Genomic DNA, 57,671 nt, shown 5'->3' with positions numbered 1-57,671 from the left:
ATTGCCGAGCTTGAACGCTGAGGCCGCGACCGGCACTCCACAGACGACCCTGTTCCGGCTTTTGTCCAATATTCTCGCACCCTATGAGCGGGAGGGTGCCACTCGTTGGCAGCTGACCGGAGATGACATCGATGTCAGCGGCAACAAGATCACAAATTTCGCGCTGCTGTTCCATGAATTCGCAACCAACGCCGCGAAATATGGTGCGCTGTCCGTCGAAGAGGGGAAGCTGGATATCGCAGTGACGGTGAAAGGCGAGATCCTGGAGATAGTCTGGCTCGAGAGCAACGGTCCTCAACACTCCACGTCGGAGACACGTTCGATCGGTTTTGGAAGCCGGCTTGAGCAGATAATCGGAAAGAGTCTCGGGGTCGATATCTCGCGCGAGTGGATGCCGAATGGGCTCTCGATTCGACTGTCCGTCCCCCGCGGCGCTATCAGCGATTCATCCGGAAGATAGGCGATGGCGGCATCGGCGCCCTCGCGCAGAAAAGCGATTGCTGTGGCACGGCCGATGCCTGAATCGTCGCCGATGACGAGTGCCTTCCGCCTGTGAGCTTTCCCGCCCCGCGATAACTCTGAGCGCAACCGGCTTGCGATCCTCGGCTTCGATAAGGTCGATCACCTCCCTGGCATCCGCCTCTTGGTTGTACCCGACCTATTTGAGATCGGGTACCCCGTTTCGGCTGCTCCCTAGACTTGCCGCAAGCCGCCGTCAACGCATAGCTCAGCGCCGGCGATGTAGCTCGCGTCATCGCTCAGCAAGAACAAGGCGGCCGCAGCCACTTCTGATGGCCGTGCCATACGACCCATCGGAATCGGAGCGACAATTGCCGCGCGAGTGTCTTCCGCGACAGCAGCCATCATGTCCGTATCCGTGGGGCCGGGTGCAACGACGTTGACCCGAATACCTTTTGGTGCGAGTTCTGCCGTCCAGGTTCTGGCGTAGGAACGGACAGCTGCTTTGGTTGCGCAGTAGGTTCCGTAACCCGAGTAGCCTGCGTTCCCCGCTATGGAGCCGACGAGGACGACCGAGCCGCCTTCTGTCATGGCGGGGAGAGCGGCCTGGAAGCCAAACACCATTCCTCGAACGTTGACGTCGAAGTGGCGGTCGAAGTGCTCCGGCGTTATCTCGGCGATCTGCGAAGGCTCGGAAAGACCTGCATTCAAAACAAGGGCGTCGATACGACCGTAGGCTTTGCGCACTTTTTCGACAACGACGATCATGTCTTCCGGAGAGCTTGCGTCAGCGAGAATGCCGACCGTGCCATTGCCGATGCGTTTGGCCGCCTTGTCAGCATCTTCAGCTCTACGACTGGTGATGAAGACAGTTGCGCCTTCGGCAGAGAGCCGCTCGGCAATAGCCAGCCCGATACCCTTCGCGCCGCCAACAACCAGAGCCACTTTGTTGTTCATTCGAGCCATCGTAAATCCTTTCACTGAATGGTCTCTCAATGATATACGGTGGATATCTGATATCAATTACGCACTTGGATTAGCCTAGATATGGACGAGTATACTGACCTCGAAGAGCTCTCTCATCGCGCACTCTGCAACATGCCGCAGGTTCGCCCGGTACTGGACAAGATTGCTGATAAATGGACGATCATGATACTGACTGTGATCTGTCCGAAACCTGCGCGCTTCAACGAACTCAAGCGGCGTCTCGACGGAATCACGCACAAGGCTCTGGCCGATGCCCTGAAGAGACTTGAGCGGAACGGTCTTGTCACGAGGACGGTGCTCCCAACGCAGCCGATCGGCGTGGAATATGCAATCACTCCGCTAGGCCATTCCCTGCGTGAGCCGTTTGAAGCACTGTGTGCGTGGGCAGCAGCCAATGCCGACAAGGTCGAGGCGGCCACGCAACACTACGACAACACCGGAAATCGTCGTTGACGGCGTCGCTGTGTCCGCTCCTAGCTCTTCAGAGACTGAGGTCTTGGCCCTCTTCGGCCCAATCAGCCATTCAGGAAGAGATTGGTAGCGGACCGTTCTTGGGCGTCGCCGATGGAGCCTAAATCGATAAAGCGCCGATCGCCAGTCACACAAAATTTGAGGGAGAGCTGAGTTCGAAGCAACTGTATCTGCATCATTGGGACGATGCGCTTGTCGTGTCGCAACCCCGCGTTTCGGTCCGCAAGGAAACCGGGGGTATTGTGATTAAATGAGTCGATGGAGTTACTTGGCTGAAATCCGCCTAGACCTCTGATTCGTCTCATCATTTGCGTGACATCGCTTTAGCGGAACCTAAATTACCGCCCTGAGACCGGCTTGACTCTTTCAACGGAGCGGAACAAAAGAGGAACGTCAACAATTTTCGGGGACGTGAAGTCCATGCAACGCGAGCCGGGGAGGTCCGTGAACGATGTCGCGCACCACCAGCCCTCGGGTCATCGAGGAACTCAGAGACCGTATCGCCCACCTTGAGGGGAGTGCGGCGAAAAAGGCCATCGTGCTACCCTTCGGTATCAGCGAGATGGATGAGCGGCTGCCAGGTGGTGGCCTGCCTTATGGTGCCCTGCATGAGATTGCGGGTGGCGGCGCCGGTACGGTGGACGGAGCCGCGGCTGCATTGTTTGCCGCCGGCATTGCCGCGCGCTCGAAAGGCAAGGTCCTTTGGTGTCTGACGAGACCTGATCTCTTTTTCCCCGCTATCGCCCAAGCAGGCCTGCATCCCGATCGCGTGATCTTTTGCGAGGGTGACAAGGAGGAAGACGTCCTTGCTTCCATGGAAGAAGGGCTTTCCTTCGGGGGATTGGCAGCAGTGGTCGGGGAACTGGTTCGATTGCCGATGGTGGCATCCCGGCGGCTGCAGCTGGCTGCTGAAAAGACAGGCACCATGGGGCTCGTTGTCCGCAGGTGGCGGCGACAGACGGAGGCGTCGGACTTCGGCAATCCGACAGCCTCGACGACACGATGGAGGGTAAGCGTGCTGCCGTCGGAGGCGTTGCCAGTCGCGGGCGTTGGCCGCCCAAGATGGCTGGCGGAATTGATGCGCGTGAAAGCAGGCGAGTGTGCTGAGTTCGAATTAGGAGCCTGTGATGCCAAGGGTCGTTTGTGTCTACTTCCCCACTCTGCCAACAGACCGGATACGTCGGCATGGAGAGGGAACCGTGCCAGCTGATCAGCCTCTTGTCGTTATCTCGAAATCGGGCTCGAAACGCTGGGTCTCGGCTGCCGACACCGCCGCGCGCAAACTCGGCCTCAAGGTCGGGATGCCTGCAAGCAAAGCGCAGGCTGTGGTCTCTAACCTTACGATGATCGATGCCGATCCTGCCGCTGACGCTGCTGCCCTAGAACGGCTGGCGCTGTGGGCTCTCCGACAATACACCCCTGTCGTTGCCGTCGACGGCACGGACGGTATCGTCATGGACACCGAAGGCGCCGATCATCTTCAGGGCGGCGAGGCCCTGCTGATTTCCGGGCTGGTCAACGGGTTGAGGGGACGGGGCCTGACCGCGCGTGCTGCGGTGGCCGATACCTGGGGAGCAGCGCACGCGATCACCCGCCTGACGTCGGCGGAAACGACCGTTGTTCCGCTAGGCGGCGTGGCGAAAGCAGTCACTCGCCTGCCGATCCACTGTCTCCGGCTCGCCCCCGACACAATACATGGTTTACGGGTGATGGGCGTCGAGACGGTCGGGGAACTCTCCGCGATGCCACGCGCGCCCTTGACGCTGCGATACGGCCCGGAGGTCGGTAGGCGGCTGGACCAACTGTTCGGGCGGATGGCAGAACCCATCGAACCTCTACGGACACCAGAGCTGGTCGAAGCCGCGAAGAACTTTCAGGAGCCAATCGGCGCCGCGGAGACAATCTCCAAATATGTACGCCGACTGGTTGGCGAACTGACATCCAAACTGGAAGAGCGCGGCCTTGGCGTGAGGCGTTCTGATCTTGTCATCCACCGTGTCGACAACACCCGCCAGTGCATTCGAGCCGGATTGGCAAAACCGGTACGCGATCCCGCTCGGCTGTCGAAGCTGTTGTGCGATCGCATCGAGAAAATCGACCCCGGCTTTGGAATCGAACGCCTGGTGCTGGTCGCCATCATCGCAGAGCCGCTGGAGGAGCGGCAGGTCGCGTCGTCACTCATCGAGGAGCAGGTTGTCGATGTTACGCCGCTTGTCGATATTCTCGGCAACCGTGGCCAGCGTCTCTACCGTGTCACGCCCGTTGCCTCCGATGTTCCCGAGCGGTCGGTGAAGCGGATTGGGCCGACGGCGGACGACACCGGAGCGACATGGGCCGCGAAATGGCCACGGCCATCGCGGCTGCTGGCGAACCCGGAACGCATCGACGTGACCGCTCTTCTCCCCGATCAGCCGCCCGCCGTGTTCACCTGGCGTGGCAAGCGCCGGCGGGTCAAACGGGCAGACGGGCCGGAGCGGATATTCGGGGAATGGTGGGTTCGCCCGAGAGAGCATGCCGCCGTTCGGGACTATTACGTGGTCGAGGACGAGGCCGGCGAACGCTACTGGGTGTTTCGCGCCGGCGACGGCATAGACGCTGACACGGGCTCGCACCTGTGGTTTTTGCATGGGGTGTTCGGATGAGATATGCCGAACTCCAGGTCACCACCCATTTCTCCTTTCTCCGCGGTGCCAGTTCGACCGAGGAACTGTTCGCCGCCGCCGCGGCGCTTGGCATCGACGCCTTGGGTGTTGTCGATCGCAACTCGCTCGCCGGCATCGTGCGCGCCTGGGAGGCGGCCAAGACCACTGGCGTGAGATTGGTCGTCGGCTGTCGGCTCGATCTTTCCGATGGCTTGTCGATCCTGGTCTATCCGACCGATCGACCGGCCTATTCGAGATTGACCCGCTTGCTTTCGCTCGGCAAGAGCCGGGGAGGGAAGGGCAAATGCATCCTCGATCTGTCAGACGTGGAAGCCTATAGCGCTGGCCTGATTGCCATCCTTGTCCCGGATGAGGCCGACGAGACCACTGCCGGCCAACTCAGGAAGATCGCTACGATCTTCGGCGACAGGGCCTACGTTTCGCTGTGCTTGCGCCGTCGCCCCAACGATCGCCTCCGGCTTCACAATCTGTCCAACATGGCTGCGAGACATAAAGTGAAAACGATCGTCACCAACGACGTGTTGTTTCACGATCCCGGTCGCCGGCAGTTGCAGGACATCGTCACCTGCATCCGCAACCGAACGACAATCGACAGCGTCGGCTTCGATCGCGAGCGGCATGCCGATCGCTTCTTGAAAGCACCGGAGGAGATGCATCGACTGTTTTCGGAGTATCCAGAAGCGTTGGCACGAACCCGCGAAATCGTCGACCGCTGCCGCTTCGACATGAGCGAGCTGCAGTACCAGTATCCTGAGGAAGCTCTGGTTCCAGGCCTCGACGCGCAGCAGTCACTGACCAAATTCGCCTGGGAGGGCGCTGCCACCCGGTACGCCGAGGGGATCCCCGATAAGGTTCGCAAGGCGATCCTTCACGAACTCGAGCTCATCCGGGTGATGAAATACGCACCGTACTTCCTGACCGTCTACAGCATCGTCCGGTTTGCCCGGTCGCAAGGAATTCTCTGCCAGGGGCGGGGGTCGGCGGCCAACTCGGCGGTTTGTTACTGCCTTGGCATCACCAGCATCAATCCGGAGACGGGTGACCTGCTCTTCGAGCGTTTCGTGTCGATGGAACGCGACGAGCCGCCGGATATCGACGTCGACTTCGAGCACGCCCGCCGCGAGGAGGTCATCCAATGGATATACGAGACCTATGGCCGCTCGCGCTCGGCCCTCTGCTCTACCGTCACTCGGTACCGCGCCAAGGGCGCGCTACGTGATGTCGGCAAGGCCTTGGGGTTGCCTGAAGACCTGATTACCCAGCTCTCCTCCGGAGTCTGGGGCTGGTCGGAGGGAGTCGGCGAAAAGCAGCTCATAGACAACAACATGAACACCGCCGACTACCGCCTGAAGTTGGCATTGGATCTTAGCGCCCAGTTGATGGGGGCGCCGCGCCATCTCGGCCAGCATCCGGGTGGCTTCGTCCTGACACAGGACAGGCTCGACGATCTGGTCCCGATCGAACCGGCGACCATGAAGGACCGCCAGGTCGTGGAATGGGACAAGGACGACATCGAGGCGCTGAAGTTCATGAAGGTGGACGTGCTCGCACTCGGCATGCTGACCTGCATGGCGAAATCCTTCGAGCTGCTGAAGGAGCACAAGGACATACCCATGGGGCTGGCTGACGTGGAACAGGAAGATCAGGCGACCTACGCGATGATCCGCAAGGCCGATACGCTCGGCACCTTCCAGATCGAAAGCCGGGCCCAGATGGCGATGCTGCCGCGCCTGAAGCCTCGGACATTTTACGATCTCGTCGTGCAGGTGGCCATTGTTCGACCGGGACCGATCCAGGGTGACATGGTCCACCCCTATCTCCGCCGCCGTGAAGGCAAGGAGAAGGTAGAGTATCCGACGCCCGAGCTTGAAGCCGTGCTTGGAAAGACGCTCGGTGTCCCGCTGTTCCAGGAAAGCGCGATGAAGGTTGCGATGACCTGCGCGGGCTTTACAGCGGGCGAAGCCGACCAGTTGCGTCGCGCCATGGCGACGTTCAAGTTCACAGGCGGGGTGTCGAAGTTCAAGGACAAGCTCGTCGAAGGCATGGTCAAGAACGGCTACACCCGCGAATTTGCCGAGAAGACATTTACCCAGCTCGAAGGGTTTGGCTCCTATGGCTTTCCGGAAAGCCATGCCGCCAGTTTTGCGCTGATCGCCTATGCGAGCTCGTGGGTGAAGTGTCACCACCCCGATGTCTTCTGTGCTGCCTTGCTCAACAGCCAGCCAATGGGTTTCTACAGCGTTGCCCAGATTGTCCAGGATGCCCGAAACCACGGCGTCGAAGTCCGGCCAGTCTGCGTCAACCGCTCGCGCTGGGACTGCACCATGGAACGGATCGGCAATTCCGACCGCTTTGCTTTAAGACTTGGCATGCGTGTTGTCAGGGGATTATCCGCCAACGACGCCGCGCGCATCATTCTGGCGCGAGCTGACCAGCCTTTCGTCTCCGCCGACGACATGTGGCGGCGCTCTGGTGTGTCGCCGTCGTCGCTGGTGAAGCTCGCCGAAGCTGATGCCTTTCTCCCATCGTTGGAACTGGAACGGCGTCAGGCACTCTGGGATATCAAGGCGCTGAGGGATGAACCTCTCGAGCTTTGGGCGGCCGCCGCTGAGCGAGAAGCCAAGGTCATAGCCGAGATGCAGGAGCCTGAAGTGGCGCTGAAATCGATGACCGAGGGCAGGGAGGTGGTTGAGGACTACTCGCATACTGGTCTCACCCTGCGAGCGCACCCGGTGTCATTTCTCCGAAAAGACCTCGACCGGAAAGGCATCGTTACCTGCGCCGAGGCGATGCGGCAGCGGGACGGGAAATGGCTTTGGACGGCTGGTCTCGTTCTCGTGCGACAGCGGCCTGGATCGGCAAAGGGCGTCATGTTCCTAACGCTGGAAGACGAGTCTGGCATCGTCAACGCCGTCGTCTGGCCATCGCTGTTCGAACGCCAGCGGCGTGTCCTGATGACCGCGAGCATGATGGCTATCAATGGCCGCATCCAGCGGGAAGGCGAGGTCGTTCACCTCGTTGCCCAGCGCCTGTTCGATTTCTCCGCCGACCTGGCAAGCGTTGGTAATCGGGACGGCGGCCTCGGTGACTTCCCGCTGCCCCATGGCCGCCGCGATCAGGTCAAGCACGGAGGAGGGCCGGATCCTCGGGATAATCCCAAACCCGCTGTGCAGGCGCGCGACATCTATATTCCCGACCTTCATATCGATAATCTGAAAATCAAATCCAGAAACTTCCACTGAGGAGACCGGTGTGTCGCGCCTGTTTGCAGTCACCAAAAGCCTGGAGGAGATTGTCGCCCATTTCGCGGTCGACATGGCGCCGGCGCTTGAGGTGCCGAGTGAGACCGTCGAAGGCACCCCAGGACTGATCGTCCTTGAGAAGGACGGATTGCGGTTGTTGAAGTCGGTCCCATGGGGTTTTCCGCGACAGACACGCGACATGCGGCGAGAGGGCGAGCCGCCGGGCCGCATCGGCCTCGTTGCGGATCTTACCAATCCGCTCTGGGACCGGATCGTCGTTGATCCAAAATACCGCTGCCTGATCCCGCTCACCCATTTTGCCAACCCTGACGGTGTCAAAGGCGAGAAGACCAGATCATGGTTCTCGAAGAACCGCCAACCTTTGATGGCCTGGGCGGGGTTCTGCAAGAACACTCCCGACTTCGGCCCCGTGTTTGCCGGCATGACCATGACCGCCAATGATAAGATCAGACCGTTCAACGACCGCATGCCTGTTTTGCTCAAGCCGGAGGAGTACGACCGCTGGCTTCACGGTTCGATCGAGGACGTCATCGCATTCCAGTTCCGCGAGCCACCGCCGTCGGATGACTTCGAAATCCTGCATACGCGTGATCGCTGGCAAAGCGGCGTTTCGCCCTCCAAGGCTTCACCGCGCCGGGACAACATGCTTATGTAGCCAAGGTTTCCTGTTGAAAGGACTGCCATATGTGCAACTTGTACACCGTCCGTCTTTCCGCCGCGGAAGTGGCCGCGCACTTTCGCGTGCCGAACCCGATGCAAACCAACGCTCCCGAGGAAGTCTATCCGGGCACGCCCGGGATGGCCCCCGAACATTAAAGGGGCACAGATATACGGGATGGCTTTCATTTCTGGTCAGCCGAGTGCTGACAACAGCCGATCACGATTTTTCTGAACGTACTCTATGTCCCTGAGGTATATGGCGGCGTCGCCGGCCTCCACGTCCTCCACGAAGGTTGAGTCTCCTGTTTCTGCTCTTGAATGCATGAAATCCACCAATGCTTGCAGTCGTCCGCAGATCGCCTCGGGAAGCCTGCGCTTTTCGTCGGCTGTCGCGCCATAGGATGCACAAAAGATGCTTGCGCGATGCAATTGTTCACGGACATCGAACACAACGCCATGGTTGGAATAGTCAGACAATGGCGCCCATCTGTAAACTGCGTAGGCCAGATCCCATAAGGCTGGCGCCGGATGTGCGGTGTCGAAATCAATGATCCCGACAGCCGCATCGCCCTCAGTTGCGACATTGTAGGGGGCGAAGTCACCGTGGCAGATAATCTCGCGAGGTTCTTGTGGCGGCAGCATCCACATTTGGATCTCGCGATCAACGTCCAGGAACCCACGCGAAGCTGAATGGAATTTACGCAGAAGCTCGCCTGCAGAGCGTAGCATCCGCTCCGAACCAACAAGTCGATCCGCCAAATGCTCACAAACGCGCCCTTTGACGTAAGTTACGGTTTCTTGATGTTGCGTTAGTTCGACAGGAATTGGTGCAGCAGAAAAGCCGCTGTTTTGCAAATGGCGCAAAAACCTATGTACTGTAGGCGTCCAAGGACCAGATGGCCTCCTGACGGTATTTCCGTCGCGCCAAATCTGCCCTGCTCGCCCTCCCTCCAATTCTTTCATTTTCTTACTCCCAAAGTGATCTTTTTCCGTCCGAGCAGACGTTCACCATCGCCCCGCAACTCACCCTTGGGACCTACAAACCGGTATAAGGTCTGACGGGTGATGCCGAGTTCTGCGCAGAGATCGGCCACCTTCGTCTCAGGTTTTCCCATCATTGCTTGAGCAAGGCGTAATTTCGCAGGCGTCATTTTGAATGGCGCCCCGCCATTCCGGCCACGCGCTCGGGCTGCCGCTAGGCCTGCTTTGGTCCGCTCGATGATCAGTGCCCGCTCAAATTCGGCAAGAGCGGCAAATATTCCGAACACCAGCCGGCCGTTCGCTGTGGAAGTGTCGATCGATGCGCCTTCGCCTGCGAGTACTTTCAGACCGATGTTCCTCTTTGTGAGGTCGTCCACGAGATTGACGAGGTGACGCAGGTCACGACCGAGACGGTCAAGCTTCCAGACGGCGAGCGTGTCGCCAGCGCGCAGCGCCTTCAAGCAAGCCGCTAGACCGGGACGATCATCTTGCTTGCCCGAGGCGGAATCCTCATAGACGTTATCGACCTCGACGCCAGCCTTGATCAGCGCATCGCGCTGGAGGTCATGGACCTGGCTGCCGTCGGCTTTCGACACCCGCGCATATCCGATCAGAGCTGTCATTTATACGTCCGTTTGTGTGACATTCTTCATTTGGTCGTGCCAAAGTCTGTAGATTGTCACATAACCCGTCTTGCAATGTAAGCTCTATGAACGGTTATCTCCGATCTTTTTGTGACGAACGGAGTACCGATGCCCCGCCGGATGATTTTGACGGATGCCGAACGGCAGAATTTCCTTGCATTGCCGACCGATGATGACACCCTGATCCGGCATTGGAGCCTTGATGATGATGATCGTCGTCTTATCGAAACTCGACGCCATGATGACACTCGACTAGGATTGGCGCTTCAGCTCTGTGCGCTTCGTTATCCAGGCCGCCTAATCCAGCGCGGGGAAGTCATCCCTTCTGTGGCGCTGTCGTTTCTGGCCGAACAACTTGGGATCGATCCGGAGGCGCTTTCCACTTTTGCACGGAGAGCGGCAACCCGCTATGAGCAGCTTGCCATTCTGCGGCAGCACTATGGCTTCACCGAATTGTCCCATCCTTTGCGCGCCGACCTGCTTGCTTTCGCGCGCGGCATTGCGATCGCTGCGACGAAAGACAAATTTGTCGTTGCAACACTGGCTGACGAGATGCGGCGGCGGCGCATCGTTATTCCCGGCATTACCGTGCTCGAACGGCTGGCCGGGCAGGCTTGTACCGAAGCCGAGGAGGCGCTGTATGCCGACGTCGCTGGAAGGTTGGCGCCAGACCTTATCATCCGAATGGAAGCTTTGCTCGGCGCGGGACGACGCGCAAAACAGAGCGGCATATCCTGGTTGCGAGAACCTCCTGGCAAAGCCGGAGTATCGGCCATGCGGGGATTGATCGATCGGCTTGAGGCCGTGCGACATGCCGGTATTCCCAATGATGTGCTTCAGGCGATCCCGGCTCACCGTGTTCGTCGGATGGCACAGGAAGGCCGTCGTCTGACTGCCCAGAACTTTGAGCAGATGCGACCTGGCCGCCGTCACGCGACATTGGCAGCGTTTCTTCTGGAAATGGAAATCGCACTCACCGACGCGGCGATCGGCATGTTCGAGACGTTGATCGGCAAGAGTTTTCGACAGGCAGAGGCAACCCGTGACAAGCAACTCCTCGAAAGCGCATCGTCTGCGACATCCGCACTCGATTTCTTCGCGAACTTCGGCGAAGCCATCACCGCCCAACGCGAATCCGGGCTTTCCCTTGATGAGGCGGTGACCACCGTGACGAGCTGGGAAGAGCTCATTCAGGCAACTGCCTCGGCAAAAGCGGTCAAAAGGCCTCGAAGCGAGGATGATCTGATCACCTACCTGTCGGCTCAATATGTGCGCATCCGGCGGTTTGTCACTCCATTTTTGGCATCGTTCACCTTCGAAGGAAACCGCCGAAACGCACATTTCATCGAAGCTATCGTGCGGATGGAAACTGCCTGGAGGAAAGGCTCCAGATCAGCAGAGCAGCCTTGGGTCCGCAAGGCCTTGTTGCTGGCGAACGCGCGATGGCGCAAAGAAATCGTTGGCGCCGATGGCGCTATCGACCGGAAGATGCTGGAACTTTTTCTCATCGTCGAACTGAAGAACAGGATTGCCGCCGGAGACATATGGATCAGGGGTTCCCGCGCTTACCGTGCACTAGACGAGCACATGATCTCGCAACAGACGTTTGCTGTCATCAAAGCCGAGGCCCGTATTCCGGTCGCGATTCCGATCGATGTCGAGACCTATCTCACCCAGAAGGCCGAAGCGCTGGATCAAAAACTGCGTGAGGCGGCACGTCGCCTGGAAGCCGGCCGAGGCGATACCCGCATCGGCGCGAAGGGATTGCGGGTTCCAGCGGTCAGGACCACGGAAACCGAAGCCGCAACCGCATTTGCGAGACGTGTTGCAACCACCATGCCGCCGGTCCGGTTGACGGATCTTGTAGCCGATATTGACCGGATGACCGGCTTCAGTTCGCTGTTCGAGCATCTTCAGACCGGTCGGCCACCTTCTAACTTGCGCGTGTTCTATGCGGCGCTGATCGCCGAAGCCACAAATCTCGGCTTCTCGAAGATGGCGCATGCCTGCCCCGGCATCACACGCCGACAGCTACAGCAGATGGCAATCTGGCATTTCCGCGAAGAGACCTTCACGCTAGCGCTCGCCAAGCTGGTGGAAGCTCAACACTCCACGCCATTCTCGACCATGTTCGGATCGAACACAGTTTCCTCGTCGGACGGACAGCATATCCATCTTGGTGACGGTGGCGAAGTCGCTGGCAGCGTCAATGGCAGGTATGGAAACAACCCCATCATCAAACTCTACACCGCGATCTCTGGCCGCTACGCGCCCTTTCACACAAAAATCATCGCCGCGACGGCGAGTGAAGCCGTTCATGTGCTCGACGCATTGCTGGAAACTGATGCCGGTCTCCATATTATCCGTCATCATGTCGACGGCGGCGGCGTCAGCGATCTTGTGTTTGCCCTCTGTCATGCGCTCGGCTTCGCGTTCGTGCCGCGCATCCCCGATCTCGACGGGCGATGCCTCTATGGCTTCGAACCGGCTAAGCAATACGGAATTCTACAGAATGTCATGGGTGACCGGATCGACGCTGATCTGATCCGGGCAAATTGGGACGACATATTGCGCCTGATGACCTCGCTGCGCACACGCACCGTCAGCGCTTCGCTCATGCTGAAGCGGCTATCAGCAACCACGAGGCAAAGTGGTCTCGCCCAGGCGTTGCGCCAGATGGGCCGGATTGAACGAACCATATTCACCCTCGACTGGATCAACGACGAGCAATTGCGCAAGACCACGACGGCCGAATTGAACAAGGGAGAAAGCCGGAACAGTCTCGTTCGTGCGGTCAATCTTCATCGTCTGGGCCGTTTCCGCGATCGCAGCCAGGAAAACCTTTCGATCCGGGCATCCGCACTCAACCTGATCGTCAGCGCCATCATTCATTGGAACACAATCTACACCGGCCGCATCGTTGATGCCCTGCGCAATGCTGGACAGGCTATTCCGGACCATCTGCTGTCCAGCCTGTCACCGCTCACATGGGAGCATGTGAACCTGACTGGCGATTACCTCTGGGAAGAAAAACCTGCTCTTGATGAAAACGGGTTCCGCGCAATCCCGTTCGTCCTATGATCCGCCTACCGTATATCTGCGCCCCTTTAATGTTCAGGGGCCGATGTGGGCCGATCGCGCGTATGCGAGGTGCTGGTCGACATCTGGAGGGCTGTTCGCGAGGGCCGGCTCGCCACTGTCAGCGATGGTGTGCAGCAAGTGCTCCAACGCCCACCAAAGAGTCTTGGTGATTGGATCGACGAAAACGTCCGGTATTTTGCCAAAAAGGCGGGCCGATCCTAGTGAACCTATGCCTTGATTCGGCATGTTCGGTTCTAAGGCGACTTATCGACCCAACTCGGGATGGGTGGACAGGTAGGCGAGGGTCGCCTTCACCGCTTCGCCCTTGGCCTCGCGGGACGTGAATGGCGATAATGTTACCCCGTGGACGACACCTTCGACCAGACTCGGCAGGACGAACAAGATGCGGTTCATATTTTCATAGCCGCTTCGAGCGATGGCCTGCTCAAACGCCGATCGCAATGCGTGGCGAAAATGTTCCGGGCCCTCGTTGATCGACGCGGAAATCAACTGGTGCAATTCTGTCTCCACGCAATGTAGATCGACAAGTTCCTCAACCAGTTCGACCACAAATCTGCTGAAGGACGATGACTCATGTGCGCCGACATAGCGCTCCAGCAAGTTTCGAACGTCATCGACATGGCGCTCATGCAAAGCACTGAAAATCGATCTCTTGTCCGGAAAATACTGATACAGTGAGCCGATACTCACTCCTGCGACCTCGGCAATGCGGTTGGTCGTGACACATCCGGCCCCGTGCCGTTTCACGACCAGAGGAACGGCAGCAAGGACGGCCTCCACGGTTTGCTGAGAGCGGTGTTGCCTGGGAATGCGCCGCGCCGAAATGTTGTCGCTACTCATCATCCGGTGAATATAACGACCTGATAGGGGCCGGTAAAGGGTGACGCCGGGCAGGGTTCGATCGACGGCCGTTTTCGCCAACTGGGCGCCGGAAGCGGAAACAACCGGCGCTGAACTCTGGCGACAGCTAAAGTGCAAAGGCTTCCGTGGTTGCTCTCGTGTCGTCGGCGAGTGGGCCGCAAGGCGACGGCGGTCTGAGCGGGCTTGCGATCAGCAACTTCAAAAAGTGCTATCCGCCAGAACGGTTGCCCGATTGATGACAACTGCTCGCGATCAACTGGGTAAAGCTGACACAATCACCATTGCGGCCATAGAAGCCGGCGTTCCCGCCTTGATCCAAGCCCGCAATCTAATTGATCGGTTCCAGACAAAGATCCGAAGGAAGGCCAGGACAGAACTCGACCCGTGGATCGCTGATGCGCGCGACAGTCTGTTCGCCCACTTCGCCAAAGGGATGCTGAAAGACAAGGCAGCGGTGTCCGCCGCCATCACCGAACCTCGAACGTACGTACGCCTTGGAGGAGATGGTTGACGTTTTTACCGGCTAGCCGGCCGACCACAGAGGATCCCTCTGTCGACCCAAAAGACTGTTTCGAGCGGTTCTGGTTGGCCATGTTGGGCATGGACTTGGTCGCTACGACGCGGTCGCGTGGAGATGACGACGTATCCGGGATAGGATTGAAGCGGAGGCTATTCACGAGAGCGAATTCTTAAATATATGTCTCTCTCAGTCTGCGTATTCGACCGCGGTTTCCGAGCAACTCTCGGACCAAACCTCCTCCACGGTTTTCCCCGCCTCACGGAGCGCGGCGATCCTGCGGATGGTGACGTAAGACTTGGGATCGTTTCGGTCCGCTGCCGAGTGCCTGCATCATTCGTCGAGGAGGAGACTTACCACAACGTTTTCGCTGGCCTCCATCGACGTCGCTTCAGGACGTCGATGGAAGGCAAGGCTAACGAGCCCGAACAGCTTCAAACCCAACGCCGACGCTGAAAATATCATACTTTGATATTAATGTTTTTGCGCGCGAGGGAATTACAAAAGTGACTGTCGAGGCTGGCACTCGCAGATCGCGTGGAGAAAAGAGACCCCAACTGTGAACGCCCGTTCTCCTAGGTGAAATCGAACGACACCCATTCCAGGCGACTTTCCTCGTAGACGCTTTGCGTTGGCGCCAGCGAGGATGGGTCGGTGAAGCATCCCAAGGCGACGGCGACGAGACCTTTCCTGAACTCCGGCATCCAGAAAACCGTCGAACCGCATGCAGGACAGAAACTGAACTCGATCGAGCTCCCGCTGTCGCCCGACCGGACGTAGCTGGTCGACGCTCCGGACGTCTCCACTTGATCCGTGCGGAAGAAGACGGCCACTCCGAACGCGCTGCCGGTGCGACGTTGGCAAGACCGACAATGGCATGCGGAGATTTTGACGGGTTCTCCGTCGGTGGTGATCGAAAGCTGACCGCATGAACAACTGGCCGCTCGTTTCATTCCGTGCTCCTCCCAAATTAATATTCGCGAAAGTTTAGGAGTATGTCTCCGCCGTTGCTTGTCGAGAGCCTTCGGGACAAACGGCAAGACCTCGATGCATCCTCGTCGATTCAACACATCACTTTCCGCTTGAACTCTAGCTGAAGCGGTCTGATCGCATGCCAGATCGATAAGGTGAAGACGTGTGGTCGCCTTCTAACCGGCAGGGGCGAAAGCCTCAGCGTGCTCTCAACATATACTTAAACTTTTTGTCATAATTCTAATAAACCGCCGCGTCGCAGAGTGTGTGTTGAAGTCGTGAGTTTGAACGCCAGTCGCTGGAGCATTCTTGTCCAGCTTGTCGACCTATCGCGTCAGCCGGGAGCTCGACTGCCCGTGCGGCAAGGAGCCCAGCAAATGCCGAAGTTTCTAAATCGTATCAGTGCCAAATTGACGGCCACGGCCGCTGCCGGCATCGTGATGGTCGCGGTCCTGCTAGCGACATTTTGGGTCGGGGGCAGCTCAGTCGGCAAGAGTTCGGATTTTGGGCGAATGCAGTTGTTGATCTCCCGTGATCTCGTCGATGCAAAGGCGTCCTTGCGTGGGATGCTGGCGGGGATGTTGGAGCTGCGTCTGGCAGAAAATATGGCCGACGCGACGAAAGCCCGCGAATATGTCGACAAGCGACATAAGTCGGTCATCAACTATCTGACAAGTGCCGGCAGCCATGTCACGCTTCAGGCAAACAAGGATCGACTGGCCAAGGTCAACGAGCTGACAAGTCAATGGATGATGGAATATGATGGTCTCTCGAAGACAATCGACGCACGATTGAACAGCTCCAATGCCTCCGACTCGGGAAAGTCCGCTCAAGGCAAGCTTCTGAACATCGCAGACGAGATCGGATCCCTCCTCGACGAGTGTGTAACGGCGGCGAAAGCCAAAGCGGAAGAAGCAAGTCAGCAGATGGACGCAGCATCTAACTTGGCGTTGCAGGTCAGTCTCGGCATCGGACTTGTGGTGGTGAGCACGCTTGTCGGGTCGGCCGTTTTCGGCTCCAAAGCGGTCGCTCGCCCGATCGAGCAGTTGACGGCAAGCATGAAACATCTTGCCAACGGTGACCTCGAGACAGCCGTGCCGTATGGGGGCCGGGCCGACGAAATTGGCGAGATGGCCGGCGCCGTGGAAGTGTTCAAGCAGAATGCCCTTATGATGCGTCATCTCAACGCCCAGGAAAGCGCGTTGCAGGCCAAGAGCGCTGATCTGTCATCGAATATCTCCAGCGTCGTTGCCGGGGCGGTGGCTGGCGACTTCACGAAGCGAATTGAGAAGACTTACGACAACCCCGATCTTGACCGCTTCGCGGCAAGCGTCAATGAGCTTGTGTTTTCCGTCCAGCGTGGTGTCGGAGAGACCCAGCGAGTGATCGCGGCACTTGCGCAAGGAGACTTGACCGGGGAAATGCAAGGGGAATTCCAAGGCGCGTTCGGAGAACTCAAGCGCAATGTGAATTCGACGATGGACGGCCTGCGAACCGTTATGACTGAAGTCAGGAGTGCGATCGATACGATCAATTCCGGCACTGGCGAGCTAAGCGATGCGGCCGGGGACCTCTCCAAACGCACAGAGCAACAGGCCGCCTCGCTGGAGGAAACCGCCGCAAGCCTTGAGGAGATCACATCCGCCGTCAAGAGCTCTACCGATCGAGCCTCGGAAGCCAGCCACATGGTCGGCGAAGCGCGGAAAAGCACGGATCAATCGAGCGCGGTTGTGACTGATGCCGTTGCGGCCATGGGCCGTATCGAGCGGGCGTCCGGCGAGATCAGCCAGATCATCAATGTCATCGACGAGATCGCGTTTCAAACGAACCTGCTGGCGCTTAACGCCGGCGTCGAGGCGGCGCGTGCCGGGGAGGCTGGCAAAGGCTTTGCAGTCGTTGCACAAGAAGTTCGCGAACTTGCTCAGCGTTCTGCCCGCGCCGCAAAGGATATCAAGGAATTGATCACCCGTTCGAGCACGGAGGTGCAGACCGGCGTCAGACTGGTGACCCAGACTGGCAATGCATTGAGCGTCATCCAAAGCCAGGTGACCCAGATCAACGATCATGTCCATTCAATCGCAACTGCAGCGCGAGAACAAACAACCGGTCTTTCCGAGATCAATTCGGCCGTTAATCAGATGGATCAGGTCACGCAGCAGAATGCGGCCATGGTTGAAGAGGCGACGGCAAGCACGAGCAGGTTGGCTGAGGAGGTCGTCATGCTTGCCGATCTCATTTCCCGGTTCAAGGTGACAGCGGAAGGCGGCCGTACTTTTAATTTAGTCAGAATGGGCGTCGATCATTTGCCTACTGCCTCTCCGGTGCGTGCAGGTCAGAGGCTGGCGAACGCCGGCCGCGGATAAGGTGCTGTTGCGCCGAACGCTACGCGACCGCCTTTGAAGCGTTACCAACTCTTGTCGAAGCGTTGAGCAAATAAACGACTGGGCAGGCAATAGTGCCTCTCGAGATTTTGTCGACGATGCGAGCCGCCTTCTGGGGCTTTTCGTATTCGGCTCAACGCCATGGGCGTTCTTTTCGCACGGCATAGATAGCGCGGTGCTGATTTGCCTTTCGTAGAAGTGCGGCGGGTCGCTTATGAGCCCCAGGAACCGAACATGGTTCGAGGCAACCTGAGAGTGTCGCAGCTTCGCGTGGACCATGCGACGCTCGCACGGGGGTCGATGGTTCGAATATCATCAAGGCGACAATGAGAATTCACGCCGGAAACAAAAGTTCAACGACGGTTCCCTTGCCCGGCAGCGAGGAAATGCGAGCGTCGCCACCGCTTTGGCGTACGAAGCCATAGACCACTGCAAGGCCAAGACCCGCGCCTCCTTCCGCGTCGCGCGTGGTGAAATAGGGCTCGAACGCCTTGTCGACGGCCTCCGGCGACATGCCGATGCCGTCATCCGTCACGCTGACGCTGACGCCAGCCTCGCTGCGGGAGCAACGAATGAGGATCGTTCCACCCGCTGGCATGGCCGCAGCGGCGTTGAGACAAAGATTGAGGATCGATTGCTCGAAGAGCGCCGTGTCGATGAAGACGATAGGCAGGTCGTCGGCAATTTCGAAGGCAAGCCGGCAATTTTCGCCGATCGCGATTTCCAGCACGTCGGCCATGCCGCGCAGCACGGCGCCAATCTCCACCGCGCCTGGATGGATCGGCTGCTGGCTGCCGATGGAAAGCATGCTCCCGGCCAGCGACCTGCCACGGTCGGCAGCTTTACGGATGCGGGCGAGGTGCCGTTTTTGCCGGTCATTGAAGCCGGTTTCGCGCTCCAGCAGGCCGAGGCTACCGGTGATGATGCCGATCATGTTGCCTACTTCGTGGCTCACCTGGTGGGTCATGCGCATGATGCCGTCGAGGCGTTGGATCTTTGCTGCCTCCGCCTCCTGCCGGTCTATGTCGGTAATATCGCGCGCCAGCAGCACGATTCCGCCATCGGGCTGGCGCGACAGCGACACTTCCGTCACCCGACCCGCGTCGGAGCGGTGGCGCAGCACCGACCGGTCGGAGAGCAGGCCAGCATCGTTTTCGGCCGGCAGGAGAGTCGGCTCGATCTCTGGCAGCGGCGCCACGAAACTGCGGAGCGGCAGTTTCCTGGCCGAACCAGACCAGCCGACCAGCTCGATGACACGCCGGTTCATGGTGATCGGCCGGCCGCGCGGATCAAACAACGCGATGCCCTCGTTCATGCTGCGGAAGGTGGAGCGGATGGTGCGTGCGGCGGCCTCTGCCGTGCGCCGCAGCTGCGTCACGCGCTCGACGCTCTCCCGGAACGCGCGGAAGGCTTCGAGCAGGCGCACGAGCTCGGTTTCCGTGCCGTCATAGCGCGGCGTATCAACATCCTTGCGACCTTCTGCCAGCGCGTTCATGCCGTTCGAAAGGGAGACGATGCCGCGTGAGACGCGCATGACCGATCGGATCGAGACGACGGCCATTGCCAGCACCAGCAGCGAGGCGACGGCGACGATGACGAGGATGCGGCTCAAGGCATCGGAGGTCGAGACGAGGTCATCACTGAGGCTGCGGGCGACGGCCTCGCTTTGGGTTTCCGTCGCATGCGACAGATCGCGTGAGACGTTGTGCAGACGCGAGACGGCGGCGCGGATGGCGAACATTTCGAGGAGATACCGCGTCTGTGCCTCGAAGACCCGTTCGTAAGGCGCAAGCTCGGCGGCGGCAATCCGGGTGTCCGGCGCGGCACGTTCGAGGCGAGGCGCGGTTTCCGACACGTAGCGCCGCCGCAGTTCGCCGAGCTGAAAGAGGCTGTCCGAGTTGGAGGCGGATTGCACGATGGCGTTCAACCGACTGCGGAAACCGGCGTCTGCAATGCCGCTGCCGGTCGCGATCTCGCCAAGTGCTGCCGCAGCCTCCGCCTTGTGCTGCTGAGCCGATTCCGCGTCGCCCGCAAGGGTCGTCGTTTGCGTGCGGATCGTTTCCAGCAGCTCGATGATGCGGCTACTCGCAAAACCCTGCACGGCAGCCCCGTCGTTTTCAGGTTGCATGGCGCGTAAAAGCGCGTCGACCTGCACGACGACCGAGCGGCTTTCGCTGGAGACCCGGTAGGGTGAGGTCGCATTCATCAGGAAGGGCGCACTGGAGACGAGATCGGAAACCTGCCGCGAGACCAGCGAGGCCTTGGCGAGACTCGAAAACGCTTGCAGGCCATAGGCGGCCATCTCTTGGCGCGCCCGCTGCAGGCCGTAGACGGCAATGGTCGAAAGGCTGAAGACGAGCACGCAGATGAAGGCGATGGCGAAGGGCAGGCGAAAGGCGATGGAGGAGAGGAAGGGGCGGCTGATCACGGTGCGATCTCGCCATCGTCTGTGTCGAGAACATAGCCCTTGCCGCGGCGCGTCTTGATATGGCGCGGCAGGTCCGGATTGCGCTCGATCTTGCGACGCAGACGCAGCACGAGCACGTCGACATTGCGGTCGATATAGCGCTCGCTTTCCGCGCCCAATCGATCGAGGATATGCGCGCGGCTAACGGGTGTGTTGGGCGTTTCGGCGAGGATTTCGAGCAGCGCGAATTCGGCGCTCGTGAGCGACTTGGCAGGGTCGGTGCGGCAGATGGCGCGGCGGCCCTTGAGATCCACCGACCATTCGCCGAGCTTCAGGGATGTCGGTTCATGCTCCCGCTCGCTTTCCCGGTCCGGCTTCAGCGAGGGGATCGTCCGGCGCAGCACGGCCTTGATACGGGCAGTCAATTCGATGGGCTCGAAGGGTTTGACGACATAGTCGTCTGCCGCGGTTTCGAGACCGAGCACCCGGTCCACGGCGCTGCCGGCAGCCGTCACCATGACAATGCCGATATTGGCCTGCGCACGCAGGCGCTGCGCGAAGGTGCGGCCGGAGGTGCCGGGCAGGTTATGGTCGACGAGCACGAGATGCACGGTTTCGCGCGAAAGTACGATCGTGGCCTCTTCCGCGGACGGCGCGGTGAGCGCTGTCCATCCTTCCGCCTCAACGAGGTCGGAGATAAGCTCCGCCATGTCCGGATCGTCCTCGACGATCAGAATGGTTATCCTCTCATTCAACACATGCACGTCCTCCCGCGCCTATTATAGGCAGAGCCGCCACGATCTTCAAAGCGAGCTCTTGTTATGCGATTTGTCACATTTGTAACCTTTGTCATGTTTTCGACGATGAAGCCGCTCCCGCTGTAAGAACCGTAACCATTCTTCGATTGCGCATGGAAACAGATGTGACATCCTGACTGCGGAGATTGGGACGCAAGGTCCAATGGGAGGAAATTGTGAGAGGCATCACCGCTTTCAGCGCGGTAGCAGCTTTGTGGCTGGCGAGCGCCAGCACCGGCATGGCAGCCCCGTCGCTCACCGTTCTGTGCGGTGTGGACGAGATGTGGTGTGCCGCGATGAAGACGGCCTATGAGGCAAAGACCGGGCTCGAAATTTCGGTGACGCGCAAGAGCACCGGCGATATCCTCAATCAGATCCGCGCGGAGAAAGCGGCGCCTACCGTCGATGTCTGGTGGGGCGGCACCGGCGATACCCATCTGCAGGCCGGTTCTGAAAATCTTCTCGAACCGTATCAGCCTGCCCATGAGCGCGACATGCTGCCGTGGGCGCAGAACTTCTTCGCCATGTCCGGCGGCCGCTCGGCCGGCATTTATGCGGGGGCGCTCGGCTTTGCCTACAATGCCGACCTGCTGCGCGAGCTGAAGCTGCCCGCGCCGACCTGCTGGAAGGACCTCACGGACGTCGCCTATCGCGGCCGCATCCAGAGCGGCAATCCGAATTCGTCCGGCACCGCCTTCACGACGCTTGCGACGTTGGTGCAGCTCTTCGGCGAGGACGAGGCTTTCCGTTATCTCGCTGCGCTCAACCGCAATATCGAGCGTTACACCCCCTCGGGGGCTGCGCCCGTCAAGGCGGCGGCGCGCGGAGAAACGCTCATCGGCATTTCCTTCATGCATGACGCCGTCACGCAGAAGCAAGTCGGCTTTCCCCTCGTCATCGTCGCGCCCTGCGAGGGCACCGGATACGAGATCGGCGCCGTGAGCATCGTTAAAGGCGCACGAAATATCGAGGAAGCAAAGCGCTTCGTCGATTTCGCGCTGAGCCCGGAAGGGCAGGGTACAGGCGCGGCGTCGGGCCAAAACCAAGTGCCATCCAACGCGAAATCCAGCCTGCCGCTTGCAGCCCCGGATATCTCGATGATCAAGATGGTGGACTATGACTTTGCCACCTTCGGCTCGCCGGGTGAACGAAGTCGACTGCTCCGCAGGTTCGATGCGGAAATCGCCGTGACAAACTGATCAAGGTCTTTCCACAAACCACAATCCGAAAACATGCACACGCCGCCGCGGGCAGGCCGATGGCCGCGCTGTGTCTTGTTCGTGCGAGAATTAACCCAGGCAACAGGAGGATGCCCCAATGAAAATGAAGACCCTTTCCCTCATGCTCTTCGCCGGCACGGCGCTCGGTGCGCTACCGGCGCAGGCGGCCGGCGAACTCAACCTCATCTGCTCGGCGGACGTCGTGATCTGCGAGCAGATGAAGGGCGATTTCGAGAAGTCGCATAGCGACATCAAGGTGAACATGGTTCGCCTCTCGTCGGGCGAGACCTATGCCAAGGTGCGCGCCGAGTCTCGTAACCCGAAGACCGACATCTGGTGGGCTGGTACAGGCGATCCGCATCTCCAGGCGGCATCGGAAAATTTGACGCTGGAATACAAGTCGTCGAAACTCGACGAACTCAACGACTGGGCGAAGAAGCAGGCAGAAAGCTCCGGTTACAAGACCGTCGGCGTTTATGCCGGCGCGCTCGGCTGGGGCTACAACACGGAAATCTTCAAGACCAAGGGCTACAAGGAGCCAGTCTGCTGGGCCGACCTTTTGGCACCGGAACTGAAGGGTGAAATTCAAATCGCGAACCCGAATTCTTCCGGCACCGCTTACACGGCGCTCGCCTCTCTCGTGCAGATCATGGGCGAGGACCAGGCTTTCGACTACCTGAAGAAGCTGAACGGCAACATATCGCAATATACCAAGTCCGGATCGGCACCCGTCAAGGCCGCAGCACGCGGCGAGACGGCGCTCGGCATCGTCTTCGTGCACGATGCGGTGGCGCAGACGGCTGAAGGCTTCCCGGTCAAGTCGATCACGCCTTGCGAAGGTACCGGCTATGAGATCGGCTCCATGTCGATCATCAAGGGCGCCCGCAACCTCGAAAATGCGAAGGTCTGGTACGACTGGGCGCTGACGGCGGAAGTCCAGTCGCGCATGAAGGATGCCAAGTCTTTCCAGCTGCCTTCCAACAAGAGCGCCGTAATCCCGAAGGAGGCGCCGCGCTTCGAGGACATCAAGCTGATCGACTACGACTTCAAGACCTATGGCGACCCAGCAAAGCGCAAGGCACTGCTGGAACGCTGGGATCGGGAAATCGGCGCCGCCGCCAACTGATGCCCTGACCGGCGGCGCCCGTCTCCCCGGGCGCCGCCTCCTCACACTCAAAGACAGCGAGGTCAGCCATGAGACATGGCAATCGTAGGCTGGACATCGTCCTTGTCCTCGGCGCGGTCGCATTGATCCTATTGCCCTGGTATCGGATCGAGAACGGCTTCTTCGGACTCGGTTGGCTGGCCGCTTTCCCCCTTTCTCCGGAGGCCGCCCCCGGTATCGTGCAGATTTTCGCGCATGGCCGGCTGTGGCTTGCCGGTGCGCTCGTGCTCTTTCTTCTGGCGATCGTGGCCCGCGGCATGGCAGACCCGATGCGCCGCGGCGCCGCGCTCGCCTGGACCGGCGCGATCGGTGTTCTCTTCCTGTCGCTCCAGGGCCTCGCCATCGGCTTGTCCGGCTGGACCTGGACGGTGAGCGAAACGCTCTTCGGCACACTCTCGAATGGCCAGGCTTCCATGGGGGCGGGTGCGGTGCTCTCTGCCATCACCTTCGTGCTGCTCTTCGCCTTCGGCCTTGCCGAGCGCGGTGTCATGAAGGGCGACGCGTTTGTCGTCAGCGCGATTGCGCTGCTGGTCTTCCTCGTCGCAGTCTTCGTCTTCTACCCGATCGGCAGCATGTTCGTCGGCTCGGTGCAGGATTTCGATGGGTCTTTCAATGCGGATAACTTCATCCGCAACGTGCAGGATCCAAGCATCTGGAGCCTCAATTGCCTGATCGGCGCCGGTCGCTGCGGCGTCGCCTGGCGTACGCTCTGGCTCGCCATCATGAGCGGCCTCGGCTCGACCCTGCTCGGCCTCGCCTTCGCGCTCGTCGCCACCCGCACGCGTTTTCCCTTCAAGAAGGGCCTTCGGCTGCTGACGATCCTGCCGATCATCACTCCACCCTTCGTCATCGGTCTGGCGCTCACCCTGCTCTTCGGGCGCGCCGGTGTCGTCACGCAGGGGCTGTCGCAACTGTTCGGCTTCGAGCCCGGGCGCTGGCTCTACGGCCTCACCGGCATCTGGATCGCGCAGGTGCTGTCCTTCACGCCGATCTCCTTCCTCGTGCTGATCGGGGTCGTCGAGGGCGTCAGCCCGTCGATGGAGGAGGCGTCCACGACGCTGCGCGCCGACCGTTGGCGCACGTTCTGGCGGGTCTCGCTGCCGCTGATGAAGCCCGGTCTCGCCAACGCCTTCCTCATCGGCTTCATCGAAAGCATGGCCGACTTCGGCAATCCGCTGGTGCTCGGCGGCAGCAATGGCGTGCTCTCGACGGAAATCTTCTTTGCCGTGGTCGGGTCGCAGAACGATCCGTCGCGCGCCGCCGTGCTCGCCACGGTGCTGTTGCTCTTCACGCTCTCCGCCTTCCTCGCCCAGCGCGTCTGGCTGTCGGGCAAGAACTACGCCACCGTCACCGGCAAGGGCGATAGCGGATCGCATATTGCTCTGCCGCGCGGGCTGTCGATCGGCGTTCACGCCGTCGTCATCCCGTGGATTCTCTTCACGCTCGTCATCTACGGCATGATCCTGATCGGCGGTTTCGTGAAGACCTGGGGTCTCGACAACTCGTTGACGCTCGACCACTACGCCAAGGCCTTCTCGATCAGCTTCGAAAATGGGATTGCCTGGACGGGCGTCGCCTGGAACTCGTTCTGGACAACGATAGAAATCGCGTTGGTGTCTGCCCCGCTGACCGCCGCCGTCGGCCTGCTGACGGCTTATATTATCGTGCGTCAAAAATTCGTCGGCAAGAATGCCTTCGAGTTCGCCCTGATGATGAGCTTTGCCATTCCAGGCACAGTCATCGGCGTCAGCTACATCATGGCCTTCAATCTGCCGCCCCTGGAAATGACCGGCTCGGCCCTCATCTTGATCGCCTGCTTCGTCTTCCGCAACATGCCGGTCGGCGTGCGCGGCGGCATCGCGGCGATGAGCCAGCTCGACAAGAGCCTGGACGAGGCCTCCCTGACGCTCCGGGCCAACAGCTTCCGTACGATCCGCAAGGTCATCCTGCCGCTCTTACGCCCGGCCATCACCGCCGCGCTCGTCTATTCCTTCGTGCGCGCGATCACCTCCATCAGCGCCGTCATCTTCCTCGTCAGCGCCGAGTACAACATGGCGACCTCCTACATCGTCGGCCTCGTCGAGAACGGGGAATACGGTGTGGCCATCGCCTATTCCACCATGCTGATCGTCGTGATGATCACCGTCATCGCCGGCTTCCAGCTCATCGTCGGCGAACGGCGCCTGCGCCGTGAAAACCGCGTCGCCGGCCTCGCCACATCCGCTTCCTCTCGCCAGGAGAAAATCGCATGATCAACCCCAAAGCCGGTTCCGTCGTCTTCCAGAACGTGCGCAAAACGTTTGGAGCCTTCACCGCCATTCCGGACCTCTCGCTCACCATCGAGCGCGGCACGCTCGTCACCCTGCTTGGCCCTTCCGGCTGCGGCAAGACGACGACGCTGCGCATGCTTGCAGGCCTCGAACATCCTTCGGCCGGAAAAGTCCTGATCGGCGGCAAGGACGTCACCATGCTGCCGGCCAATGAGCGCGATGTTTCGATGGTCTTCCAGTCCTATGCGCTCTTTCCGCACATGAATGCGCGCGACAACGTCGCCTATGGCCTGGAATCCTCCGGCTTCAACCGCAAGGAAGCGCGCGAGAAGGCAGAGGAGGGGCTGGCGCTGGTCGGCCTTGCCGGCATGGGCCATCGCCTGCCCGCCGAACTCTCCGGCGGCCAGCAGCAGCGCGTCGCCGTCGCCCGCGCGCTGGTGCTGGAGCCGCAGGTGCTGCTGCTCGACGAGCCGCTTTCCAACCTCGATGCGCGCCTGCGCCGCAAGGTACGCACAGATATCCGCGAACTCCAGCAGCGTCTCGGCTTCACCGCCGTCTATGTCACGCACGATCAGGACGAGGCGCTTGCCGTGTCCGACCGCATCATTATCATGAAGGATGGCGAAGTTGCCCAGTCCGGCGCCCCGCGCGACCTCTATGAATCGCCGGCTTCCGCCTTCATCGCTGATTTCATGGGAGAGGCGAATGTCATCCCATGCGAGGTGGTTGGCATCGATGGCGCAGATGCTGACATCCGCATTGGCGGTTTCAAACATCGTGTGCCGGCGAGTAGGGCGACGCCGGGCGCGGCGAGCCTTGCCGTTCGTCCCGGCGCGATCGCGCTCTCCGAGGGAGGGGGGCACGGGCTTGCCGGCCGCATCCTCCATTCGGCCTATCTCGGAGATCATGTCGAGTACGAGGTCGAAACCGACGTCGGCACGCTCTTCATCGTCGACCACGCCGTCGACCGTATCCTACCGGTCGCCTCCGACGCCACGCTCGGCTTCCGAAGTCGCGGCATCGCCCTTATCAGCACGTGAGAGCCTCTGACACGAGGCCCTGGGCCGAGCCGCGTTCGATGCCCGTCGACCAGGACGATTACGCCTGAATGGAGCCTCGCGTCAAACCGATGTTCGCCCGCCGGAAGGATGAGGTATGATTGATATTCTATCGCTGGAAAATGATTTCGAGGCCGTGATTTTTGATTGCGACGGCACACTTGTTCACACGCCCCCTGTCTATGCGGACGCATGGGCGGCCGGCTTTGCCCTTTCCGGCAAACCGATGAGTGAGGCTTGGTATTTGATGCGGGCCGGAATGTCTGAAGTGGTTCTTATGGACGCCTTTGAGCGAGAATTCGACGTTGTGCTCGATCGCGCATCCGTCATCGCCACCATGCGATCGCACTTTCTCCAGAATGTCCACAATGTGCGCGAAGTTCGCGCGGTTGCTGCAACCGTTCGCCGGTTGGCCGGCTTGCGTCCCATGGCTGTTGCATCCGGCGGTTCGCGAGAAATTGTCACAGCGACCCTACAAGGAACGGGCCTGCGGGAGTATTTCGACCAGGTGGTCACGATCGATGACGTGCCAAATCCAAAGCCGGCGCCGGACTTGTTTCTGCAGGCGGCCGCTTTGTTGGGAATAGAACCAGCCCGGTGTGTCGTGTTTGAAGATAGCGAACAAGGTCTTGAAGCAGCTCGACGGGCGGGTATGAGCGCCATTGATGTGAATCGACTTGATCGCCATGAGCAGCAACAGCTTGCAGATGAATGCCTGAGCATTCGGTCGGTGCAGGCGCATTAATCCTGCGGCAGGTTTTGTCCTAAAGAACCGCCGGGGCCGGCTCTTGCACGCAATTGCAATTTGTGCACAGTCCGGGCAAAGGGAGTTGCCGGTGGTCATGAAGGATTTTGTCAGCGCGCAGGAGGTTGCTGAGAAAGCGGGCGTTTCGCGCTCGGCGGTATCGCGTGCCTTTACCCCGGGTGCCAGTGTATCGGCGAAGACGCGCAGACGCGTGATGGATGCGGCCGAGGCGCTTGGCTACCACGTCAATCATCTGGCCCGGGGGCTGATGACGAATGAAAGCGGCATCGTTTGTCTTATCGTGTCGGAACTCGGAACGCCCTTTCGCTCATCTCTGATCCGGGCGATCACGCAGCAGCTTCAGAATAGTGGAAAGATTGCCATGCTCATTAACACCGACCGTTCCGACGGCAGTGTGGATCGGGCGCTGCGCCAGGCAATTCACTACCGGGCCGATGCGTCGATCATCCTATCCGGACTGCCGGACAAGTCGATCACACAGCTCTGCCTGAGGAATGGTCAACGCCTTGTCCTCATCAACCGTGATGACGACCAGCCGGGGCCGCTTCGCATCAACATCGACGACCAGGAGGCCGCCAGCCGCATCCTCACCGCCTTCATGCGTGCAGGCTGCCAACAACTGGCATTCGCCAATTCCGAGGTCGGAACACCGAGCCTGATGGCGCGCGAGCGCGGTTTCGTTGCGGCGGCTGCGGCCCTCGGCATCGAGGTTGCGGTCGAGCGTCATGGCTCGACTGGCTACGAGGCTGGAAAGGTGGTTGCCCAGAGGCTGCTGACGCGCACGAATCGGCCCGACGCGATCTTCTGCGCCAACGATCTGCTCGCCTGCGGCGTCATGGATGCCGCGCGCCATCAGTTCAAGATCTCTGTTCCTGACCAGCTTTGCATTGCAGGTTTCGACGATATCGAGCAGGCGTCGTGGTCTTCCTACGATCTGACGACCTTCGCACAGCCGGTTGAGATGGTGGCGCGCGAAGCGGTCGCGTTTCTAGCTGCTCCTACCCTTCCGGAAGATGCCGGTGAGGTTAGGTCTCTGAAACTTCATGCCGAACTGGTCTGGCGCGGCTCGATCCGCGGCGGGTAACATATTCTCCCGCCAAACCCTCGCGCGAGTAACCTGGAAAGGCTTCATATCCGTCCTCGGGAAACACATGAAGAACGACGATAAACGCCAGAAAAACAAGGCCGCGGGTTTGCTGCAACAACTGGCGCTCGCGCCCGAGACCTTGTTCAAGGGAGCCTTTCTGCAGCAATATGGCGCGGTCTGCTTTCGCTATCTCGGCGACGAGGACAAGGTCGAGATCCTGTTGGTCACGTCGCGTCAAAGTCGTCGATGGGTCATCCCCAAGGGCTGGCCGATGAGGAGAAAGAAGCCATTCGAAACGGCTGCCACTGAAGCCTGGGAGGAAGCTGGTGTTCAAGGGAGCGTGCGCAAGAAGCCGATTGGCCGATACACCTATCTCAAGGAACTTGGTCCTGACGTGGTTTCGCCATGCATGGTCGACCTGTTTCAGATCGAGGTCGAACGCCTGACGGACGACTTCAAGGAGCGTGGCGAGCGGGTTCTCGTCTGGGTCTCTCCCGATGAGGCAGCCCGGCGCGTGCGTGAACTTGAACTCAAATCGCTCCTCGTGTCGTTTCGACCACATCGACCGAGAGTAAAGATAAAAAATAGGTAGTGAGGGCCGTCCTCGGGCCTTCTGACTGTTCAGACATCCATTTTCCCAGCACGAAGCAGGCGCCGACATTCAAACAGTCTTTTGAAACAGATAGAGCTTGGCTTCATATATTTGGCCCGGCATATCCAGCCATGAACAGGAACCGATACGGCCATGGATCCATCTTCAATCATGAAAACGTCAGAGCAAGGCGCGGGACCGGACATCATCACAGTCGATTCGCGGGAGGTCTATGCCAACCGGTGGATGACGGTCCGCGAGGACAAGATCCTGCGCCGTGACGGGTCGCCCGGGCTCTACGGCTATGTCGACAAACCCGACTTCGTGATGATCCTGCCCTTCGACCGGGGTCTCGTTCACCTCGTTCAACAATTCCGATATCCGATCAAGTCGCGCCAATGGGAATTTCCTCAGGGAAGCTGGGAGGAGAAACCGGACGCCGATCCCGGCGAACTCGCCCGCGGCGAATTGCAGGAGGAAACCGGGTTGATTGCGGGCTCATTGATCAGGATCGGCACTATCTACCCACTTTATGGAACGGTGACCCAGAGATGCCATGTCTTCTTGGCGACGGATCTCACGCCAGGGGATAACAAGCTCGAGCATGAAGAACAGGACCTCGTTCGCGCCACCGTTTCGGTTGATGAGCTGCAACGGATGATCCTCGACGGCGATCTCCAGGATGCGGGCACGATTGCCGCTTTCGGGCTTGCCAGGCTGCGGAAGCTTCTGTGACAGCCTCGTCACGATATGTGACGAGGGGAGAACTTTTGCACGTAATCCGCGCAGGCTATGCATGTGCTTCTAAAGATCGCGAGCGGGTATGAAACGGATTGTATTATTCTCGGGCGGCAGCGCCTGTCGATCGATCAATGTGGCGCTGTGCCAACGTGGAGCCGATGTCACCCGCGTCGTGCCTGCTTGGGATAGCGGCGGCAGCTCGAAAGTTATTCGCGAGCGGCTCTCCATCCTCTCAGTGGGAGACATCCGCCAGGCTCTGATGACGATGGCACATGGAGAAGGCTGCGCCGGTGACGTCGTCAAGATCTGCAACGCCCGGGTATCGGCCAATCTTGGCTTTGACGATGCCCGCAAGGAATTCCTCTTCTACGCCGAAGGCCGTCATCCGTTGCTCGAGAGAATGGAGCCGGGCCTGCGCGGTGCAATCCTGAATTATCTGAACACATTCGCCACTTCTGTTGGTCGAGATTTCGACTTCAGGCACGGCAGCGTCGGGAACTTCATTCTGACGGGCGCCTGCGTGGCGCATAATGGAGACGTCAACACGGCGATCTTCGTGTTCAGAAAGCTGTGCGGCATCGTCGGAAACGTATGGCCTTCGTCCTGTGACAACGACTTGGTTCTCTCCGCAACTCTGAGGGACGGGCGGAGGCTTGCGCCGCAGGACGTCATCACATCGATGGGGGCAGGGGATGCAAAGGTTGGGATCGCAGAGGTCGAGCTGGCTGGCGCCGATCAGGCCCTGCCGGTTACCAACTCGGCTGTGCTGGACGCCGTTGCCCGGGCGGACCTGATTGCCATCGGTCCGGGCAGTCTCTACACAAGTATCCTTCCTCATCTTCTGGTGACGGGCCTCGTTTCAGCTATCGAGAAGGCCAACTGCCCGAAAGTCTTCATCGGCAACATCCTGCAATGCCGGGAGACCATGGGACTAACGCTCGAAGACGTCCTGGCGGCCGCGGATCTGCATGCGCGCAAGGGCGGCGGAACCTCGAATCTGTTCACCTTCGTTCTCGCAAACAGGATGCTGTTTCCCTTCGAGAAGACGGTCGGAACGTTTCCCTATCTCAGAGAGAAACCGCAGGAAAAGAACGGGCGTCACATCATCAAGGGCGAATTCGAAGATGCCTGGAGCCGCGGTCAGCATGACGGTGATGCAACCGCTGCAGCCTTGCTGAAAATCGCATCCGGAGACGCTTCAGATGCATGAGATAATAAGTAGTGTCGACGAGGTCAGGCGCCTCAAGGGTTTCCTGACCATTGCGCAAACGCTGCAGCTTGCAGATTTGGGCGTCACGGTCATCGATCCGTTTTCGACCTTGATTTCCTCTCGCGCCAGCCTGGGGTCTGGCGTCTTCCTCTGGCCTAATGTGACAATCGAGGTCGGCCCGGAGGGATCGGTCAGCATTGGCGCGTCGACCGTGCTTCACAGCGGCGTGCGGATCGAGGCCGGCGCCGGTTCGATTGCCATAGGCGCAAACGGCGATCTCGGTCGGGAGGGGGGCTTTACCCTTGTGGTTGGCGCACAGAGTGACAAAATCGATGTCGGAAACGATGTCCGGTTGAATGGCGGCGGTGCGATTACCCAGAGCGCAACGCTTGGCAACGGCGCGCAGGTTCTTGGTCCGATCCGCATCCAGAATTGCCAGCTTGGCGGCGGCGGCTCCTTTCGCGAGCGTGATCCGGACAAGCGAGGAGCAGTCCTGAAAGGCAGCGGGGTTGCCAGAAACATCGATCTCCCGGCGGGCATGGTCATTCAGGCATTTGGGCTGTTTTCCGAGGCGCCGAAGCGGTGGCAGAGCTATTTTCATCCCCAGAAAGACGAGCGATCCTAAGCCGCTGTGGAAGAGGGGCGACATCGATTGGGCTTCAACATTCCAGAGGCCGGCAGATGGTCGGGCGCGCTTGCAACCATCAAGGAAAACGGACGAACAGAACCAAGTGATCACCAGCGATCGCAGGACTTGACCCGATTGCACGCGCGTGCAAATATGAGCGCGCGTGCAAAACACCTGAGGGGAATCATATGCATTCAGTATCCGATGCAGCCTTGGCCGAAACCCGCGCGGATTATTGCCGCGCCGTCATCCGCACTGCCGGGGATCTGGTTCTCAAAGGCTTTCATGCCGGAGTGGCAACCGGTCTGTCGATGAAGGGGCCACAAGATTACCTGACGGAAACGGATGCCGCGTCCGAGGCCTTGATCCGCGACAGCATCCTGGCTCGCTTTCCGGGCGACAGCTTCTTTGGAGAAGAAGGCGGCGGCGCAATCGGTGAGCGCGTTTGGGTCGTCGACCCGGTCGACGGTACAGCCAATTTCGCGCGCGGTATTCCGCATTTCTGCATCTCGATCGCCTACGTAGAAAAGGGTGTGACGGAATTTGGCGCCATCTATAACCCCGCGCTCGATGAGTTGTATTTCGCAGAACGCGGCCGCGGCGCCAGTTTGAACGGCAAGACGATTCGGGTCGCTGCGACACACCGTTACGATGCCACTACCATCGAAATGGGGTGGTCGACGCGCGTTGCGAACGAGACCTACCTCGAGGTCGTGAAAGGATTGCTTGATCTCGGCACAAACGTCCGAAGGGCGGGCTCGGGTGCATTGGCTCTGGCCTATGTGGCCGACGGCCGCTCCGACGGATATGTCGAACTGCACATGAATTCCTGGGACTGCCTGGCCGGCCTTCTCCTCGTCAGCGAGGCGGGGGGCGATGTCTGCCCCTTCCTCGATATCGGCAGCCTGGAAAAGGGTGGTCCCGTCCTTGCCGCCGCTCCAGCCATTGCCGCAGGGATCAGCAAGGTCGCCAAAATCCCGCTTTCGACGGCAGGCAAACCGCTTGAGAAAGCACACTCTGGGCCTCTCGCAGGAGCATGAGGACAATCCGCCCGTAACGGCGACAGTCGCACGCGGAGCGAAGGAGGATTTGACATGGACGGACCCGTTTACGCTCGCCCGGCGATCAGCCTGATCGCGGAAGGCCTGGGCCCCTTCGGGGCGGCTCTTTTCATTGGCGGGAGCGCCGGTGCAAGCGACATTGGTCTCCTGCGACAGCACCAGATCACCACCGTGGTGAACTGCGCCGTCAATCTCGATATCAACTACGTGCAGGCAGACCTGGGAACGGCTGACCTGCGGGCGTCAGGCTACGGTGATATTCGCTACTACAAGATTGGCCTCATCGACGGGGAGGGCAGCCCTGATACGATGATGCTCGGCGCCTATTACATTCTCGATGGCGCTCTGCGCCAAACTATGCCGAAGCGCGAGACTTACCCCTTTCCTGACGGCGGCAACGTTCTCGTCAATTGTCGAAGCGGGCGCAGCCGCTCCGTCTCGCTGGTTGCGCTTTTTCTGCACAAGCAGCAGCCGCATCTCTATCCAAGCCTGGACGACGCCCTTGCCGTCATCCGCGAGCGGCGCGAGCTGCGACCCGACGAGTGGTTCGAAACGCCAAAGCCGATGCTCTACGCAGCAGCCCAGCGGGCGTCGGAATGGATCGACATGATCGAAGAAGGCAGGCAACGCAATTCATGATGCCCCGATCCTATCCCGAGATTGCCGTCATCGCGGACGCACATTTTCACGACGTCGATGCCGATTTCGGCTTTTCCGGTGTCAGGATCGGCGGTCGCGCCATGACGATGCGCAGTTGGTCGGACACACGCCAGTCAACGCGGGTCTTCAACGAGAGTGCCGGCGCACTCCTTGCGGCGCTTGAATACGTACAGAAACGTGGCATCCGACATGTCGTGCTGCTTGGCGACTACAGTGACGATGGCCAGCGGGCAACGACGGAAAAGCTCGCCGAAATTCTGCAACAGCACAGCCGGGAGCATGGAACGGCCTTCTATGCGCTCCCCGGAAATCACGACATATTCGGCCCGCGCGGCCGTCATCACACCAAGCAGTTCCTGACGGAAGGTGGTCAGGCGATCCTCGTCTCGAGCGATGCCGGACTTGCACGCGAGGGTGCTGTCTTCAGCGACAGGATGTATTGCGAAGGATATCCGGATGGGCTTCGCGCGATGGCGAATTTCGGCTATTTCCGCCGGCCGGAATACATCCATTGGGAAAGCCCTTTTGGATTATCAGATGCTCAGGAGGATAGGGTCTACGAGGTGACGTCGCCGGACGGCGTCAATCGCTATCGGCTCATGGACGCATCCTATCTCGTCGAACCAGAGCCTGGCCTCTGGCTGCTGATGATCGACGCAAATGTGTTCGAGCCCCTCGATGGAGCCTTCGCCGATGGTGAGGAGGCAGCCTTCACCGACAGCACCGCCGGCGGCTGGAATGCCATGCTGCGTGCTAAGCCTTTCATCTTTTCATGGGTCAGCGACGTTACGCGCCGGGCACGTCTTCTCGACAAGACCGTGCTCGCCTTTTCTCACTATCCGGCGCTCGATCCCTTCGACGGCGCTTCCGATGCGGAAAAAACGCTCTTCGGTGAGACCAACGTCGTGCGCCGCACGCCCCGGCGGGAAGTCGAAGAGGCGATCCTTTCGGCAGGCTTGCAGGTCCACTTCAGCGGCCATCTGCACGTTGAAGGCGTCACCACGCGAGGTTACGATAGCAGCCATGTGACCAATATTGCTGTCCCGTCGCTCGTCGCATTCCCCCCAGCATTCAAGGTCATACGACCAACTCGACACCATTTGGCCGTCGATACGGTCGGGCTTTCGGCAATCGCTGTCGACCGTGATCTCCTCTCAGGCTATCGGCTTGAAACCAACGGTCGCCATGAGCGCGGCGCCGATGCGCTGTCTGCTGAAAGCTACGGCGCCTTTCTCCAAGCCCACAAGCGGGCGCTGGTCGTCCATCGTTACCTGCCGAAGGAATGGCCAGGCGCGTTCGCGGCAGCTATCCTGGCGATGAATGTCGCGCAGGCAGCACAATGCGTAGCAGGGGGCGTCGCAAGGGAAAGCGACTGTCTCGAACGGTCGAGTTCGGCCCTGGCAGAAGATCTTCCGATGATCGATCTGATTGCCGACTGGTATTGCCTGAGGCAGGGCGGGCATCTGTCAATCGAGCATATAGAACCCGAACGACTGGCACTCTACCGGTCGCTGACAGATCAGTTCGGTCGCGCGCCCGACGCCTATGATGGATCGCTTCCTAGCTTTCTTGGCGTCTTCCTCGGAGCACTTGGCCTATTCCTGGACCGCGCGGCAAAGGGCAACCCGAACATCGTTGTCCCGCTCGAAAGGGCTCAGCAGGATGTCCCGGCATAGCAGCGCGACTTCGAACGACGATAATGTGAGTTGGAATAAAATAGGAGTCTGACGACGCGTTTGGTCGCCGTGAATGCCGGAACGCGAAGCCGGCAAAATGCAGCAGGTGTGATATGGAATCGGCTATCGTCAGCATCAATCTTTTCGGCGCGGTCGCTCTGCTTCTGTTTGGTCTAGCGCAGGTCAAGGGCGGCATGACGCGCGCCTTCGGTACGAAACTTCGTGCGGGCCTTGCCAGGAGTACCAGAAGTGGCACCAGATCCCTTTGCGCTGGCTTCATTGCCACTGTTGCTCTGCAAAGTTCTACGGCCACCGCCTTGATGGTTGCCTCCTTCGTCGAGAAAGACCTGATCGTGCCGGCCATGGCACAGATCGTGCTCCTCGGAGCGAACGTCGGCACCGCTGCGACCGCTTGGATCGTCGCCCTTGGCCTCGGCTGGCTCTCGCCATTGTTGATCCTTGCCGGAGCCATCCTGTTACGGGGCCGCTCCACAGCCCGCCAAGGCACGGGTACGGCACTGGTTGGGATCGGCCTCATGCTGCTGTCTTTGCATCTGCTCGCGGGAGCGACCGATCCCATCCGACAATCGCCGGCGCTCAGCCTGTTCATAACCATGCTCGGAAACGCGTGGCCGGTTGCTTTGATCTTTTCGGCCGTTCTGGCGATCCTGGCATCTTCCAGCCTTGCGATTGTCGTTCTTATTCTTTCACTCGCCGCCGGTGGTGGCATCGACACGGGGCTCGTGATCGTGCTCGTCCTTGGCGCCAATCTCGGAGGCGCGGTTCCGCCCGTTCTTGCCACCCTTCGGGCGCCGACGAGCGCCCGAAGGGTTACACTCGGGAACCTCATCGTGCGGGCGATCGGCGTTTGCATCGCCCTTCCCCTTGCAGGCTATGGCGCAGACCTTCTGGAACTGTCGCCGCTGCCGCATCAGAATTTCGCAGTCGACGCACATCTCGCCTTCAATGTGCTCGTCGCTCTCGTTGCCTGGCCTTTGTCGCCATACGTCCTGTCACTGATGTCTCGCCTCCTGCCGGAGGAAGAGAAAAATCTTGAGAACAGCTATCTGGACAGCAATGATCTCGCACGTCCGCTCTCCGCTCTCGCCGGGGCAAGCCGCGAGGTCATGGTGGTCGGCGATCTAGTCGAACAAATGCTGTCGCAGGCGGCTGAGGCGATAAACCGAAACGATTCCTCCACTCTTGCCGGAATCGCAATGCTGGAAGGCCGGGTCGATCGGATTCAACACGCGATCAAGGTCTATATATCCAAGCTTGGTCATGATGGCTTGAGCGCAGAAGAACATCGTCGCTCCATGGGCATCGTTGAATATGCCATCAATCTGGAACACATCGGCGACATTATCGAAAAAGGGATACTCCCGGAAATTGCCAAGAAAATCGAACGTGGCCTGCAATTTTCGCCGGATGGGCAAGAAGAAATCTCCGGCCTGTTCGCTGTTACGTTCGACAGCCTAAGGATGGCACAGACGGTTTTTGCAACACAGAACGCCACGCTGGCGCGCCGGCTCGTCGAAATCAAGGAAGACGTGCGCCGGCTCGAAAAGCAATCGGCCCAACGGCACCTGCAGCGCCTGCGCGAAGAGCGGCCCGAAAGCATTCAGACGAGCTCGCTGCACCTCGATATTCTGCGCGACCTGAAACGCATTCATGCCCATATCGCGGCCGTCGCCCATCCGATCCTCAATCAAAGCGGTCTTTTGATTGAAAGCCGAATCCGCCAGGCCAACTAGCGGGCTGTTGTCCTCTCCACCATGAACACCGACACGACTTGAAGCCGGGTCTCTGTCTCGTCGCTGTCGAGCGCCGTCAGAACTTTGTCTGTCAGGTCGTCAAGCGGTTGGGCAACCGTGGTCAACTGGTAGCTCTTCCAGCTCGCCTGAGGTATGTCATCGAAACCGACGACCGACAGATCTTCAGGCACGCGGCGGCCCATTTCCAGGCGGGCTGCATCCAGAAATCCGAGAGCCATGAGGTCGGTGACGCAGAATGCGCCATCAATAGTCTTGTCCGAAAGCAGTTCGCAGGCGGCCTTATAACCGCTGCCATAGGACGTCGGACCACCCGACCAAGCCACGACCTCTATGCCCTCTATCCCCATGCGCTGGCTGAAAGCGTTCGCCCGACGAACTTGTGACGGGGTCTGGCTGCTGCTCGAGACGACGACGACCTTTTTGCAATCGGCTTTGACAAGTCGCATGGCGGCGAGCTCGGCACCGTGGGAATCGTCGCTTAACACCATGCTCGTATCGGTTCTGTCGAGGCGCTGGTTGATCAGGATGAGGCGAACACCGTTGGCGATGCACTCGTCGATGATCGAGGTTGGAGGCTCCCCCGAAAGAACGATGATTGCTTGAGCCCGGAACTCGAACAGAAGTTCGATGAGGGGTGCAATATCCTTGCGTGCATCTGCTGCGTTGAGGAGCAGACATTGCAGGCCCCGCCGCAACAGACCGATGCTGAGAAGATCAAGCTGCCTGGAAATGAATGGCGAACTGAGATTGGCGCCAACCACACCGATGAGATTGGAGCGCTCGCTCATCAGACCCTGAGCCAGACGGTTGACGCGATAGCCGAGTTCACCGGCGGCTTTGAGGACCTTGCGTCGCACCGATTTCGATACACTTCCGCCATTGAAAGTGCGCGACACAGCCGAGCGCGAAACTCCCGCGCGCTTCGCCACTTCTTCTGCCGTCACAAATGTTTGTGCCATCAATATTTCCACTCGAACCAGGGTCTTTATCAGTGGCCATAAAGTCCCGGTTTTTCCAATCGAAAATTTTCGATCGCCTGCCAGTCACGCTTAGCGACAGCTGACCAATCAGCATCGCCGGCTGCGCAGGATGAGGCCTCGCACGATATCGCGGCTGGCCGCCATGCATACCTGTTCGAAAATACATTTTAACGTGATAAAATATTCCATGAAAACAGATAGATAACATATTGACCGCGCGTGCATTTTATCGTTGACAAAGTGACCGTTTCAATGGATCATGCATTCTATAGAAGGGCATAAATGGAATGCATATTCCGTTGACGATGCCTTTGACGAGCGCGCCGGGAGGAGCCGGCTCGCTCGCCGGTAACGGGCCACAGAGGCCTGTGAAAGATTGAATTCTTGCTCGCGCTTTTGCGCGCAGGGTCATCCCGTTCGCGGGAGCCTTCTGTGCATGCCTTCGCTTGGACGATGTCATGCGAGCACGGAGATGACGATACGGGAGGTACGATGGCTCTTTTTAGCGAGACGATGAAGGCAAAAGTGCCCGCCACGGGTGCTGGCGCAAAGCCATCCGGATGGCAGGTGTGGCGCTATCGGCTCAAGGTCGCCCTTCGCGAGCCGACAACGCTGATCGGTGTCTTGACGGCCCTGCTGTTCACCTACCTGATCGTTGTTCCTATCATCTCGATCGTTCTGGATTCCATACGCGTCCAATTTGGCAATGAGCGGCGACTCGGCAAACAGGTCGGCGACCTCACCTTCTATTATCTCGATCGGACGTTCTTCTCTCCTGTTGCGACCGACCTGTTCTGGCACCCGCTCGTCAATACCTTGACCGTTGCATTTGGTGCCATAGCCCTTTCTCTGGTGATCGGCACCATCCTGGCCTGGTTGATTAGTCGAACTGACATGTTCGGGCGACGCTGGTTTGCGACCGCGTTGATCGTTCCGTACATGCTGCCTGCCTGGACCTTTGCCCTCGCTTGGATGACGCTGTTTAAGAACCGAACAATCGGCGGTCAGCCGGGTTGGTTCGAGGCGATGGGCATGACCCCACCAGATTGGGTCGCCTATGGTCGCTTTCCGATTACAATCATTCTTGCCCTGCACTATACGCCCTTCGTCATCCTCCTTTTTGGTTCTGCGCTCCGTCGCTTCGATTCCCAGCTTGAGGATTCCGCCCGCATCCTGGGCGCCCGGCGTTACCAGGTTGCCTTGCAGGTTATTCTGCCTCTGATGCGGCCGGCTCTCCTGTCGGCAATGGTTTTGATCTTCGCCAAGTGCCTGGGCGAGTTCGGCGTTCCCTACGTCCTTGGCCTGCCCGTGAAGTTCGAGGTGCTTTCGACCTCGCTGTTTCGCAGTATCGCCTCACGCCAGACCGGCGTGGCAGGTGTCGTCGCAGCCTCGATCATGGTGATCGGCATCATAACGTTGATGATCGACGCACGGTTGGTGCGCGAGGCTCGCCGCTTCGTCACAATCGGCTCGAAGGGGTCGATGAACCGCCAAAGCCGCCTGGGCAGGATGCGGCTTCCGGCGACCGGGTTCGCCGCAGCGATCTTCCTTCTCGGTGTCGGATTGCCGCTGCTGACGCTCGCATTGTCTACCGTCATGAAAATACCGGCGCAGTTCACACTCGACAACTTCACGCTCGACTACTGGATCGGCACCAATCTCGACACGGTCGCGCTGCAGACCGGCATTCTCTTCAGCCCGGATCTCTGGGCAGCGGCCGGAAACACATTGATGATCGTCGGCCTAGCATCCCTGACCTCGGGTATTCTCGGTCTCTTCGTCGGGTATGTCGTCATCCGTACACCGGTCCGCGCGCTGTCGGTCTACCTCCGTCAAGTGACGTTCCTGCCTTATCTCGTGCCGGGTATCGCGTTTGCCGCGGCCTATCTCTCCTTGTTTGCTGTTCCGCGCGGGCCGATGCCGGCGCTTTATGGGACCGTGACCATCCTCGTGCTTGCCCTTATCGCCGATCAGATGCCCTACGCTTCCCGCGCTGGCATCTCCGCAATGACGCAGCTCGGCAAGGATCCGGAAGAGGCCGCCCAGATCGCCGGTGCAGGGTGGTTGCGGCGCATGATCTCGATCGTGATCCCGATCCAGAAGGGCTCCCTGGTGACCGGCGTGCTTCTTCCGTTCATTTCCGGGATCAAGGGCCTCAGCCTCTTCGTGATCCTCGCGGTCCCGAGCACCGACGTTCTGACCACCTATTCGCTCCGGCTTGTCGATTATCACTACACCCAGGCGGCCAATGCCGTCGTCCTGATCATCGCCGGCATTGCCTATTTCGGCACGCTGCTGGCCCAGAAACTCACCCGCACAAATCTTGCAGAAGGACTTGGAAGCTGATGCCTACGATCAACCTGCGCGGTGCGCAAAAAAACTACGGCGTGAATGCAGCAAACGCGGTCTCGGACCTCGATCTCGAAATTCGCGATGGTGAGTTCATGTGCCTTCTCGGCCCCTCCGGCTGCGGCAAGACGACGACCTTGAGGATGATCGCCGGGCTGGAGAACCTGTCTGGAGGTGAAATTCGCGTCGGAGACAGACTGATCGATTCCGTTGCCGAGGGCGTTTTCGTTCCTCCCGAAAAGCGCGAGATGGGTCTCGTCTTTCAGAGCTACGCGCTGTGGCCGCATCTAACGATCGAGCGGAATACCGATTTCGGCCTGCGGCTGCGCAAACTGCCGAAAGCCGAGCGTGAGGCCCGCGTGGAAAAGGTCATGCAGGCGCTCGACATCGCCAAATATCGCGATCGCTATCCCTCGCAGCTTTCCGGCGGCCAGCAGCAGCGCGTTGCGCTTGCGCGCATGCTCGCGGTCAATCCGGGCGTGCTGCTTCTCGATGAGCCTCTGTCCAATCTCGACGCTCGGCTTCGGCTGGAGATGCGCGCCGAACTCAAGCGGCTACACAAGGAGTTCAAGACGACCATCGTTTTCGTGACCCATGACCAATGGGAGGCAATGACGCTTGCGACCACGATCGCCGTCATGAACGAGGGCACGCTCCAACAGATGGGGACGCCCAATGACATCTATGACCGGCCGGCCAATCGTTTCGTCGCGGAGTTCGTCGGCAGCCCGCCGATCAATATCCTGACATTCGGACAGCCGGGTGTCTCCGATATCGCCGACAAGGCTGAAGCCTATTTCTCGGCGCGGTATCCTGCACTCTCCGGCATCGGCTCGGTCGGCATCCGGCCGGAGGCGATCGGGTATGTCTTGAAGCTCGAGGACATACCGCAAGGTGATTTTTTCGGCGAGATGACCGTCACTGGCGTCCTGCCGACCGGTGGCAGTTGGATCCTCGAATTGCGGAGCGACAACCATACGCTGTTTCTCACGACCCACGCGCTGCCGCGTATCGACGCCGGGGAGCGCGTGTTTTTCCACGCACCACCTGAGGCCCTGCATGTTTTCGATGCACGCGGAGAGCGAATTACGGAGTCAGATACGCTGCTGAGGAGCGGCGTCTACAACTGACACCCGCGCAACCAAGAATAGCTTACTGAAGGAGGAGCAGTAATGAAGAGAAACCTGATCGGCGGCACGGGCCGCGTGTTGTGTGCGACTGCCGTTGCGATGGCTTTGGGAGGTGCGGCAAGCGCCGAGGAGTCGTTCGACCTTGATGCGTTGATCGCGGCTGCCAAGAAGGAAAAGCCGATTACGGTCTATGACAGCACCGGCAAGATCGTCGAAATGGCGAAGAATTTTGCCGCGAAATATGGCCTGTCGGCAGAAGGCTCCAAGGTCAAGGCGTCGGCGCAGCTGGAGATGATCATCCGCGAGGCCCGCGCAAACAACATACAGGGCGACGTGTCGATCGTCAGCGACGCTCCGGCTGCCATGGCCCAGCTGATCCCGCAGGGCTTTGCCGAAAGCTGGCTGCCGCCGGACCTGGCCAAGAACATCCCTGCCGAATATCAGGATCCACTGACGGTCGTCACGAGCGCGAACGTGTGGTCCTATAATACGGCGCTGTTCGACAAATGCCCTGTCGACAACATTTGGGAACTGACCGAGCCGAAATGGAAAGGCAAGGTTGCGATGCAGGATCCGCTCGGAAAAGCGTCCTATGTCGACTGGTTCAACCAGATGGCAAAACATGGCGACGACAAGGTTGCTGCGGCCTACAAGGAGCGATACGGCAAGGATCTTCAGACGGATGAGGCAAGCGCGACCGCAGCATGGGTCAAGGCGCTGGCCGCCAATGCGCCGCTCCTGACCGATGCCGACGCCGCCGCTGCGGACGCCGTCGGCGCCCCCGGGCAGTCTCAGCCCTTCATGGGACTCATAAGCTCGGCCAAGTTTCGCGATAACGCCGATAGCGGCATGAAGCTCGGCCTTTGCAAGGACCTCAAGCCATGGCTCGGCTGGCTTTATCCCGGCGTAGGCCTGATCACGAAGGGCACCGACAGCCCGAATGCCGCTAGGCTTTTCATCCACTACGTCATGACCGCCGAGGGCATCGCACCGCAGGCTATCGACGGCAAGATGTCGACGAACAAGGATGTCAGCCTTCCCGCCGATGAGCCATCCGGGATCGGCGCGGCTCTAGACCAGTTGCTGCCATACCAGATGGCGACCAGTCTTGACGACTGGGATGCCCGCGAAACGTGGCAGGACTTCTGGCGGATGAACTATCAGAAATAACGAGCCGACCAGGGAGGCATATCATGGCCCATTCGAACCAGACAAGATCGGCATGGCGAGGCTTGCTCGCCGGGACTGCGGTGCTCGTCTTCGCGTCCGCCCTTTCGGCCGCGGCCTATGCCGAAGACACGTTTGATCTTAACGCGCTGATAGACGCTGCAAAAAAAGAACCACCCATCACGGTTTATGCAGTCACCGGCAAGATCGTCGATACCGCCCAGGCCTTCTCGAAGAAATATGGCGTGCAGGCGAGCGGCAGGAAGGTCAATGAGGCGACGCAGGTCGAATTGTTGATCCGCGAGCGGCAGGCAGGAAATGTCGTCGGCGACGTCAGTGTGGCAACCGACGTCGCCGCGGCAGTGGGCGAGCTTCTGCCGGAAGGCGTGGTGACAAGCTGGGCGCCGCCGGATCTTCAACAGGATATTCCAGAAAGGCTGCGCAACCCCTTGGTCGTCGCCTCGGATGCGCATGTCTGGACCTACAATACCGAGAAATACGACAAATGCCCGGTGACCAACATCTGGCAACTGACCGAGCCGCAATGGAAGGGCAAGCTCGCCATGCTCGATCTGTTCGACAAGCCGCTCTATGCGGATTGGTTCAACCAGATCGAGATGCATCACGACGTGGATGTCGCCAAGGCCTATGAAGCGCTCTACGGCAAGAAGCTCGACACGAGCAGCCAGAGCGCGACAGCGGCCTGGGTCAAGGCGTTTGCCCAGAACGGACCGCTTCTGTCGGACTCCACCACTGTTGCCGATGCCGCCGGGGCGCCTGGCCAGTCCGACCCTTTCTTCGTGATCACATCGACGGCGAAGTATCGCGACAATGAGGCCAAGGGCCTGAAACTCGGCCTATGCACCGGGGTCCAGCCTTTTTCGGGTTTCCTCTATCCTGGCTTCGGGTTGATCGCCACGCAGACCAAGAGCCCCAACGCAGCAAAGCTCTTCGTTCGTTATCTGATGACCGAAGAGGGAATTGCCCCGCAGACGGTGGATGGAAAGATCTCCGGCAATTCGGCGATTAGCTTGCCGTCCGATGAGCCGTCGGGCATTGCCGCCCATCTCGATGAGCTCATGGCATTCGATGCGTCCACCGCAGCCGCGGATCTCGACAAGCGCGAGGGGTGGCAGGATTTTTGGCGCATGAACTACAAGAAATAAGCCTTAGCAGCCTTTGAGGATCTCCTGGGAGGGAACGATGAACAGAAATGCCAAGATTTCAGTCGCGGCGATTGCCGCCATGGCGACAGCGGTTTTTGCTGTTCCGGCAGTCGCTGGCGATACGGCCGATATCGAAGCTTTGGTCAACGCGGCCAAAGGCGAAAAGCCGATCAATGTCTATGACAGCACCGGCAAGATCGTTGAGATGGCCGAAAACTTCAGCGCCAAATACGGTTTGAAGGCGACGGGCATGAAGGTTTCGGCCAACAGCCAGCTCGAGATGATCATACGAGAAAGTCAATCCAACAACGTTCAGGGCGACGTGGTGTTGATCACCGATGCTCCGGCGGCGTTGGCACAGTTGCTGCCGCAAAAGTTCGTCGAAAACTACCTCCCTGCGGACATGGCCTCCAAGATCCCCAAGCAGTTCCAGAATCCTCTGGCGATCTCAACCAATGCAAACGTATGGGCCTACAACACCGAGGCCTATGACAAATGCCCCGTGGCCAACATCTGGGAGCTGACGGAACCGAAGTGGAAAGGCAAGGTTGCAATCATCGACCCCCTGACGAAGGGCAATTACACGGATTGGTTCAATCAACTCGATGCTCACGGCAGCGATGCAGTTGCTGCCGCCTATAAGGCGCATTTCGGCAAAGAGCTGCAGACTGATGAAAAGAGCGCTGCTGCCGCCTGGATCAGGGCCCTGGCTCAGAATGCCCCGTTGGCAACAGATAGCGACGACCGGATATCGGAAGCCGTGGGCGCACCAGGTCAGAAGGAACCGTTCTTCGGCCTGTTGAGCTCTGCGAAATTCCGTGACAACGAAGACAAGGGTTACAAGCTCGGCATCTGCACCACGCTCGATCCCTGGGTCGGCTGGAACTATATCAAACTCGGCCTGATCGCCGCCAAGTCGCAAAGCCCGAATACGGCAAAGCTCTTCATCCACTATATCCTGACCGAGGAGGGCATCGCGCCGCAGATGAAGGACGGTAAACTGCCGACCAATAGCGACGTCAGGATGCCGGACGACGAGCCTTCCGGCCTGATGAAGGTCGCCGACAAGCTGCAGGCCTATGACACGTCCACCGGTCTGGATGATTTCGACCGGCGCGAGGAATGGCAGGATTTCTGGCGGGTAAACTACACGAAGTAAGAAATTCCGACGTGAAGCGCGGGAACCTGTTCCCATATGACAGACTGGACATGCCGATGCAAAACCCCACTCGCGTCAACCCGAGCCCCGACAATGAAGACGCGCTTAAGCGATCCCGCAGGTTGATGGAAATCGCCAAAGGCGCGGCGCTAGCCGTACGCGAGCCGCTGCTGCAAGCCTTCCGATCCAATATAGACGTCGACTACAAGGTCGATCTCCACGATGTCGTCACCATCCACGATAAGCGTGCCGAGGTGACGATCCGGGCTTATATTCTCGAGCATGAGCCCAATTCGGCGATCATGGGAGAGGAGGGCGGACAGACGGGCAGTGGGGATATTCAGTGGTATGTCGATCCAATCGACGGAACGGCGAACTTTGCCCGTGGGCTGGCATTCTGGTGTGTATCGATCGCCGCCGTCATCGGTGGGGAGGTTGTTGCCGGCGCGATCTTCGATCCAGTTTCCGGAATGATGTTCACGGCAGATCTTGCGGGCGCCGATCTGAACGATCGTCCGCTGCGGTCGCGTGCGGTTGCAGAGGAAGCGCATGCGACGCTGATCACCGGCTATCCGGTGGCGCGGGATTTCCGGCTTGACGGTCGCGAGATCGCACTCGCCAATATGGGTGAACTGGTCGAGACCTTTTCGACGCTGCGTCGTCCCGGAAGCGCCGCTCTCAGCATAGCGCATGTAGCCGCCGGATGGGTTGATGCTGCCGCCGGATTTGGCGTCAACGCGTGGGACGTTGCCGCAGCCACGCTGATCCTGAAGAATGCCGGCGGGCGGTATGAACCGTTGACCCTGGGCAAGGTTCCAGCAGGGGCTGCCGATTTCCTTTGTCCTGGTTACGTCGCTACAGGCGAGGGCGCGCACTACCCGACATTGGAGCGGGTGGCACGGTCCATTTGCGAAAACAGGGTAGCCAGGGCGGCCGCCTAGCAGGATCACCGGCGGTGGCGCATCGGTCGATGCGCAGCCTGCCATCGACCATCACTTTTTGAACGCCGCCTGCCTCAGGGGTAGCTGCCGTGGAGACGACACATGCACAAATCTGAAGCCGCGATTGGACAGGCCGAGAGACCCCTGCCCAAACTGAGCCGCATCTATCAATCGCACCCGCTTTACGGCGTCGATATTTTCATATCGGGAAAGGAGGGGGCAAGCGACCTCGGCCTTCTGCGCCGAAACGGCATCACGACGGTAGTCAACTGCGCCGTCAACCTCGACTTCAATTTCGTGCAGCAGGACAAGATCGTCTCGGATCATGAGGGCAGCGTCTATGGGCCGGGGGAGATTCGCTATTACAAGGTGGGCCTCATAGACGGCGCCGGAAATCCGGATACCCAGATGGTTGCCGCCCACTATATCCTTCGTGCAGCACTTGAACAGATCCTGCCTGACAAACCGTCCTATCCGCTTCGCGAACGTGGCAGCGTTCTCGTCAATTGTCGTGGTGGCCGTTCTCGTTCAGTCGCAGTCGTAGCGCTCTTCCTGCATCTCACGTTGCCAAATGAGTTTCCAACACTGGACGACGCGATCGATTTCGTTCGTCGAAAGCGTGAGTTGCCTATCGACGAATATTATAAAGCGCCGAAGCCAGTTCTCGCAGATGCCGCCCGGCGGGCGGCTGGGTGGATACGGATGATTGACGCCGCAAAATAGGCTTCGTCTGGCAAGGGTATAGCTCCAATGCGGTATCGATCGATATGATAACGAAACTTCAAACTTCCAACAGCCAACCCAAGAACTTGCGTGATCTGAAAAACATGATCGCGGCACGGGTGGTCGTGTTCAACGGGCAGTCGGAACGCGTCATTCGTATCGCGCTCGAAAAACCGGAGTTGATTGCCTTCGGGACATTACAGTCAATCGCCACCGAATGTTCGGTTGCCCCGACGACTATAGTCAGAGTGGCCCGCCTCGCCGGATTTGCAAACTTCGCGGATTTCAAGGCAATGTATCGGCTACACCTCAGGGGCATTGGGTCTGGGGCGGAGAGCCCCCGCCCGCCCCTACCGCGATGTTCTAATCCGGACGGCCTGCCGTGCTCAAACGACTGGCCGCCTTCTTCGGCTTGAGAAGCTTCTTCTTCTCCTCGATGAGCCTCAGCAAGGCATCCTGTATCGGGTCGCTGACCATGTTGGGCGACCATCGCGCGGTCTTCTGCTTGATGAGCTGCTGGATGAGCGGAACGAGATCGCGATCGGCCTTCTCATCGATATCTTCGAAATAGGCCTCCTCCGGACGCACCTCGTCGCCGAAGCGAAGCGACCAGAGAACGATCCCTTCATCTCGCGGTTCCAGGACCACCGCGCGCTCGCGGCGACCCATCACGAGCTTCGAAATCCCGACCACCTCGTCGGATTTCATTGCATCACGGATGACGGCGAAGGCTTCGTTCCCGACGGCACGTCATCCAGTGCCTATTAGACTTTGTAGCTGCTCGTATCTTCGAGCGCGCTGGGATTCGAGATGTTGCCAGTGCCGCGGATCGATTAATGGAGGCCTGCGGGCGCAGGCGCGATCAGGGGGAACCTCGCAATTAATATACTGGTGAGTTCCTCCTGGGTGCGATGGCCGCGATTGAAAAGGTCGATTGCCGCGCTGCAGATTATTTCCGATGTCTTGTCGTCCGGTTTGGCCTTGTAGTGCCTATACCAAGATTGAACGGATAGCGAGAGCACGGCCCATTCGGTTTCTTGGACGCTCGTGACCAACATTCCTCATCTCCCCACAAGTTGAACGCGGCAGCTTTGCAGGGTTTCATAAGTGAGCCTGCAATCCCAGTGACATTGAAGAATATCTCCTGCCATTCAGTGCGAGGTGATCGCACGACCGCTGGAGGCGAGATGCTCTGTAATGGCGCGCCGGATTTCGGTAACCGTGTCGAAGAGCCTGTTGTCCAGGTCGATGACATTGAAGCGGACAGCGATGAATTTGAGGCGGTTTTCGACAGAGACCGCGATCCCGACTTCCTGACCATTGAATACGACAGCTTGCTTTTGCATAACACACCTCGCGGCGCGCCACACGGGAGCACCATCTAGGAAAAGTGGAACAAAGGGATTACGACGCGTCAGCTTGCCGTCGCAGGTCGGTATCAGATCGAGACGAGATCACACGCTCGCTGCACCAATGCGAAGAAACGAAGTCGCACAAACAAAGTCATCATCCTCCCTCAAGCGGGGTCAAACGACCGCTGGGTATCGCCGACAAGGGCCAGTATTTCGGACCTTCTCTGTAAAAAAACGTAGTCGAGAAATTTCGAGTAAGCAACTGATTTTTGTATTTATTTAGCGTTTTGAATCGTATGATAATTACCGCAGGTGCGAAGTAATAAATGATGTACGTTCGTCCGACCCCATCGTACCGCCCTTCGGTCGACACGCGCGCCCGTTCCCGAGTAAGTCACTCAGGTGCGAATCGAGAGCAGAATCAATACGTAGATAGTCGAGCCCTATCTTTAGGTCTCGTTGGAGACATCGCTGGCATTCCAGCGATTTTTCGTGACTACAGGCGGGCTGGTTTCGCTGTCAACTCAGCTGCACTGACCATCATTCGACGAAGTCGCGCCGCACAATAAACAGAGCACGTACGCATACTGAACCGGTACCCGCTTGCTTCCCAATGGGCGAAACCTGATTGATGGCATCCCGGATGTCATTGAGATGTTTAAAGATGAGATCGGACGAAAAGCCCAGGGAAATGCATCGAGAAGGTCAAAAAGGGGTACAGGAACCCCGTCGGGCACCTTCCCGAACCGACACAAGCTCTCTGTCGCAGTTTAAGTGCCTTAGGGCAGTATCCAAAATCCGTATTCGGGATGTCGGCGTCAGCGTCGCTCGAGCGTCCTTGGGAACATCAAGACCGTTCGCCCGCGCACTCGCGTGAACGAACTTTTGCATCAATAGCTCATCCGCAGAGCGAATTCCCACCGCCCCAGTTTGGAAAAAGACCAAAGGAGATAAACGTGTCTACATCAGTGCTCTTCATGTCCATGTCACTGGACGGGTATATCGCGGGGCCCAACGATGAAGTGGGCATTCCCGGCGGCGACGACTTTATGCGGTTGCACGAGTGGTACGGGGATTTTTCCCGACCGACCGGACCGGTCGGACAATTGTGGGACGAATGGAACGCGCCAGGTGCGATTCTGGCGGGTCGGCGAACCGTGGAGCAGGTCGATCACTGGGGCGGTGACAATCACGGTGTCGCGATCTTCGTACCCAGTCACAGGCCGCCCGGGCCATCCGTCGCGAATTATCCGTTGGTCAAATACGTGAGCGACGGGATCGCGAGCGCAATGGCGCAGGCGAAGGCCGCCGCCGGGGACCGGGACGTGTTGATGCTTGGCGCGTATACGGCGCAACGGGCGCTGGAAGCTGGCGTGCTCGACGAACTGCAAATACACCAGGTTCCAGTCTTGTTCGGATGTGGCCGCCGAATGTTCGAAGTCTTACCATCGCGCGTCGAGTTGGAGATCGTTCGGGTGATCGATACACCCGAGGCCACGCACATCCGCTACCGCGTCCGTCGCTGAGCCCGTCGACCCAGCCGTCAAATCGGCCGATCCGTACAATCGATCACCGGGCTGGGAGCTATCGCGCCTAAGAAGCTGGTTGGTCGGTCACAGAAAACGGGGAATCATGGGAGGCGCAGGATCACGAAGCGATTGTAGAAACTCAAACAAAATGACCGGCGGCTACTAGCAAAATCAACAACTTACGGTGAGTAATAAACTCATCAATGTCCCAAAAGTCATCCGATTTTGTCCCAGAATTTTAGCCAATTGATTTTGCTAGCCTATTCGGGACCTAGCCGACGTGTCACATAGTTTTTGGAAAAGGCGGCACGCGGGCCTGGCAATGAGAGTGGCGATGTCCGCTCACGCCCCGTAGCTCTCGGCCGGGACCGCTGCACTCATGCCCAACGTGCAGTAGGGAGAACAATTAAACTCAAATAATCATCGGCGTGTTGGAATGGATGTCACTGACTCCGGATCGCACGTCATAAGCAGAGCTGCATCCTTGCGATGAAGGATCATCTGTCCAATTTGGTCCGTCGGGAACGCGGCCTCGATACCAAGCAAACTCACTCGCTTTTCGAAATCATAACGACCCATCTCGCTTTCTCGCTTGAAACGAGCAGAGGTGATATATTTCTGATTGAACGCGGCAACGTCGCTTGCGGAGATCGACCATGGTCCATCGAAACGTCCGGTAAAAACCTGGAAGCGCTCCAACGCGGGCAAAGTACCTTCTTCAAAACCGAGTATTTTCGTGACGGTTCTCGGTCCAAGGAAAACGCCCTCAACTTTATGAAGAACCTCCCACAGGTCGACGAGAACCGCGTCGCGCATGGATCCGGCGTCCAAGAGATCTATTGTCCTTAGACGGCCGTCGAACACGGCTCGCAACACGTCGTCATGGCCAGACGAAATGCGAGAGCCAAGTAAGCGAATGGTGATCAAACCCGTCGACGCAGTCACGACTCGCGAAGAAAGCCCGCTCTTAAGCTCTAGAACGCTCTGACGCGAGTATCGGGGCTTAAGGCCTTTGCCTTTTGTAACTCGCGACAACACAGGACGAACAATGCCAAGGTCGACCAAACGGCGGAAGTCCGTGACCTGCCATCCCAGAAGTTGGCTAGCGGCTGGCAGCGACATTGAATCGCCCAATATTTCAATTGCATGAGCCGCCGTTTCGGCGTCCACGAAACCGTTGGCGTCAAGCTTAGAATTCGTGGAACGTACAGAGTATTCGTTAAGGTAACGCCTTACTGTATTCCTGGTGAGGCCGGTGCCCAGCACGACTGTTTTCAAACTTGCGGAACCTTTCTCGCCAACGAGCTCGAACACCCGCGAATCCGGAAGCATGACCGCCGTCGCAGTAGCGTGTTCATGGACGATTTTTCTAAAGATGTCGTACTCATCTCCTCGCGTTTGCTCGCTAAGAAGATAATAGAGGTGACCGTAAAGGGCGCGGCCTCCGCGAGTGGTTGATTTCGCGCGTTCGCTTTGTATTCGAGACAGAGCTTCGAATATCGACGGTTTGCCACCGCGCAACGAATGGAAGCCTAGTGCCATTGCGTTCCGCATTTCGGTTTCATTTACGTCAGGTATCTTGAACTCGCGACCCAGCTGCACAGCGAGACCAAATATCTGACAGAGATCGATGCTCTGGGGCAGGGGCATCGCATCAAGGACGACACCGTGCCCACGCACACCTGAAAGACGTTCCGCCACGAATCTTTCGAAATCTGTGGCGTGAAGCAGATTTTCCGCGTTTTCTGAACCCGAAATTGCATCACTCGCGGCATCCATGAACCTATAGAAGTCAGGGACGCGCGAGCGCTCGGTGTTTATGGACGTTAGCCTCCGGCTATGCTTGATGCAGGCGTGAACACTGCGGATCGACCATATCGAGCGTGCATAGCGGCGCGTTCCGGGCTTCCTATCCCTATCGCTATCATCTTCCCTGAGGCAGCAGGCACAGACGCGGAATCGAGAATGCGAAAGAGCAGGGCGATTGTAGATTTCGCCGTTGAACAGATAACGCTGACCGTCCATCGGCTTGATGGCGCGAGAGTGCAGGAGGCTCGGGTCCATGTCGAACAAAACGCCAAGCCGTTCCAATTCCTTATGATCACCGTTGATAATGTCCCGCGAGCTGAGAGCGAAATCCGACAGGAACCCACGAACGCTGTCCCTCCCGTTTACGCGCGACATCCGGCAGAGAAAGCTAAGGAAACTTTCCGTTTCAAACAGGGGGACCCGGAACAGACCAGTCACGCGCGAAGACCATCCGCTGGTCTCGCGGAAACTGAATAGCCGTTCCTCCAGACCATGGTTCTTAAGGTCCAGCCGCGAAGGCTATTCGTGCGCGGTCGCCGTATGGACGATGGCGGGTCCTTCAGTCCTATCCCACCAACAAGACGCCTTGCGCCCCCGCGGCCCTTCAAACCAATCCGCGTGATATCCGCTCGTCGATAAAGCTCGATCTTGAACGGTGTCTCGTCGATTGCTCTCATAATTTTAGCGCTCTCAATTCTCGCGCGGACGACACTGCTCGTGATGTTGTAGTCGGAAGCGATCGCCCCAATACTCGCGAACCGGCTTTCGAAGGTACTCAGCGCTTTTGGATGAACCGCCACCGGGTTGTCAGCGTCGTCGATCCAAGCGGTGATAAGACCGCGTTTGACGACTTCCTTGAAGGCGGCCTGGCTCAAACGGAGCCGCCTGCGAACCGACGCTCCTCCGATTAAGCCCTCCAAATCCAAGGCCCTAGTGAGCTCCGCTGGATTGACGAGGAGGCTATGAATCAGTGGCGAAGTTCCATCGAGCGCGACCTCGGTGACATCGCCGCGCATCACAGCCGACAAAGCATCCGCCAATTCGCATCCGACTTTACTCACGGCCCGCCGAAGCGGCACGAGGCTTGGATCGTATCCGGCGACATACCCAAGAATATTATCTCGAACGCCTTGCAACTGGGCGCGGTGATATTGGTCACGGCGCGTTGAGATACCGTCCAAATCTGGGTTGCCGATCAATCGTGAGATAAGGCCCGAGACAGCGATACTTCCGATCTCCGCTACGCTCAAGCCCATGAGGGCGCTGGCTTGCCGAATGTCGATCGCCGACCTCAGCGCGATCACCGCGATGTCCGCCACTCCCGCCGGGACATGCGAACCTCCGTCCCGCATCAAACCGTGTTGGCGCAGGTAGGCATCGACCATGTCCACCGAAACCCCGCTGGATTTCGCGATATCAATCACGCCCACTTGTCCGGAGGGTGTTGTGATAACGAGGGAAGCCGGTGAAAAGCTTGGGTAACGCGAAATGGCATGCGCGTTTAATATGTCGCCCAGGGCGGTGGCCTGGAAGCGGCCTGATTTCAGCGCGTCAAAGATAGGTCCGTAGAGGTCGTGACCAGATCGAGGTTTCCTTGTCCCGGACCTCGACAAAAGATCGTCGAGGAGCCGAACAACACCAGGTTCGCCCTGTCTTAAAATCGCGAAACCCAGATTGAGCGCATGGCGGCGGTGGTCACGCCGAGTAACCATGGCGCTTCCTCGATTGGCCGCCGACTTTCCGATTTGCTCGCAAAGTTCGATACATGTTGGAAGCGATAGCTTGTCGAGCATGAACGAACACCCTCGGGCGAAGAGCAGCCGCCGCTATGGCCAGGTCGAGCATTTCGGTCGCTTCTGTAAGGCGTTCGCTCAGATGCTGGCCGATTTGGAAGTCAGTACCGCCGAGGCAGGCATCGTTCCGAACTATGTCCTGATGCAGGAGCCAAGTTACAACGCGATCTACGAGGCCTGGCGTCGTCTTCTTGAGGAGGACAAGGTCCTCGACGATTTGTGGGCGTGGCAGGCCGAAACCTGGACCGACTTTTCAGTCCTTGCTGTCGTTTTAGCTCTCAGCGAACTGGAGGAGGCCGAGCTTGTGGCTCAGTCTCCCATCGTCTGGCGGTCAGAAGCTTCCCTGGGCCGATGGTTCGAGCAAGATCGTCCCATTGCTGTGTTCTGGCTGAAAAATACGGGTCGGATCGTTGAGGTGCAATCTCGGCCAGAGTCGCCCGGACGTCTGCTTGCTCTGACCAGAGCCCATGTCTCCCTTCGGATTTCTGATATCCGCTCTGGCGGAATGCCGCGCCGGGTTGCCGTATGGACACCGCACGCACTGTCGCGTGTCGATCTCGGCGATGCGGTTCAGCGAGCAAACGAACGGCTTGTTGAAATCCAGCCATTCAGCCAGACCGAGGTTCTTTTGAACGGGCTGATCCTCACGCCATCGCATGGAGAGTTCGAATCCACAGTCGCGAAAGGCCGCAGGACGAGGGTCGATGGCATCGCCATGGAAGCGTCCGGCGAGGGGCTGCGGAAAGGGCTGGACGCCATCCGCGCTTTCGCTCGCGCCGAAATCTACGCGAACATGCCATGAAAAAGCTGTGCGGCTACGACCTAAATGGATGGTGGGACAAGGCGGCCAGAAACTGGGTCGTCCTCTCCGACGGTGAGGAGAAGGAGGTACCGTCGTCCATTGTTGAAGGTGGTATCTTCAGCGTGGTTGTCGAAACCGGGGCGAAAGCGGATGGTGGCCTCGTTGGGGGCGCCCAAGCTTCAATATCGCCCCATGGCCTTGGTGCTGGTTGGGGTGCGATCGGAGCGTCGGAAAAGCGTACCAGAGTCACGGAACTGTTGAACGCCAATCCACCTCTTGGGCATTTGACGGCTGCCTTAAGAGGAATGTCGTCTTTGGCCGGTTTCGGCGTAGCCAGTCTCGATGACCATTCGGAAACTGATGAACTGCTTCAAGAACGGCTCCTAAGTGCTTTGCGGAAAGCAAAAATATCCACGCCGTTGCTCGTATGGCGATCGGTGCTGGCCACCATTTTCGCTATTGAAAATGGCGCGGTCTCAGAGGGGCAGATCGTAGGGGTGATCTCGCAGGCGGCTGGAGGAATAACGCTGCAGCGCCTTCGTGTCCGGCGGGAGCGTAGTCATGGCGATACCGTGTTGGCGCCGGAACGCAAGTCGGTCGGCAAGTTGATAACGTCCGGATGGGGCTATTCCAGCCTCGCGCTCCGGGCATGGGAAGCGGTTGTGGCTGCCTCTTCCAGTGATCGCACCGAGCATTTGATCTGGGCTCGTGCCCACGGTCGTCTGGCCCTTGGCCTTCCGGTTGAGCCAGAGGCGCTTCGGAAAAACAACGGTGACTGGGAAGTCCTCACGTTGCCAGCTTCGTTGGAATTCAGCGAAAACAGCGACCTGCCTGACCTGCGAGCCGATGTCGAGGGCTGCGATATTCTTTTTTTCGAGACGCTGGCAGTAGGCCAAGTCAAAGATGCCGTGCATTCAGCGGTGTCGAAGAGCGTTGGCCGCGAGGTTCAAACACTAGATGCGAACGCGGTAGCCGAGGGAGCGCTGTTGGCCGCTCGTCGCCTGAGCCGACGCGACCCCATCTATTTCGATTTTTTGCCCCAGATATCGACCATTGTTCAGCGTCGGGACGCCGTCGAGAGTTTTGACCTCGTCGATTCCGAGGAAACCCTCCCGGCTGGCGAAGTTTACCGGAGCCCCAAGCCTGCTCGGCTGGCAATCCAGGCGGGGCAAGATCGATTTTCAATCTTCCTGCGCAAGGAAACCGCAGACTTTCCTCGTAAGGCCGAGGTCAGCATCGGGGTGAAAGTCGACCAGACAATTCCCGTCGAATTATGGGTCGAGCAGAGCCCGGCATCCGGTCGGGCCAAAATTCTGGTCCATTCGCATAAGTTGGGTTATCATTTTCAAGTCGACTGGGATGGCGCGACAGAGCTCGATCAAAAGTGGGACGAGCTGCTTGAGGGGTTCCAGAAGCCCGCACCGACTATCCCGGGCCGACTGGTTCTGCCGTGCGGTATTGATGCCTGGAACGACAGCCCGCGCGGCGATGGCCTATTCACCCTTCTAAAGAAAAATGCCGATAGTCCCGTCGTAGACTGGACCTCGCTGGCCAACCGCCTGTCGGCCCGGCCAGGAGGAAAGTACGCGATTTCGAGCGATGGAATGATCCCGTCTGAAGTCGACGCCGCCTCCATTGAGATGCTTGACCGCCTGGTCGAACGCGCACTCGACGAAGTCCGCAAAGGTGTGAAGGATGGCGGGATCGGGACCCAGTCCATCCGGTTTCTGACGTGGCAATTTCGGCGCTGCCCAACCGACGTGTCAAAGTGGCTTCTCGATGCTTGGGACCGGGAAATTCGGGGACACCCAGTTTTCACTCACGGTGCCAGCTGGAAGCTTGCCTACCAGGGGCTTGGTCGCGTTGCCAGCAACCAGAACATCGAACTTCAGGCGATTCATAAGGTTCTTGGGAAAACGGTCGATACGTGGAAGTGGCAGAAAGAAACTGCCGCGATGGCGTTCTTGCTCTCGCGATCAGAGACAGCACCGAAGCTGCTGACCCGCAAGGACGTCGATCGGATCGCCAAGCGTGTCCTCCACGAGTTCGAAGAGATCCTCGGGTCGACCTATACCCGGTTCCAGTACGCGCCGATGCTGCTGGTCGGATTGCTTCGTTGGCGCGTTGTCGAGCCGTTCGCGCTTGTTGATGGTCAGGATCCGGTAGCTGATAAGCTGGTCAAAGCTGTCGAGAAGACGATAGCCGACCTCCGACATAGAGACCGGGCGAAACCGCTGGCAAAGTACGGCCGCATCCTGGAACAGGTGCTGGAAGAGCTGCGCGGCGAGGGGTCGAACCCAGAGCTGCTGCTGGATATCTATGGTGGTGCGGATGGCGGTGATGCTGATTGATCGGGGGCGTAAGCTCGTTCGGATCTATAACGCAGAGGGCGCATGACAACTTACCTTTTAAAAATCAACTGCGAACTCCACCTGGGTGGTGCGGAGCCAAGGCCTAAGCAAAGCTCGAATTGGGAAAACATTAGAGTGACCTTTCCCAATCCGTCGCGCATATCGGGCGGCCTTGGGCAGCCTGTCGCAAACGGTGACCAACTTGTCGTTTGGGCTCATGAAGATCCTGGTTTTGGGAGCGGTCTGGGTCTTACAGCGGAAGGCATTGCCAATGACGTCACCGTTGATGGCAGTTCAACCTCCGCGACCCTCACCAGCGTTGCCTTGTTGACCCCGCACTACAAGCTACGTGGCTGGCCCGGTGGATCTTCCGAAAGCGTTGCTATCGATCATCTTTTGAGTCACAGACACCTGCGATCTTACGAGCTGGAAGATGCGGAGTTGGCGGAATTTCGCTCTGTGATCGCAGACTTCATTGCTGCTAAGAAGACGCAGTTGGCCACGCCATCATATATGTCTGACGAGGAGAAGGCTCTGCTCGCGGATAGCTCGGCGGTCCTTAATGGTTTTGAACGGCGGTTCACTCGGCAAGAGGCTCGCCCGGATCAAGCCAAATTCAGGGCAGCGCTGATGCAGCTTTACAAAGGGCGCTGCGTCATCAGCAGATGCGGCATACCTGAAATTTTAGACGTAGCGCACATCGTTCCATTTTCGGAGTCTGTCACCTTCAGGAACAACACTCGAAACGGGCTCGTTCTTCGGACAGATCTCCACACATTATTCGACAAGCTTCTCCTATCGATTCATCCTCAGAGCGGGATCGTCATGGTGTCGCCGAAGCTAAAGACCTCAACATACCATCAGTTTGAAGGACGCAAGATCGTCCACTTTGCCGCCAAAGAGTTCTTGAGAGCGCAGTATTTAATGTTCAAGGCCGCGCTGAACTCGGATGTAAACGGTCAAGCTGAGATGGTGGATCCTATCCCAACTCCCCTCTGACGCGTGAGGCGCAATCCCTAACAGCCGCTCTGGAAACGGTCGGAGCCGCTTCATTGTCCCTGACGTGCCCCCAATAATTTAGGCCATTTGGAACTGGAATTTTCCACTTATGATCCCTGCGGGGAAGAAGAGGAGAATTGTACGGCAATATTGGATCCCGAAAAAGGCTGGATTTCACCGTTATCGGTCCCGCCGTGAACCTCGCTTCGAGGCTGGAAAAGCTTACAAAGACCACAAAGAAGCCGGTTCTGCTGTCCGACGATTTCGTTGAGGCCGTGGGAAAGGACGCGCGGATGGAGGGGCTGGGATCATTTGAACTTCGAGGTGTGGCGAAGCCCATCGAGGTC

The 57,671-nt window shown here is 58.9% G+C and carries 45 protein-coding genes and 4 pseudogenes (2 of these 49 only partly in view); 35 read left to right on the top strand and 14 right to left on the bottom strand.

The window, feature by feature from the left end; all coding sequences use genetic code 11:
• A protein-coding gene (locus AB8B33_RS37925; protein ID WP_439019368.1) for a PAS domain S-box protein crosses the window boundary here: on the top strand, positions 1-460 show its end. It extends 623 nt beyond the left edge of the window; the window shows 460 of its 1,083 coding nt (coding positions 624-1,083); its start codon lies beyond the left edge, outside the window; its stop codon occupies positions 458-460.
• Here AB8B33_RS37925 and AB8B33_RS37920 read toward each other — a convergent pair.
• Both AB8B33_RS37920 and AB8B33_RS37915 read right to left on the bottom strand, forming a co-directional pair.
• Positions 445-581 (bottom strand): annotated as a pseudogene (locus tag AB8B33_RS37920) (NAD(P)-dependent dehydrogenase); the annotation flags it as partial. The gene AB8B33_RS37925 and the pseudogene AB8B33_RS37920 overlap by 16 nt on opposite strands.
• Positions 582-693: 112 nt before the next feature.
• Entirely contained in the window at positions 694-1,425 is a 732-nt protein-coding gene (locus AB8B33_RS37915) for an SDR family NAD(P)-dependent oxidoreductase (RefSeq protein ID WP_439019402.1), read from the bottom strand.
• Between the two features lie 81 nt (positions 1,426-1,506).
• Here AB8B33_RS37915 and AB8B33_RS37910 point away from each other — a divergent pair, with 81 nt between their 5' ends.
• The 5 genes from AB8B33_RS37910 to AB8B33_RS37890 all read left to right on the top strand — a co-directional run bounded on the left by AB8B33_RS37910 (position 1,507) and on the right by AB8B33_RS37890 (position 8,498).
• Positions 1,507-1,899 carry a winged helix-turn-helix transcriptional regulator gene (locus tag AB8B33_RS37910; protein ID WP_056536357.1) on the top strand — a complete coding sequence of 131 codons (393 nt, stop codon included), beginning with the start codon at positions 1,507-1,509 and terminating at the stop codon, positions 1,897-1,899.
• 469 nt (positions 1,900-2,368) lie between these two features.
• Positions 2,369-3,127, top strand: a complete 759-nt coding sequence (locus AB8B33_RS37905; protein ID WP_439019367.1) for an ImuA family protein — start codon at positions 2,369-2,371, stop codon at positions 3,125-3,127.
• Positions 3,045-4,559: a DinB/UmuC family translesion DNA polymerase gene (locus tag AB8B33_RS37900; protein WP_439019366.1), complete on the top strand. Its 1,515-nt coding sequence runs from the start codon at positions 3,045-3,047 to the stop codon at positions 4,557-4,559. The genes AB8B33_RS37905 and AB8B33_RS37900 overlap by 83 nt, the downstream gene beginning before the upstream one ends.
• Positions 4,556-7,822, top strand: coding sequence for an error-prone DNA polymerase (locus AB8B33_RS37895; protein ID WP_439019365.1), 3,267 nt, complete (start codon positions 4,556-4,558; stop codon positions 7,820-7,822). The genes AB8B33_RS37900 and AB8B33_RS37895 overlap by 4 nt, the downstream gene beginning before the upstream one ends.
• Positions 7,823-7,832: 10 nt before the next feature.
• Entirely contained in the window at positions 7,833-8,498 is a 666-nt protein-coding gene (locus AB8B33_RS37890; RefSeq protein WP_439019364.1) for an SOS response-associated peptidase family protein, read from the top strand.
• A 197-nt stretch (positions 8,499-8,695) separates the two neighbouring features.
• Here the strand turns inward: AB8B33_RS37890 and AB8B33_RS37885 are convergent, their stop codons facing one another.
• On the bottom strand, positions 8,696-9,466 hold the full coding sequence (locus AB8B33_RS37885; protein WP_130663793.1) for a phosphotransferase enzyme family protein: 771 nt from the start codon (positions 9,464-9,466) through the stop codon (positions 8,696-8,698).
• On the bottom strand, positions 9,463-10,107 hold the full coding sequence (locus tag AB8B33_RS37880; protein ID WP_130663792.1) for a recombinase family protein: 645 nt from the start codon (positions 10,105-10,107) through the stop codon (positions 9,463-9,465). The genes AB8B33_RS37885 and AB8B33_RS37880 overlap by 4 nt, the downstream gene beginning before the upstream one ends.
• Before the next feature lie 129 nt (positions 10,108-10,236).
• Here AB8B33_RS37880 and AB8B33_RS37875 point away from each other — a divergent pair, with 129 nt between their 5' ends.
• Positions 10,237-13,209 (top strand): Tn3 family transposase, encoded by a 2,973-nt coding sequence (locus tag AB8B33_RS37875; protein WP_130663791.1) that lies wholly within the window; start codon positions 10,237-10,239, stop codon positions 13,207-13,209.
• 264 nt (positions 13,210-13,473) lie between these two features.
• Here AB8B33_RS37875 and AB8B33_RS37870 read toward each other — a convergent pair whose 3' ends face one another.
• On the bottom strand, positions 13,474-14,151 hold the full coding sequence (locus AB8B33_RS37870) for a TetR/AcrR family transcriptional regulator (RefSeq protein ID WP_130659499.1): 678 nt from the start codon (positions 14,149-14,151) through the stop codon (positions 13,474-13,476).
• Positions 14,152-14,176: 25 nt separating this feature from the next.
• On the opposite strand from AB8B33_RS37870, the pseudogene AB8B33_RS37865 reads away from it, so the two are divergent.
• Positions 14,177-14,569: pseudogene (locus tag AB8B33_RS37865) on the top strand (ISL3 family transposase); the annotation flags it as partial.
• A 614-nt stretch (positions 14,570-15,183) separates the two neighbouring features.
• Here the strand turns inward: AB8B33_RS37865 and AB8B33_RS37860 are convergent.
• A complete protein-coding gene (locus AB8B33_RS37860) occupies positions 15,184-15,561 on the bottom strand; it encodes a GFA family protein (RefSeq protein WP_130659498.1) in 378 nt (125 codons plus the stop codon).
• Positions 15,562-15,957: 396 nt separating this feature from the next.
• Between AB8B33_RS37860 and AB8B33_RS37855 the strand changes: the two genes are divergently transcribed.
• Entirely contained in the window at positions 15,958-17,943 is a 1,986-nt protein-coding gene (locus tag AB8B33_RS37855; RefSeq protein ID WP_439019401.1) for a methyl-accepting chemotaxis protein, read from the top strand.
• A gap of 352 nt (positions 17,944-18,295) precedes the next feature.
• Here the strand turns inward: AB8B33_RS37855 and AB8B33_RS37850 are convergent, their stop codons facing one another.
• Both AB8B33_RS37850 and AB8B33_RS37845 read right to left on the bottom strand, forming a co-directional pair.
• The gene (locus tag AB8B33_RS37850) at positions 18,296-20,389 is read right to left on the bottom strand and encodes an ATP-binding protein (protein WP_130659497.1); all 2,094 of its coding nucleotides are present in this window, start codon (positions 20,387-20,389) and stop codon (positions 18,296-18,298) included.
• On the bottom strand, positions 20,386-21,126 hold the full coding sequence (locus AB8B33_RS37845; protein WP_012759964.1) for a response regulator: 741 nt from the start codon (positions 21,124-21,126) through the stop codon (positions 20,386-20,388). Before AB8B33_RS37845 ends, AB8B33_RS37850 begins: the two co-directional genes overlap by 4 nt.
• A 215-nt stretch (positions 21,127-21,341) precedes the next feature.
• Between AB8B33_RS37845 and AB8B33_RS37840 the strand changes: the two genes are divergently transcribed.
• From AB8B33_RS37840 to AB8B33_RS37775, 14 genes are all read left to right on the top strand, one after another.
• Positions 21,342-22,364, top strand: coding sequence for an ABC transporter substrate-binding protein (locus tag AB8B33_RS37840; protein WP_130659496.1), 1,023 nt, complete (start codon positions 21,342-21,344; stop codon positions 22,362-22,364).
• A gap of 118 nt (positions 22,365-22,482) precedes the next feature.
• Entirely contained in the window at positions 22,483-23,511 is a 1,029-nt protein-coding gene (locus tag AB8B33_RS37835; RefSeq protein ID WP_012759966.1) for an ABC transporter substrate-binding protein, read from the top strand.
• A gap of 68 nt (positions 23,512-23,579) precedes the next feature.
• Positions 23,580-25,802: an ABC transporter permease gene (locus tag AB8B33_RS37830; protein WP_130763082.1), complete on the top strand. Its 2,223-nt coding sequence runs from the start codon at positions 23,580-23,582 to the stop codon at positions 25,800-25,802.
• A complete protein-coding gene (locus AB8B33_RS37825; protein ID WP_130763081.1) occupies positions 25,799-26,860 on the top strand; it encodes an ABC transporter ATP-binding protein in 1,062 nt (353 codons plus the stop codon). Before AB8B33_RS37830 ends, AB8B33_RS37825 begins: the two co-directional genes overlap by 4 nt.
• 115 nt (positions 26,861-26,975) lie before the next feature.
• A complete protein-coding gene (locus AB8B33_RS37820) occupies positions 26,976-27,623 on the top strand; it encodes an HAD family hydrolase (RefSeq protein WP_130763080.1) in 648 nt (215 codons plus the stop codon).
• A 97-nt stretch (positions 27,624-27,720) separates the two neighbouring features.
• Positions 27,721-28,728, top strand: a complete 1,008-nt coding sequence (locus AB8B33_RS37815) for a LacI family DNA-binding transcriptional regulator (protein ID WP_012759970.1) — start codon at positions 27,721-27,723, stop codon at positions 28,726-28,728.
• Positions 28,729-28,795: 67 nt separating this feature from the next.
• Positions 28,796-29,323, top strand: coding sequence for an NUDIX hydrolase (locus AB8B33_RS37810; RefSeq protein ID WP_130763089.1), 528 nt, complete (start codon positions 28,796-28,798; stop codon positions 29,321-29,323).
• Between the two features lie 171 nt (positions 29,324-29,494).
• The gene (locus tag AB8B33_RS37805; RefSeq protein WP_246711327.1) at positions 29,495-30,058 is read left to right on the top strand and encodes an NUDIX domain-containing protein; all 564 of its coding nucleotides are present in this window, start codon (positions 29,495-29,497) and stop codon (positions 30,056-30,058) included.
• Positions 30,059-30,146: 88 nt separating this feature from the next.
• Positions 30,147-31,274, top strand: a complete 1,128-nt coding sequence (locus AB8B33_RS37800) for a gluconeogenesis factor YvcK family protein (RefSeq protein ID WP_130763078.1) — start codon at positions 30,147-30,149, stop codon at positions 31,272-31,274.
• Entirely contained in the window at positions 31,267-31,899 is a 633-nt protein-coding gene (locus AB8B33_RS37795) for a hypothetical protein (RefSeq protein ID WP_130763077.1), read from the top strand. Before AB8B33_RS37800 ends, AB8B33_RS37795 begins: the two co-directional genes overlap by 8 nt.
• A gap of 191 nt (positions 31,900-32,090) precedes the next feature.
• Entirely contained in the window at positions 32,091-32,942 is an 852-nt protein-coding gene (locus AB8B33_RS37790; RefSeq protein WP_130763076.1) for an inositol monophosphatase family protein, read from the top strand.
• 54 nt (positions 32,943-32,996) lie between these two features.
• Positions 32,997-33,602: a dual specificity protein phosphatase family protein gene (locus tag AB8B33_RS37785; RefSeq protein WP_130763075.1), complete on the top strand. Its 606-nt coding sequence runs from the start codon at positions 32,997-32,999 to the stop codon at positions 33,600-33,602.
• On the top strand, positions 33,599-35,299 hold the full coding sequence (locus tag AB8B33_RS37780) for a metallophosphoesterase family protein (RefSeq protein ID WP_130763074.1): 1,701 nt from the start codon (positions 33,599-33,601) through the stop codon (positions 35,297-35,299). Before AB8B33_RS37785 ends, AB8B33_RS37780 begins: the two co-directional genes overlap by 4 nt.
• Before the next feature lie 113 nt (positions 35,300-35,412).
• Positions 35,413-37,053 carry a Na/Pi cotransporter family protein gene (locus tag AB8B33_RS37775; protein WP_130763073.1) on the top strand — a complete coding sequence of 547 codons (1,641 nt, stop codon included), beginning with the start codon at positions 35,413-35,415 and terminating at the stop codon, positions 37,051-37,053.
• Here AB8B33_RS37775 and AB8B33_RS37770 read toward each other — a convergent pair.
• On the bottom strand, positions 37,050-38,033 hold the full coding sequence (locus AB8B33_RS37770) for a LacI family DNA-binding transcriptional regulator (RefSeq protein WP_130763072.1): 984 nt from the start codon (positions 38,031-38,033) through the stop codon (positions 37,050-37,052). The genes AB8B33_RS37775 and AB8B33_RS37770 overlap by 4 nt on opposite strands.
• Before the next feature lie 513 nt (positions 38,034-38,546).
• On the opposite strand from AB8B33_RS37770, the gene AB8B33_RS37765 reads away from it, so the two are divergent.
• The 7 genes from AB8B33_RS37765 (at position 38,547) to AB8B33_RS37735 (ending at position 46,689) form a co-directional block, all read left to right on the top strand.
• On the top strand, positions 38,547-40,400 hold the full coding sequence (locus AB8B33_RS37765) for an ABC transporter permease (RefSeq protein WP_130763071.1): 1,854 nt from the start codon (positions 38,547-38,549) through the stop codon (positions 40,398-40,400).
• Positions 40,400-41,533 carry an ABC transporter ATP-binding protein gene (locus tag AB8B33_RS37760; RefSeq protein ID WP_128450445.1) on the top strand — a complete coding sequence of 378 codons (1,134 nt, stop codon included), beginning with the start codon at positions 40,400-40,402 and terminating at the stop codon, positions 41,531-41,533. Before AB8B33_RS37765 ends, AB8B33_RS37760 begins: the two co-directional genes overlap by 1 nt.
• Positions 41,534-41,575: 42 nt before the next feature.
• Positions 41,576-42,703 carry an ABC transporter substrate-binding protein gene (locus tag AB8B33_RS37755; protein WP_130763070.1) on the top strand — a complete coding sequence of 376 codons (1,128 nt, stop codon included), beginning with the start codon at positions 41,576-41,578 and terminating at the stop codon, positions 42,701-42,703.
• Positions 42,704-42,726: 23 nt separating this feature from the next.
• Entirely contained in the window at positions 42,727-43,866 is a 1,140-nt protein-coding gene (locus AB8B33_RS37750; RefSeq protein WP_130763069.1) for an ABC transporter substrate-binding protein, read from the top strand.
• 79 nt (positions 43,867-43,945) lie between these two features.
• Positions 43,946-45,025 (top strand): ABC transporter substrate-binding protein, encoded by a 1,080-nt coding sequence (locus tag AB8B33_RS37745; protein ID WP_390890667.1) that lies wholly within the window; start codon positions 43,946-43,948, stop codon positions 45,023-45,025.
• 56 nt (positions 45,026-45,081) lie between these two features.
• Positions 45,082-45,966: an inositol monophosphatase family protein gene (locus tag AB8B33_RS37740; protein WP_130763067.1), complete on the top strand. Its 885-nt coding sequence runs from the start codon at positions 45,082-45,084 to the stop codon at positions 45,964-45,966.
• Between the two features lie 102 nt (positions 45,967-46,068).
• A complete protein-coding gene (locus tag AB8B33_RS37735; RefSeq protein WP_130763066.1) occupies positions 46,069-46,689 on the top strand; it encodes a dual specificity protein phosphatase family protein in 621 nt (206 codons plus the stop codon).
• A gap of 396 nt (positions 46,690-47,085) precedes the next feature.
• On the opposite strand, the pseudogene AB8B33_RS37730 reads toward AB8B33_RS37735, so the two are convergent.
• The 3 genes and pseudogenes from AB8B33_RS37730 to AB8B33_RS37720 form a co-directional block, all read right to left on the bottom strand.
• Positions 47,086-47,436, bottom strand: a pseudogene (locus tag AB8B33_RS37730) (Ku protein); the annotation flags it as partial.
• A gap of 86 nt (positions 47,437-47,522) precedes the next feature.
• Positions 47,523-47,747, bottom strand: coding sequence for a hypothetical protein (locus AB8B33_RS37725; protein WP_130659482.1), 225 nt, complete (start codon positions 47,745-47,747; stop codon positions 47,523-47,525).
• Positions 47,748-47,840: 93 nt separating this feature from the next.
• On the bottom strand, positions 47,841-48,035 hold the full coding sequence (locus tag AB8B33_RS37720) for a hypothetical protein (RefSeq protein WP_130659481.1): 195 nt from the start codon (positions 48,033-48,035) through the stop codon (positions 47,841-47,843).
• A 974-nt stretch (positions 48,036-49,009) separates the two neighbouring features.
• Between AB8B33_RS37720 and AB8B33_RS37715 the strand changes: the two genes are divergently transcribed.
• Entirely contained in the window at positions 49,010-49,567 is a 558-nt protein-coding gene (locus AB8B33_RS37715; protein WP_197727796.1) for a dihydrofolate reductase family protein, read from the top strand.
• Positions 49,568-49,990: 423 nt separating this feature from the next.
• Here the strand turns inward: AB8B33_RS37715 and AB8B33_RS37710 are convergent, their stop codons facing one another.
• Positions 49,991-51,817, bottom strand: coding sequence for a TniQ family protein (locus tag AB8B33_RS37710; protein WP_165418297.1), 1,827 nt, complete (start codon positions 51,815-51,817; stop codon positions 49,991-49,993).
• Entirely contained in the window at positions 51,814-53,172 is a 1,359-nt protein-coding gene (locus AB8B33_RS37705; protein WP_439019363.1) for a hypothetical protein, read from the bottom strand. Before AB8B33_RS37705 ends, AB8B33_RS37710 begins: the two co-directional genes overlap by 4 nt.
• Between AB8B33_RS37705 and AB8B33_RS37700 the strand changes: the two genes are divergently transcribed.
• The 4 genes and pseudogenes from AB8B33_RS37700 to AB8B33_RS37685 all read left to right on the top strand — a co-directional run.
• On the top strand, positions 53,162-53,974 hold the full coding sequence (locus AB8B33_RS37700; RefSeq protein WP_439019362.1) for a hypothetical protein: 813 nt from the start codon (positions 53,162-53,164) through the stop codon (positions 53,972-53,974). The genes AB8B33_RS37705 and AB8B33_RS37700 overlap by 11 nt on opposite strands.
• Positions 53,971-56,325 carry a hypothetical protein gene (locus AB8B33_RS37695; protein ID WP_130763059.1) on the top strand — a complete coding sequence of 785 codons (2,355 nt, stop codon included), beginning with the start codon at positions 53,971-53,973 and terminating at the stop codon, positions 56,323-56,325. The genes AB8B33_RS37700 and AB8B33_RS37695 overlap by 4 nt, the downstream gene beginning before the upstream one ends.
• Before the next feature lie 42 nt (positions 56,326-56,367).
• On the top strand, positions 56,368-57,324 hold the full coding sequence (locus AB8B33_RS37690) for an HNH endonuclease (RefSeq protein WP_130738698.1): 957 nt from the start codon (positions 56,368-56,370) through the stop codon (positions 57,322-57,324).
• A gap of 137 nt (positions 57,325-57,461) precedes the next feature.
• Positions 57,462-57,671: pseudogene (locus AB8B33_RS37685) on the top strand (adenylate/guanylate cyclase domain-containing protein) (its annotated part continues 15 nt past the right edge of the window); the annotation flags it as partial.

Origin of the sequence: Rhizobium sp. 768_B6_N1_8, assembly GCF_051811225.1 — a bacterium.
In the GTDB taxonomy this organism is placed as follows: Bacteria; Pseudomonadota; Alphaproteobacteria; order Rhizobiales; family Rhizobiaceae; genus Rhizobium.
The sequence above is the reverse complement of the archived record's forward strand: the minus strand, read 5'-3'. Positions and strand labels throughout refer to the sequence as shown.

Excerpts from the sequence above, each read along its gene's own strand:
- AB8B33_RS37915 (WP_439019402.1), bottom strand. The coding sequence starts at position 1,425 with ATGGCTCGAATGAACAACAAAGTGGCTCTGGTTGTTGGCGGCGCGAAG.
- AB8B33_RS37910 (WP_056536357.1), top strand. The coding sequence starts at position 1,507 with ATGGACGAGTATACTGACCTCGAAGAGCTCTCTCATCGCGCACTCTGC.
- AB8B33_RS37905 (WP_439019367.1), top strand. The coding sequence starts at position 2,369 with ATGTCGCGCACCACCAGCCCTCGGGTCATCGAGGAACTCAGAGACCGT.
- AB8B33_RS37900 (WP_439019366.1), top strand. The coding sequence starts at position 3,045 with ATGCCAAGGGTCGTTTGTGTCTACTTCCCCACTCTGCCAACAGACCGG.
- AB8B33_RS37895 (WP_439019365.1), top strand. The coding sequence starts at position 4,556 with ATGAGATATGCCGAACTCCAGGTCACCACCCATTTCTCCTTTCTCCGC.
- AB8B33_RS37885 (WP_130663793.1), bottom strand. The coding sequence starts at position 9,466 with ATGAAAGAATTGGAGGGAGGGCGAGCAGGGCAGATTTGGCGCGACGGA.
- AB8B33_RS37880 (WP_130663792.1), bottom strand. The coding sequence starts at position 10,107 with ATGACAGCTCTGATCGGATATGCGCGGGTGTCGAAAGCCGACGGCAGC.
- AB8B33_RS37875 (WP_130663791.1), top strand. The coding sequence starts at position 10,237 with ATGCCCCGCCGGATGATTTTGACGGATGCCGAACGGCAGAATTTCCTT.
- AB8B33_RS37860 (WP_130659498.1), bottom strand. The coding sequence starts at position 15,561 with ATGAAACGAGCGGCCAGTTGTTCATGCGGTCAGCTTTCGATCACCACC.
- AB8B33_RS37855 (WP_439019401.1), top strand. The coding sequence starts at position 15,958 with ATGCCGAAGTTTCTAAATCGTATCAGTGCCAAATTGACGGCCACGGCC.
- AB8B33_RS37835 (WP_012759966.1), top strand. The coding sequence starts at position 22,483 with ATGAAAATGAAGACCCTTTCCCTCATGCTCTTCGCCGGCACGGCGCTC.
- AB8B33_RS37830 (WP_130763082.1), top strand. The coding sequence starts at position 23,580 with ATGAGACATGGCAATCGTAGGCTGGACATCGTCCTTGTCCTCGGCGCG.
- AB8B33_RS37825 (WP_130763081.1), top strand. The coding sequence starts at position 25,799 with ATGATCAACCCCAAAGCCGGTTCCGTCGTCTTCCAGAACGTGCGCAAA.
- AB8B33_RS37820 (WP_130763080.1), top strand. The coding sequence starts at position 26,976 with ATGATTGATATTCTATCGCTGGAAAATGATTTCGAGGCCGTGATTTTT.
- AB8B33_RS37815 (WP_012759970.1), top strand. The coding sequence starts at position 27,721 with ATGAAGGATTTTGTCAGCGCGCAGGAGGTTGCTGAGAAAGCGGGCGTT.
- AB8B33_RS37810 (WP_130763089.1), top strand. The coding sequence starts at position 28,796 with ATGAAGAACGACGATAAACGCCAGAAAAACAAGGCCGCGGGTTTGCTG.
- AB8B33_RS37805 (WP_246711327.1), top strand. The coding sequence starts at position 29,495 with ATGAAAACGTCAGAGCAAGGCGCGGGACCGGACATCATCACAGTCGAT.
- AB8B33_RS37800 (WP_130763078.1), top strand. The coding sequence starts at position 30,147 with ATGAAACGGATTGTATTATTCTCGGGCGGCAGCGCCTGTCGATCGATC.
- AB8B33_RS37795 (WP_130763077.1), top strand. The coding sequence starts at position 31,267 with ATGCATGAGATAATAAGTAGTGTCGACGAGGTCAGGCGCCTCAAGGGT.
- AB8B33_RS37790 (WP_130763076.1), top strand. The coding sequence starts at position 32,091 with ATGCATTCAGTATCCGATGCAGCCTTGGCCGAAACCCGCGCGGATTAT.
- AB8B33_RS37785 (WP_130763075.1), top strand. The coding sequence starts at position 32,997 with ATGGACGGACCCGTTTACGCTCGCCCGGCGATCAGCCTGATCGCGGAA.
- AB8B33_RS37780 (WP_130763074.1), top strand. The coding sequence starts at position 33,599 with ATGATGCCCCGATCCTATCCCGAGATTGCCGTCATCGCGGACGCACAT.
- AB8B33_RS37775 (WP_130763073.1), top strand. The coding sequence starts at position 35,413 with ATGGAATCGGCTATCGTCAGCATCAATCTTTTCGGCGCGGTCGCTCTG.
- AB8B33_RS37770 (WP_130763072.1), bottom strand. The coding sequence starts at position 38,033 with ATGGCACAAACATTTGTGACGGCAGAAGAAGTGGCGAAGCGCGCGGGA.
- AB8B33_RS37765 (WP_130763071.1), top strand. The coding sequence starts at position 38,547 with ATGGCTCTTTTTAGCGAGACGATGAAGGCAAAAGTGCCCGCCACGGGT.
- AB8B33_RS37760 (WP_128450445.1), top strand. The coding sequence starts at position 40,400 with ATGCCTACGATCAACCTGCGCGGTGCGCAAAAAAACTACGGCGTGAAT.
- AB8B33_RS37755 (WP_130763070.1), top strand. The coding sequence starts at position 41,576 with ATGAAGAGAAACCTGATCGGCGGCACGGGCCGCGTGTTGTGTGCGACT.
- AB8B33_RS37750 (WP_130763069.1), top strand. The coding sequence starts at position 42,727 with ATGGCCCATTCGAACCAGACAAGATCGGCATGGCGAGGCTTGCTCGCC.
- AB8B33_RS37745 (WP_390890667.1), top strand. The coding sequence starts at position 43,946 with ATGGCGACAGCGGTTTTTGCTGTTCCGGCAGTCGCTGGCGATACGGCC.
- AB8B33_RS37740 (WP_130763067.1), top strand. The coding sequence starts at position 45,082 with ATGCAAAACCCCACTCGCGTCAACCCGAGCCCCGACAATGAAGACGCG.
- AB8B33_RS37735 (WP_130763066.1), top strand. The coding sequence starts at position 46,069 with ATGCACAAATCTGAAGCCGCGATTGGACAGGCCGAGAGACCCCTGCCC.
- AB8B33_RS37725 (WP_130659482.1), bottom strand. The coding sequence starts at position 47,747 with ATGTTGGTCACGAGCGTCCAAGAAACCGAATGGGCCGTGCTCTCGCTA.
- AB8B33_RS37720 (WP_130659481.1), bottom strand. The coding sequence starts at position 48,035 with ATGCAAAAGCAAGCTGTCGTATTCAATGGTCAGGAAGTCGGGATCGCG.
- AB8B33_RS37705 (WP_439019363.1), bottom strand. The coding sequence starts at position 53,172 with ATGCTCGACAAGCTATCGCTTCCAACATGTATCGAACTTTGCGAGCAA.
- AB8B33_RS37695 (WP_130763059.1), top strand. The coding sequence starts at position 53,971 with ATGAAAAAGCTGTGCGGCTACGACCTAAATGGATGGTGGGACAAGGCG.
- AB8B33_RS37690 (WP_130738698.1), top strand. The coding sequence starts at position 56,368 with ATGACAACTTACCTTTTAAAAATCAACTGCGAACTCCACCTGGGTGGT.